Consider the following 57,441-nt stretch of genomic DNA (forward strand, 5'->3'; position numbering starts at 1 on the left):
CCACCTGTTCTCCGTCGGCCGCGACGGCCGCACCGTCACCCTCGTCCGCTGGGGCCAGATGGGCGACCTCGAGGACGCCCCGCTGACCGCCTTCCGCACCACGACGAAGACCGCCGTCAACAAGCTCCACTGACCCGGGGGCTCCTCCGAGGGCTGACCACAGCTCGACAGCGGCGCGGCCGGAACCCGGGCGCGCCGCTGTCGTGCCCACCTGCTCCGCCGGCGGCGACCACTTCCTGGCCTTCACCAGCATCGCCTGCACCCTCTTCTGCTACCGCAGACTCGCCAAGTGGGATGGTCTCTCAGCGTCAGGAACGTAGCCGCGCTTCCTGGAGCAGCTACGTCGAACAGCCGACACCGAAGAAGGCGACGATGTCGTTGCGATGTGCGGGCTGCTGAAGACGATCACCATCCGCATGCCACACACCGATGGTCCTCTCCTGCTGGCCGGGCAGGTACGGGTGAGGCGGCGATGGACCTGTGCAGTGCCGTGCTCGCCGCCGTTCTGCCTTGTTGGCAGGCTGGTCGGAGTCGGTGCGTTCGCCGACGCGGCCATCGGCGAGAGGCGTGGCTGGAGTTGATGCGCCCCAGCGCCATGCATTTTCCGGCCTTTACGGACGCTGGCTTCGTCGCCGAACGCACCGCCGTTCACCCCGCCCTGGGGACGTCCCTACTTGTCGACCGTGACGCTCGTTTGACGCTCCAGGCACTCACACGCAGGACGGCGAGCTCAGAAACTAGCTCTGACCTGGACTTTTCCGTGACCCGCTCAAGGTGACAGCTTTCGATGACGCCGCACGTGGTGCCCTTCCATGCGCCGGGACGGCCTCCACCCGCTGCACGGTATGGGCGCGATCCACCGGCCGCCGGGTCCTGGTCGTCGGCCTGGGGGGACAGGGACTGTGTCGTCGTAGGCGCGATGCCATCCACTCGCCCTGCGGGGGACGCCGCTGAAGGTCCGAGCTCCCGGGGCCCCGTCAGCTGGAAGCGTGCCCTCTGCGGAGTGTGCCGGTCGTGCGGTCGCCCACGCGGGTGGAGGGAAGGGGGACTCGCACCGCCTCGCGCCGTAACGCGCGCGCGATGGCGCGCGCTTCGATGCCGGCCTGACGAAGGACACCCGTGAGTGGATTGGTGTATCCGGTGAAGTACAGGCGCGCGGCTTCGGGATGGGTCAGTGCCCCTACGGCGAGGGGTTGCCCGTCCTCGTCGAGTACGCCCAGGGACCCGACCAGGTTGCGCAGGTTGGGCTGGTACCCGGTGGCGGCGATGACCGTGTCGGGTCGCAGGCGGGTGCCGTCGGCCAGTAACACGTCGGGGCCGTCGAACGCCTGGACGGCCGCGACCGGCTCGACCCGCCCGGACCGGACGGCGTCCACGAAACCATGGTCGAGCACCGGGTTGACTCCTTCGCGGGCATTGCGGGTGTACAGGCCCGTGCGGGGCCGCGGCAGTCCGCGGGAGGTCAGGTCGGGCACCGCGAGACGTTGCGTGAGCAGGGAGGTGCGGTCGCGCCACGTGAGCGGGAGGATCTCCGTCAGCCGGCCGACCGCGTGCCATCGGGCACTGGAGCGGGGAAGGATGTTGGGTGGGGTACGGACTGCGATCCGCACCCGTTCGGCTCCCTCCCCGGCGAGGACGCCGGCGATCTCGGTACCGCTGTTACCGGCGCCGACCACCAGGACGTGCTGCCCGCGGTAGGGGGCCGGGGAGAGGTAGTGGGCCGAGTGGAGCAGCGTGCCGGTGAAGGTCGAACGCCCCGTCCAGTGCGGGACGTTCGGGGTGTGGCAGCGGCCGGTGGCCACCACGACCGCATCAGCGGTCATTGGGCCGTCGTGGGTGTGAACCAGCCACTGTGCTCCTGAACCCGGCTCGGCCCGTTCGATGCGCTGCACCAGGGTGGTCACCCGGACGTCGAGTCGGTGATGGGCGACGTAGCTCTCCAGGTATCGCACATAGTCGTCCCGGCTCACCCACGGGCCTGCTTGGCGCGGCACCGGCAGGCCGGGGAGGCTGGAGGTGCCGGGAGTGGTGTGCAGGCGTAGATGGTCGTAGCGCTGCGCCCAGCTCGCTCCCACCCGGGCCGATCGTTCCAGGATCACGGTCGGCACCCCGGAGCGGCGCAGTACTGCGGCGGCCGCCAGGCCGTGAGGGCCCGCTCCGATCACGATCGTGGGAGGGCTGAGGTTTTGCTGCGGTGTCGAGGGCATCGCCTCCTACAACGGCGGACCGCGGAGCGGGTCACGCTCGACGGGGAGGTGCCGAGCCTGTCAAGTCGTGATGTCGGCTGCTCAACGGAACAGCGGAGGGCTGCCGTTACACCAGCGGTACGGACTCGTTGGACACCGGGCAGCAGCGCGCCGCCTCGCGCGGCGGATCGGTCCGCCGAGGGCCGGACCGTCCGGGCTGTCCGGGCCGCGCGCGGATGAGCGTTCATGAGCCGGGCAGGCCAGGGGACATGAGCCTGCGCGGCCTCGGCCTCTGCGGCGGGCTCCGGGTCGGCTCGCTCCACCTGTCCGGTCATTCGAGGGGCTCATGTGCAGGCAGTAACGACGCCCCACCGGCCACGGCTGCGGATCAGCGGAGTCTGCAAGGCGTACGGCGACAGGCAGATCCTGCGCGATGTGGATCTCGACGTGCCTGCCGGGACGTTGGTGGGAGTCGTCGGCGAGAACGGCGCGGGCAAAAGCACTCTGCTGCAGATCGCCGTAGGAAACCTTGCGCCCGATCGTGGAACGGTGACACGGACCGGAGCGGTCGGGTACTGCCCGCAACGGGCGGTGCTCAACGACGCGTTCACCGTCGGACAGCATCTGCGGTTGTTCAAGATGGCCTACCGGCTGCCGACCCTGGAGCGCGCCGGCGAGCTGATGGAGCTGCTGGCGCTGACCGGTTGCCGTCGCCAGCAGGTCGGCGAGCTCAGTGGCGGAACGCGACAGAAGCTGAACCTGCTAATCGCTCTCATGCACGATCCGCAGTTGCTGGTCCTGGACGAGCCCTACCAGGGCTTCGACTGGGACACCCATCAGCGGTTCTGGGCCCTGGCCGCCGATCTGCGTGATCAGGGCCGGTCGATCATCGTGGTTTCGCACCTGCTGCACGACCTGCACCACTTCGATGCGATCGCTCATCTGCGCCAGGGGCGTCTGCACTTCGAGGAGTCGAACCGTTGAGGCTTTCCTGGACGGCATTCACCGAACTGCTGCGCTGCACCCTTCGGGGCCACCTGCGCAACCGGCTGGCCCTGGTTCTGGCGGTCGCGTTCATTCCCATCTGGATTTTCGTGGCGCGTTTGTGCACCTCCGACCAAGTGGTGCGTATCCGGCTGGACGCCATCAGCACCCCGGTCTTCGCCCCGGCCAGCCAGGCGGGCCAGGTGGCCAGCGCGCTGGGCGCCATCACCATGGTCGCCGGCTTCATCGCCTTCACCGAGACCTTCCAATCGCGGGAGGTGGACCGCCGTCTGCTGCTGGCCGGCTACCCCCGGCTGCCGATGCTGCTGGCGAAGCTTGCCGCCGTCGCCCTCACTGCCGCGCTGCTGGCCCTCTACACGACGATCCTGCTGTGGATCTCCCTGCCCGTACGCCACGCAGTACCCCTGGCGCTGGCCCTCGCGGGCGCCGGCCTCGTATACGGCGGCATCGGCCTCCTGCTCGGCTCTCTGGTCCGCGGCGAGCTGGAGGGCTTCTTCTTCATCATCATGTTCAGCCTGGTCGACACCGGCCTGCAGAATCCCGTCTTCAACACGCTCATGGATGTGGCAGGGGTGTCCGCGCTTCCTCTGTACGGCGTGAACCAGCTGGCGCTGAGCTCAGCCCTCACCTCGCAGAGTGCCTGGTCCCACAGTCTGCTCTCCCTCACCTGGTCCGCAGCGACCGGTGCCCTGGCGCTGCTCGTCCTCCACACCCACCGCCCTTCCCGCGCCTCGTGGTCCCGCAGAACAAGAGTCCGGACAGGGCGATCACGGTGAGGGAGTCTTCCTCCAGGCCCCCTGATCGGTGGCAGGTTCCGCGCGATGGCGCCAGGACCTCAGGTTGACGGTGCCGAGGTCAACACCACCCAGGAGATGTGCCGCCTCATGACCCGCCACACCGCAGCCCCGGCCCAGCCCTCACGCCCGGCACATGAACCCGTCCCGTCGCTTCGACCTGCCGGCCTCTGGCCTCAAGACGATCGAGGAGGGCGGAACATCCAGGTCGGCGTGGCCGCGGCGGCGGTAACACGACGGTCGGCAAAGAGCCGGGGCGGGATGGTGCCTCTCCCCCCGCACCGCGATCTGATGGTGCGCATCGGCGACTGTTTCGCCGACCACCACAACGGTGACGGTGGCTGGCCCTGCCCGCCTCACAGAGCAAGTCAGTTGAGATGTCACCCGATCGTGCGGCAGATCCGTGTGTTCCACTCACTGGGAGGTTCTAAGCCTCCGCGACCACGGGCGTGCCGGACAGTTCCACGCCAACCTGGCTGAGTTCGTCGCGAGCCTGCTGGATCGTGTCGTGGTGTACGCCGGCGGTCAGGCCCAGCAGGACTCGGGTGGTGAATCCTGCTGCGGCGGCGTCCAGGGCGGTGGCCTTCACGCAGTGGTCGGTGGCGATACCGACGACGTCCACGGTGGTGACGCCGTGCTCGCGCAGCCACGCGGTCAATCCCCTCCCTTCCTCGTCGGCGCCTTCGAAACCGCTGTAGGCGGCCTCGTAGGCACCCTTGTAGAAGACAGCGTCAAGGGCTCCGGCGTGGACGGCGGGGAGGAAGTCCGGGTGGAAGTCGGAGCCTTGCGTGCCGGCCACGCAGTGCACGGGCCAGGAGGTCTTGAAGTCGGGGGTGTCGGAGAAATGGTCTCCTGGGTCGATGTGGTGGTCCCGGGTCGCCACGACGTACTGATACCCGGCTTCTGCCGCGCGTCCGGCCAGGTCGCGGACTTTGACGGCGACCAGGGCGCCGCCTGCCACGGGAACACTGCCGCCTTCGCAGAAGTCGTTCTGCACGTCCACCACGATCAGTGCTCGTCCCATGTTCCTGTCCTCCGGTTCGGCGTTCACGTCGTTCATGGATCTACTGCTCGCCGTCGGCATCTGGCCTCGGCGTCTCGTAGGCGTAGGCGAGGGCGGTGTCGAGGAGGTGGCGCAGCTGGGCCGGTGTCGGGGCGACGGCGGTGGCGATGAGGGCCTTCGGGTCGGCGAGAGGGGTCAGTACCGCGTGTCCCTCGGCCGGGTCGTCGCCGATGACATGCGGCTCCTGGGGCGTGCCCAGCCCAGGATCGACCAGGAGGAGCTGCCCCGTCGCCCGGTGGGATCCGAGGACGGCCGGGCCGTCCCACGCCGGCGCCGGGTAGCCGTAGGCGGACTGCTGGTCGAGGAGCGGTCGTCCGCCGCGGCGTACGGCCAGGCGGGTGGTGAGGTGGCCCGGCACCTCGCCCGAGCGGCCCAGGAGTTGTTCCTCCCGCATGACCAGACGGGAGGTGGGGGCGAGGTCGACGGTGAACGTCTGGTGCAGGGTGCTGCCCCGGGTACTGATCAAGGGTTCGGGCAGCCAGTGCAGGGTCGCGTCGTCGTCCACCCTGATCCGTACGTCATACGTAGCGGGGATGGTGGTGGGGCCTCGCAGGGCGATGGTGGCGGCGGCCGTGGTCACCTCCAGTCGGGCCCGTGTCCCGGCGGTGATGTCGAGGGCGAGCCGGTCTCCGCCGAGTGGTGCGCTCATCGCGCCGAGTACACAGACACGTGCCTGCTCTCCGCGGGCCCGTAGCCGGCGCAGGTGGAAAGGACCGTCGCTGTGCAGGAGCGGAACCGTCGTGGTGCGGCCGTTGTGGGCGGCCCGGATCCGGGCGGTCGCGGTGACGCCGGACGGGTCCGCCGGGGCGGATTCGGTGGAGTGCCGACCGTGGGGGCCACCGTCGGCCCGCAGCGGTTCGTCGGCCGGCGCCGGAATCACGGCCTGCGTCTTCGCGGTGGTGAGGTTCACCGGGTGGATCCGGTGGAGTGCCAGGTGGCGAGGCAGCTGGTGACCCAGTCGGCGATTGGTTGGATGCCGTCGGGGGTGGTGAGGCTGGTGAAGGCGTACGGCAGGTCCCCCCGCTGCCGGCGGGTGTCGGCCCTCATGGTGTCCAGGTCGGCTCCCACATACGGTGCCAGGTCGGTCTTGTTGACCACGAGGAGGTCGGCGGTGGTGATGCCGGGGCCGCCCTTGCGGGGGATGTCGTCACCGCTGGCCACGTCGATGACGAAGACCTGGCTGTCGACGAGCCCGCGGGAGAAGGTCGCGGTGAGGTTGTCTCCTCCGGACTCGATGAGGATCAGGTCGAGCGGGCCCAGGTCCCCTTCGAGCTGCTCGACGGCTTCGAGGTTGGCGGAGATGTCGTCGCGGATGGCGGTGTGCGGGCAGGCTCCGGTCTCCACGGCGGTGATGCGCTCCGGTGGCAGCACGGCCTCACGGCGCAGGAAGGCCGCGTCCTCCTGGGTGTAGATGTCGTTGGTGACGACGGCGATGGACAGCCGGTCGCGCAGGGCGCGGCACAGGGCGGCCACGGTTGCGGTCTTGCCCGAGCCGACGGGCCCGCCGAAGCCGATGCGCAGGGCGCGGCGGCCGCCGTCAGCGAGCAGCGGTTCGACGCTGTGGGTGTGGCGGTGCGGCATCGTCACGGGGTGGTCGAGGTGCACGAGGAGGCTCCATGCGTCGGTCGGGGCTGGTCAGGAGGCGAAGAGCCGGACGGTCCAGGCGGCGTGCTGCTCGCTGGTGATGTCCAGCAGGGGAGCGGAGGCGGCGGGCAGGACGCCGACGCCCTCGGCGGTGACGCGGCGCGCCGCGGCGTCCGCGGCGTCCGCGACGGTGTCGAGTTCGCCGGCGAGCCGTGCCAGGACGGCGGTGGCGTCGAGTGGGTCCAGGCTCAGCAGGCGTACCGCGGCGGTCGCCGGGCCGCCGACGCTCTCGTAGGCGGCGGCCCGGGCGGCGTCGAGCGGGGCGAGTCCGGCGGCGCGGGCGGTGACGCCGAGCACGACCGGCTGGTGGGCGCCCTGGGGCCGGTGTCGGGCGAGGTGGTCGAGGTCGGTGCTGGGCCAGGTGGCCCGGGCCGCGCGCATCAGTTGCCGGCCCAGACGGCGTGCGATGCGGCGCAGCGCCGCTACGGGGGCGCGGGTGTTGGCGGCCTCGTCCAGGGCGAGGGCGTCGTAGCCGTCGGCGGCGGCTGCGGCGAGGCCGGCGGCGACCAGTCCGGCGGTATGCAGCCGGCCCCGGCAGAACGCCTCCAGGCTCGCGGTGTCGTGGACCCGGCCGGAAGCGACGGCGGCCTCCATTCCGCCCGAGTGGGCGTGCCCGCCGGCGGGGAAACGGCCGTCGGCCAGGACGAGTAGGGCAGTGCGGCTCATGGGGTGACGGGACCGCCTTTCGCGAGGAGGTGCCGGAATCGGTCACGCGGGCCTGACCGGCCCCGGCCGTGGTGGTCGGAATCAGAAGCTGTGGTGGTCAGAAGAGGAAGTACCGCTGTGCCAGGGGCAGTTCGGTGGCGTAGTTGCGTCCGACTTCCTGCCCGTCGACCGTGGTGCGGACGTCGGAGGTGGTGGCGCCGCCGATGGTGACGTCGAAGGTGTCGGGGTCGATGTCGATCTTCGGGACGCCGTTGTTGTGGACCATGTCGGCCTTGGTGACCTCCCGGGTGGAGCGGATCGGGCGCAGGGGCTTGAGCAGCCCGATCCGGGAGAGTTCGCCGTCCAGGGCTGCCTCGGCCACGAAGTTGAAGGAGTTGGCCGCCGGAGCGCGGCCCTTGAAGCCCCAGACGGGGCGCGGGAGGTAGGGCTGCGGGGTGGGGATGGAGGCGTTGGCGTCGCCGATCTGGGCGTAGGAGATCTGGCCGCCCTTGATGACCATGTGCGGCTTGACGCCGAAGAACTTCGGTTCCCACAGCACCAGGTCGGCGAGTTTGCCGGTTTCGACGGAGCCGACCTCGTGGTCGATGCCGTGGGTGATGGCCGGGTTGATCGTGTACTTGGCGACGTAGCGGCGGGCACGGAAGTTGTCCGCGCGCGCGTCGTCCTCGCGCAGGTGGCCGTAGCGGGACTTCATGACGTGCGCCGTCTGCCAGGTCCTCATGATCATCTCGCCGATGCGGCCCATGGCCTGGGCGTCGGAGGACATCATCGAGATGGCGCCCATGTCGTGCAGCAGGTCCTCGGCGGCCATGGTGGAGGGCCGGATCCGGGAGTCGGCGAACTTCATGTCCGCCTCGACCTCCGGGTTGAGGTGGTGGCACACGATCATCATGTCGACGTGCTCCTTGACGGTGTTGACCGTGAAGGGCCGGGTGGGATTCGTCGACGCGGGCAGCACGTTCGGCTTGCTCGCGAGGCTGATCATGTCGGGGGCGTGGCCGCCGCCGGCGCCCTCGATGTGGAAGATGTGCAGGCTCCTGTACGTGGCGTCCTTCGTCCTGCGGTCCTTCTTGGTTGCGGCGAAGGTGTGGTGCACGAAGCCGGACTCGTTCAGGGAGTCGGCGTGCAGGGCGACCTGGACCCCGGTCTCCTCGCACACGTTCAGCGCCGCGTCGATCACGGCCGGCGTCGCGCCCCAGTCCTCGTGGATCTTGAAGCCGAGGGCGCCGGCCGCGACCTGGTCGTGCAGCGCCTTCTCGGAGACGGTGCTGCCCTTGGCGAGCAGGCCGATGTTGACCGGGAAGGCGTCGAGCGCCTCGAACATGCGCTGGATGTGCCACTTGCCTGGTGTAACGGTCGTGGCCGTGCTGCCCTCGGCGGGCCCGGTGCCCCCGCCGATCAGCGTCGTCACTCCCGAGGGGACCGCCTCGTGGATTTGCTCCGGGCACAGGAAGTGCACATGGGTATCCACGCCGCCCGCGGTCAGAATGCGGCCCTTGCCGGAGATCACCTCTGTCTCGGGCCCCACGACGAAGGCCGACGCGCGCGGGTCGCGGCTGGCCGGCGGCGTCATGGTCTCGGGGTTGTACGCCTTGCCGATGGCCCGGATGCGGCCGTCGCGCAGCCCGACGTCGGCCTTGACCACGCCCCAGTGGTCCAGGATCAGAGCGCCGGTGATCACGGTGTCCACCGGTTCGCGGGGGTCGTCGCGGGGGATGTGCGACTGGCCCATCGACTCGCGGATCACCTTGCCGCCGCCGAAGACCATCTCGTCCCCGCTGATCCCCGGGCCGCCGCACCAGTCGGCGTCGATGCGCAGGACGAGATTGGTGTCGGCGAGCCGGACCCGGTCGCCGGCGGTCGGCCCGTACAGGTCGGCGTAGCGGGAACGCAGCAGTGGGTCCCAGGGCTTGTCCTTCTTGGCCTTGTTCTTCTCAGTCCTGTCCGGCATCGAGGTGCTTCTCCTCTTCGCTCTTGTCGGCCTGCAGCCCGTGGACGATCCGCTCACCGGCGATCGGCACCAGCATCACGGTGCGCTTGTCGCCGGGCTCGAACCGTTCGGATGTACCGGAAGGAATGTGCAGCCGCATTCCGTGGGCGGCCTCACGGCGGAACTTGAGTCCCTCGTTGGCCTCGGCGAAGTGAAAGTGGGAGCCCACCTGGATCGGACGGTCCTTGGGGTTGCGCACCACCAGCGGCACGGGCGTCGTGCCTTCGTTGAAGACCACCCGGTGTTCGTCCTCGTCCGGCAGCAGTTCCGGCTTGCCGGGATGAATGTCCACCTTGGTGGACGCCTCATCGAACGGATCGTGGATGGTCACCAGCTTCGTGCCGTCCGGGAACGTCGCCTCGACCTGGACGTTGTCGATCATCTCCGGCACGCCGTCCATGACCTCGCTGCGCTGCAGCACACGGCGCCCGGACTCCATCACCGCATCAACCGTTGCCCCGGCCCGTGCCTCCTCATAGACGTGCGCCGTCAACAGCGCCATGACCTCGGGATAGTTCAACAGCAGACCGCGTTCACGCCGCCGCTGGGCGACATCGGCCGCCACGTGGATCAACAGACGTTCCTGCTCATGCGGAGTCAGATGCACTCCGGTCCCCCTTCTCCTGCCCGTCGCTGCGCCCGCGCGGCAGGCATCACAAAGCGGAACAAAGGGATGCCACCGGTCGCGCCTGTCGTAGACCGATCCTGAAAGAGGGAGGGAACCCATGGACAGTGAAACGGTCTGGTCGGCCCGGATGGAGTGAACCGGGGTCAAAGGGAGCATGCGGGGCGCAACACCCGCGTGCGGGGCGGAGAGGCATCGGCTGATCCCGTGAGCAAGCCCTCACTGTCTTGGCAGGTAGAGGTTTCCCCCCCCGGCGGATCCTCCGCCAGGTCGGCGAAGAAATCGGCGCTGGCACGCGTCGGCGGGCAGCCGGCAGGAACGGGCGAACTGCTCGTCACCACCACCTGGCTGCACCAGGCCGGTGGTGAGCATGGTGAACGGCCAGGTGAGCTGATCGATGTATGCCTGGTAGTCGGATTCGTCGACGAAGCCGGGGAAGCCCAGATCGATCTGCGTACTCTCCAGATAGGACTCGACCCATCGCCGCGGCAGGCCACGCTCTGCGGAGGTGTGCAGGAAAGCCCGGAGCAGCGGGTGCCTCACCCGGCCGGTGTCCAACCCCGTCCGCACCAGGCCCACCCACCGCTCGAAGCGTCGCCGGCGCTCCTCAAGGGCGCCCGAATCACACACATCGTCGGTGAAGGAAGCGAACGCGAAGCCGACGAGCAGATGCGGCTGGGGATGCCGCCGGCGCCAGAACCCGAGCAGCCGCGTAGGCCGCCGGATCACTACGTATGAGGAACCGCGCCACGTGACCGTAGTCGGCTCGCAGCCGCCGCCCTTCCACTCCTGCCGCATCCAGACACCGCCGCCACAAGCGCACGGGCTTCCCTCGCTCACATGCAGAGGTGTGCAGGCAGGACTAGGGCTCCGGTTCGGGGCCGGCTGCGCCTCGCCGGCGGCGGTGCGTGCTATTGCCTCGTACGCACCTGGGAACCGAGAGTGCAGCTCGACCGAGCCACAAGGGCTACGCCGTGGTCCGAGGTCTTGGGTGGCTGGTATCACCTCGCCACCTAGATACCAGCCCGGTATCATCCTTGTATGGCGATGACACTCCGACTCCCCGACGACCTTGACGCGAAGCTCACCGAGCGGGCTCGCCGGGAGGGCCGCAGCAAGCAGGAACTTGCCATCGAGGCCATCCGCGACGCCCAGAACCGGGCCGAGCTGAAGGTTGATGACGTCCTGGCCGAACTCATGGACAGCGATGCGGAGATCCTGGACTACCTGAAGTGACGGACGTGCGCTACATCCAGCTCGACGAGATCCTGGCCATCGCCCGCACGGTCAACGGTACCGAACACAGCGTGCGTGACATGGGGCTTCTGGTGTCGGCGATCGAGCGACCCCGGACGAACGTGTTCGGAACCGAGCTGTATCCCACGCTGCACGAGAAGGCCGCAGCGCTGTTGCACTCCGTCGCCCGCAATCACGCGCTGATCGACGGCAACAAGCGCACCGCCTGGCTGGCCATGCGCGTCTTCCTACGGTTCAACGGCGTCAGCGCCAGCACCCTCCCGCCCCCCGTTTCCATTGCCGGCCCGTTCGTCGAGGACGTGGCGCAGGATGACATCGATGTACCGGCCATTGACAAGCGGCTGTCGGCCTGGTTCCCCATTTCCTGACGTTCGACTTCCTGACGTTCGACGTCGTGAGGTACGGGACGGAATCAGGTTCCGTAAGCAGCGCCGCCTTCGCCGTCGGGTCCGAGAGGGCATCGGGCCATGGCACCGCCCGATTGTCGCCGGTTGAAACCACTGTTCCGTGACTCGCCCCTGAATGTCGGCGCCGCCCTCTACGGTGGGGATCCGGATGCCATCAGGACAGCGGGGAGGAACGACAGGCGTGCGCAGGGTGCCACCGGAGATGTTCCGGTTCGCGACGGTGGAGAGGTCCGATCTGTACGGGGCGGTACTGGACGTCTTCGGCGTGGCCGGTGAACACCTGGAGACAGCGCTGGGGCTCGACGCGGTGCGGGAGCGGCTGCGTGGAATCGGCTGGGTGGCGGCGATCGAGGACGAGGATCTGCATGAGGCACTCAGGAAGCTCGTGCAGTGGGAACTCCTGGACGTGGTGCACAACCATGCGGAGAACTACCGCACGGCCGAGGAATACGAACGGCGCAACCTGCAGTATTCGCTGACCCGCCGTGGCGAGGCCGCTCTCGCCGGCCTGCGGCACGCACTTGAGGTTCTCGCCTCCACGGGCGCGCTGCAGACGGCCGTACTGGAGGCGATCGCCGACCGGCTCGACGAACTGTGCCTGCTCTCCGCCGAACCCGCGTCGGCTGATCGGCGGATCTTCAGCACCCTGCGGGAGCTGGAAGGGCATCTGGACGCTCTGATGGAGAACACCAAGGCGTTCAACGGTGAACTGCAGCGCCTTCTGCGCGCCGAGGGCGCGGATCTGGAGGTGTTCCGCGAGGTGAAGGCGGCCACGGTCACGTATCTGCAGGAGTTCCTGGTCAACCTCGACCGGCGTGGGCAGGCGGTCGCCGCTGCCCTGGCCCGGGTGGAGGAGCGGGGGACCGCCGTACTGCGTGAGCGGGCCCTGCGCGGGGCTGAGCTGCCGCCGATGGCCGGTGAGGATCCCGCGGCCGGCTGGCTGGAGAGCAGGCGGGCTCGCTGGACGGGCCTGCGCGCGTGGTTCCTGGCGGACGACGGTGCACGGCCCCGGATCGAGCAACTGCACGACATCGCCCGGCGGGCCATCGTCTCACTCTTGCAGGTTCTGGAACGGATCAACGAGTCGCGGCGGCGCTCCTCCAGCGCCGTGCAGGACTTCCGGGAACTGGCACGCTGGTTCGCGGCGGCCCCTGTGGAAGAGGACCTGCACCGGCTGTGGTCGGCGGCCTTCGGACTCGGTTCTGCCCGCCACGCTCATCTGGCCCACTCCGACCCCGAGCTGATCCCGTCGTCCCGTTCCTGGTCCGAGGCCCCACCGGTGGAGGTTTCGGCGCTGCTGCGGACCAGCGGACGGACGGAGCGGTTCACTCGCACGGCCAAGGTGCGGGACGTTGCGGCCGTCAGAGCGGAGCGTGCCGAGCGGGCTCGTGCGGAGCGGGCGGAACTCGCCCTCGCCTGGCAGGCGCTGGAGACAGACGGACCTGTTCGGCTGTCCTCCTTCGGCACGTTGGATCGCGCCGTCTTCGACCGTTTGCTCGACCTGTTCGGCCGCGCCCTGGCCGCCCGGCCGGACGCGAGCGGCTTGAGGCGCGCCACGACGGGAGACGGCCGAGTGGAGATCACCCTGGCGCCGCCTTCCGATGGGCGCACCGCCGTACTGCACACGGCGAAGGGCTCACTGACCGGACCGGACTACGTCGTCCACATCACGGCGGCGGGTGGAGCGAGCGCCTCCTCGGCCCTGCGTGCCGCGCCGCAGGAGGCTGCGGGATGAGTAACCTCGCCAACCAACTGGCGGCCGTGGAAAGGGAGGAGATCGCCCGTGCCATCCGGCTCCTCCTGGCCCGACCCCTGCTCACCGAGACCGCTGACCCGGCCGGCTTCGAACTGGTACGACGCCGTCGCGAGCCGCTGGCCCAGTGGTTCGACTACACCTGCGGCTGGAGCCTGGTGGTGGAGCCCCGCCGCGGTTACGCCCGCCTCACCAAGGTGCGCGCCGACCCGGACGGCTCCCGCCCGGCTCGCAGGGCGCGTTCTGGCCGGGCTCCGTTCGACCGCCTGCGGTACGTGCTGCTGTGCGTGACCGCGGCCGAACTGCTGTCGATGCCGATGACGACCATCGGCATGCTCGCCGACCGTGTCGTGCAGGCCACAGCGGCCGACCGGGCACTGGCCGCGTTCGACCCGGTCCGCAAACCGGAGCGGATGGCGTTCGTCGACGTACTCAAGCTGCTGGAGTCGTACGACGTCCTGCGCGCGGTGGACGGCGCGACCGATGCGTACGTCGAGTCCGCGGAGGCCAAGGTCCTCTACCGCGTGGACACCACCCTGCTGATGCGGTTGCCCGCCGCGCCCGTCGGCGCCTCCCGGCTCGCCGTGCCCCCGGACGAGGTGCCCGCGCGGTTCGGCGAACTCCTCACCGGCCTGGTACGGGAGCGCCGCTACGGCGGCGCGGTCGTCGACGGGACGACCGACGACCCACCCGGCGAGAGCGCCGCCACCGACGCACAACGCAATCTGCGGCTGCGCCACTCCGTGCTGCGTCGCCTCTTCGACGACCCCGTGCTGCACCGGACGGACCTCACCGAGGACGAGCTGGCCTACGTCTTGTCCCTGACCGGACGACAGATCATGCGTCGCTCGGTCGAACAGGCCGGCTTCCTCCTGGAGGAACGCGCGGAGGGCTTCCTGCTCGTGGACCCGGACGGGATCGCCACCGATGTCCGCTTCCCCGACGACACCTCCACCGCCAGGGTCGCCGCACTGCTCCTTCTGGAGCCGCTCTGCGCCACACCCGCCGGAATGCTGCCCGAACAACTCGCCGAGGCCGGAGCGGGTCTGCTGCGCCGCTTCCCGCGCTGGGCCAAGGCGTATCAGTCCGAGGACGGCGCGGTGCGGCTCTCCGACGACGCGGTACGCGTCCTGCGTGATGTCGGACTCGTCCGCGCGGCTGGAGGACGTGTCGTCGCCTGCCCGGCCGCCTACCGCTATCGGCTCACGGAGACGACGAGTCCGGATCCGGATGACGAGCGCGGGTCGGGGCGGGATGTGAGCCGGCGCGAGAAGTCGGGCGCCGTGGTTTCCAGTGGCGTTGAGGCAGAAGAGGAGCAGCAGTGAGTGTGACCGAGCTTCCGGTTCCGCGGCGGCCCGAGTCCGCCGAATCGCACGCGGCAGCGGCGACGGCGGTGGATGCGGCCCGCAGCCGCTGGCAGCCGCATCGCGCGGGCATCCTCAACGTCTGGCGCTACTACGACGAGACCTTCACCTTCCACCAGGGCCGCCTGCTGCTCCGCGGCCAGAACGGTTCGGGCAAGTCCAAGGCCCTGGAGCTTCTGCTGCCCTTCCTCTTCGATGCCAGTCTGCGCCCCAACCGCCTCTCCACGTTCGGCGGTTCGGAACGCACCATGCACTGGAACCTGCTCGGTGAAGGCGCCTCCGGCAAGACCCGTGTCGGGTACGTGTGGATGGAGTTCTGCCGCGTCGGCGAGGACGGCGCCGAGCGGTGGTTCGGCTGTGGTGCGCGTCTGCAGGCGAGCGTGCACACCAGCGGGGTACATGCCGACTACTTCACCACCGGCTCCAGGATCGCCCACCCTGCCGGCGTGTTCCTTGTCAACGAGGCGGGACAGCCGCTGACACGCGCGGCGCTGATCGAGGCCCTGCGCGACCGTGGCGACGTCCATGCCTCGGCCACCGACTACCGCACGGTCGTACGACGTGAGTTGTTCGCCGGCATGGGGGAGCAGCGTTATGAGTCGCTCTTGTCCGCCCTGCTTCAGCTGCGTCAGCCCAAACTGTCCGAACGGCTCGATCCGTCCCTGCTCTCCACCCTGTTGTCGCGCGCCCTTCCCCCCTTGGGCGAAGGCGAGATCGCTGAACTCGCCGAAGGCTTCGAGCGACTGGACCGTCAGCGTGAACACCTCAAACAGCTCGACGACGAGGTGACAGCGGCCGAGACCGTCGCATCCCTGCAGCGCGCCTACGCACGACGGGTCCTGCGTGCCGGCTCGGCCGCGCTGATCTCGGCGACCACGGAGATGGACGACCTCACCCGCGCCGCCCGCCAGAGCGCCGCAGAACTCGAACAGGCGCTGACGGAAAGGGAGTCGGCTCAGGCCAGGCGCGAGGAAGAGGAACTGCGCGCGCACGCCCTGGAGGAGACCGTCGAAGGACTGCGTGAGAGTGACGCGTACAAGCAGGGCGAGGAACTCGACCGGCTGCGCCGTCGTGCGGAAGAAGCGGCAGCCGTCGCCGGGCGACAGCGTGCCACCGCACAGGCCACGCAGATCAGCGCCGAGGATGACCAGAGGTACGCCGACGAGGCGGCGGCGCAGGCCCGCACCTTCGACGAGCACGCGCGCGAAGCCGCCGAGGAAGCACGCCGGTCGGCTCGAGCGGCGGGTATGGATTCGATTCATCATGAGGTGAAGACGCTCCTCGACAGGGATTCCGTAAGAAACTTCGCAGACAGCCCATGGCACGGGACCGGTGACCGTCGGCCCCTGGGCTCGGCCGGTACACCCACGGCGGGCAAGGACGGGGCACGACAGGCCCGCCGGCTGCTGCGGGGAGCGGTCACCGCCCGACACCAGCAGGTCGTCCTTGTCACCGAGGCGATGGACGAGCACGATCGCGCGGTACGCGACCGGGGTGTGGCCGAGGGTCTGCTGGAGGATGCCCGCAGCCGGCTCGCGGAGGCGATCGCCCGACGGGACGAGGCGTCCCAAGCCTGGGACGGTGCCCTTGTTGTACACGAGGAACGGCTGTTCGCCTGGGCCGAAGACTGCGCGGAACTGCACATCGCCGACGCCGGGGAACTGGCGGCCAGAGCCGCGACCGAGGCCGAGGTCACGGCGCTGGTCGATGCCGCGGCACGCCCGCTGGAACAAGAGATCGCCACAGCGGAAGCCACCGCGCGAGCCGCACGTCTGAAACTGCAGGACGAGCGGCGCCGACTTGAGGACGAAGTCCGACGGCTGAGCGTCGAGACCGACCTGCCGCCTTCGCCCCCTCCCACCCGCACCGCCGTCCGCACGGTGACGGCGGGCGCACCCCTATGGCGACTGGTCGCCTTCCACGAGGGTGTTCCGCTCCCCGTGCAGGCCGCGGTGGAGGCGGCACTGGAGGCATCGGGCCTCCTGGACGCCTGGGTCAGCCCCTATGACGGAATCGCCCTGCCGGGGCACGACACCCGGGCCGAGGCCGCCCTGGCCCAGACCGCCCCGGGGACCAGCCTGCTGGAGGTGCTGAAAGCCGAGGACGACATTCCCGTCCCGGCCGACACCGTCATCCGCATCCTCGCCGGTGTCGCGTACGGCACCTCACTGCCCGGCGGTCACCCCGCGGCCGTCTCAGCCGACGGTGCCTGGCGTCTCGCGCTCGCCACCGGAACGTGGAGCAAGCCGGAACCCGCATACATCGGTACCCTCGCTCGACAACGGGCCCGGCAGCACAGGATCGGTGAACTGACCGAGCACATCAGCGAGACGAACGCCTCCATGGCCGCGCTCGACGACCAACTGCGGGGCCTCGGCGCCCGCCGCGCCCGGCTGGACGCAGACCGCGAGGCCCGTCCCGACCACCAGGAACTGGACTCCCGTCGGCGTGACTGGGACCGAGCCGAGGAGAAGGTGGCTGCCAGAGACGATGCCGTGCGCGACGCGGCCGCCCATCTGTCCCGGTGCGAGACCAAGGTGACAGGCGCTCTGCGCACGCTCGACCGTCGGGCGGCTGAACACGGACTGCCCACCGACCGCGACCGGTTGCATGAGCTGTCCTCCGACATCGACAGGTTCAGGGACACCAGTGACGGCTGGGTGGATGCCCGCCTCACCGCGACCGCTGCCGCCGACAGGGACCGTCAGATCACCGCGCAGGCAGACCGCTCACGCCGAGCCGCCGAAGAGCAGTCCGAGAACGCCGCCGCCGCCGAGACCGAGGCGGCGGGACTCAAGGCACGCTTGGAGGCGGTGGAGGCCACCGTCGGCGAGGACTACCGGCAGATCGTCGCGCGCGTCGCCGAGGCGCGTGCCGAACTGCGGCGCTGCCGTGAGGAGACCCGCCGGGCGGCCGAGCTCCTCCTGAGCCTCGAAGGCCGTATCGGAGGTCTGCGGGCAACCAGCGGCCAGGATGCCGCACGGCGGGAGCGAGCCGTCGCCGACCGTGACCGCGCGGCGCACCGGTTCCGGCATCTGTGCCTGGTGGGACTCGCGGAGGATGCGGGCATCACACCGGAACTCGACGCCGCAGACGGCACGAAGGCCACCCTGGAGGCCGCCCGTGCCACAGCAGCGAGGTGGCCAGGCATCCCGTACGCCCCACGCAACCTGGGTGATGCCGCGACCCGCCTTTCCGAAGCGGTCCATGGAGCACGCCAGTGCCTCGGCGCCCGTGCCGACCTGGATCTGGAGCCCGACGACGACATCCAGCTGTTCACCGCCACTCTGGACGGCATGCGGGTGGGGGCAACGGGCCTGCTCGCCACGCTCACCCAGGAGCGCGACCGCAGTCGTGACGACATCACCACCGCCGAGCGGAGTCTCTTCGACCAGATCCTCACCGGCGACATCCGCCGTCACCTCGCCGCCCGCATCCGACAGGCCGGCGAACTCGTCCATCGTATGAACGGGCATCTGGAGCGGGTCCGAACCGCCTCCAACGTCGCCGTCCAGCTCGTCTGGGACGTCCGTCCGGATCTCCCTGAAGGCACCCGCACCGCCCGTCAGCTGCTGCTCAAGGACCCCGGCCGGGTCAACGAGAGCGACCGGGAGGCCCTGCACCGCTTCTTCCGAGCCCGTATCGAGGAGGCCAAGAGCAGCGACACGGCCGCGAGCTGGGAGGAGCAGCTCGGCGAGGTGCTCGACTACACCGCCTGGCACCGATTCACCGTGCGCCTCGATCGGGCGAACGGAAACGGCTGGCAGCCGCTGACCAAGAAGCTGCACGGCGCACTCTCCGGTGGGGAGAAGGCCATCGCCCTGCACCTGCCACTGTTCGCCGCAGTCGCCGCCCACTACGAGGCCGTGCCACTGGCACCACGACCCATCCTGCTCGACGAGGTCTTCGTCGGAGTGGACGCAGTCAACCGCGGACAGGTCTTCGCCCTGCTCACCGCACTCGACCTTGATCTCATGGTCACCTCCGACCACGAGTGGTGCACCTACGGCGAACTACCCGGCATCGCTGTCCACCAACTCCTCATCGACGGGGACGACGACGCTGTCACCAGCGCTCGCTTCGTCTGGAACGGCACCGATCTGGAGGCAGGATGACCCACACGGAAGCGGCCCAGGGCGAACGCACCCTGAGCCGTCCCGAACTCCGCCCGCTCTGGCAGACGGTCCACAGCCGGCTGTCCTCCGGCCGCCCCGTCACACGGGTGCGCCTCGGACCGCTCGACGAAGCTCAGCGCGAGGCGCTTGCCGACCTTCTCGGCCTGGATCGTCTGCCGGATCCGCGCCCCTTCGTCGCTCTGTCGCGCCTGGAGGAGGCCGTCACCGAACTGTCCGGCCGCACGGTCCGTGAAACCGTCACCGAACTTGTGGGCCCCCTCGGGGACCGCGCGTCCGACCGCCGCCGCGAAGAAACCGAACGCGCCGAGCTGTGGGCATGGTTGGACGATCACGCCACCGTGCGGGCCCAGCCCGCGCTCGCCGAATGGACCGCGTCGTGCCGAGCTGCCGGCCTGGTCGGTGGATCACCGGAACTGACCCGCACTCTGCTCGCGGACGCGTTGACCGTACTCGCCGAATGCCCGGCTCAGGCCGAGCCCCTGCCCGTCTTCGCTGCCCGGATCCTGAAGGGCGATTCCCACGCGCTCGACGACGGCACCCGCCTGTCCACCCTTGTCCTCCGTGCCCTGGCGACCCTCCATGACACCGCTGCGCCCGAGTCCGCGGCGGACCGGCGCGCCTTGTGGACTCGCGCGGGCATTGCCGACGACGACCTGTCGGCCACCGTCCTCGTCGGTGGACTACGCCCGGTCGGTGAAGGTCCGCTCGCTCGTGTGACCCGGGCTTGTGCCCAGGCCGGTCAGGCCGCCAGCCTGACGCTCGCCCAGTTGCGGGCCCCGGGCGAGTTCACCCTCGCCCTGGATCCCGCACCCGTCGTCCACGCCGTCGAGAACCCCAGCATCCTGGCTCTGGCCGTACGCCGCTTCGGCCCGGACTGCCCTCCGCTTGTGTGCACATCCGGCTGGCCCAACAGCGCGGTCATCCACCTCCTCCGCCTTCTCGCAGACCACGGCGCCGTCCTCCGCTACCACGGCGACTTCGACGGCGAAGGCATCCGCATCGCCGCCTACCTCCTGGACAAGACGCCGGCCCGCCCCTGGCGCATGTCGGCGACGGACTACCGGGCCGCAGTCGCCCGCACACCGCACGGACCTGAGCCGGGCCGCCTCACCGAAGCTCCCTGGGATCCAGAGCTGACCCGTGCCATGGCCGAACATGGCACCGCCGTGGTCGAGGAACTGGTGGCCGACGCCCTCTTGGCGGACCTGATCGAAGCGGCTGGTTGAGTGAGCTGATCCGGCCGGTCGTGACGCTCATTTGACGCTCTGGGCGTCCTCACGCTCCTCGGCGAGCTGAGAAGGCTGCTCTCACCTGGTCTTTTCCACATCCTGCTCAGGCCGACATCTTCTCGATGACGCATCATGTGGAGTGCGTGGCGATCTTGGAGCCGGTGGCGAAGGGGGCCTGAGCTGCGGTTTTGCGTGTGTGCGTTATGGGCGGTGTGGGCGTTACCGGCGATGTCTCGGCGCCGGAATGACGCCGTGACGTTCATTTGGCGCTCGTTCTGATAGCCCTCGTGCCCCGTCGGCGTCCTCCGGTGTCACGGGGGACCGCCGTGACCGGTGGTCGGGTCGTGGTCATCGTGGTCGTGGGTCGTTCTTGAGGCCGGTGGTGTCCGTGCGGGCCCGGATGCGGGCCGCCGCGACCTCCGGGGAGGACACGAAGGCGGCCGTGACCAGCAGGAGCCATGCCACCTCGGCGGCGACGGTGCCGGCTATCTGCTGCGACACGGGGCCGGCGGGGTGCACGCCGGCCGGGGTCCGTCCGGCCCGTTTGCCCTCCAGGGCGGCGGCGATCGTGGCGGCCTCCATGACCGCGCGGACTTCCGCCGACCGCTCACCGGGGCCGACGGAAGCGGTGGCCGTTCCGTCGGTCCCGGTGAGCGCCGCCCGGCCGGTGGCGTCGGCGGGGAAGTACGGGCGCAGGGCCAGGTGCCCGTCGCGGATCTCTATGACCCGCCGGTAGAGGTCGAACTCCGCCCGCCACAGCACCGGACGGCGCGGGGCGGCGGGATCGAGCGCTATCTGCGGCAGTTCGGTGCGCAGCGCCGACCACAGCGGCTCCAGTGCCCGGTGCGTGCGGTACGCGGACAGCCAGCGGCCGGGCGCGGCGAGGGGCCCGCCGGACGCACGCGCCCACCAGGTCGCGGTGGCCCCGCCGGTGGCGAGGGCGGCGGTGACGGCGCCCAGCACGCTGCACACCACGTCCTCGCTGGCCGTGTGGAGTCCCTGGGTCAGGTTCATGGGCACGTACGTCAGCACCCACAGGGTCCACACGATGCCGAGGAGCGCGGCGAAGGTCATCAGCCGCAGTCCCGTCCGCATCGGTCCGGCGGCCACCTGCCGCGTCTGCCGGACGAGTTCACGGGTCAGGACGAGCAGGCACCAGGTGCCGTACGCGGCGAAGAGCACGTTGTACACGGCGAGGAACCACCGGCGGTCCGGCGGGGCGGTCGCCAGTCCGCTCTCGGCCCTGACGCCCGCCATGAGCAGGACGGCGGCTTCGGCCACCAGGACCACCACCGCGAGCCGGATCTGCCGCCCCTGCGCCCTGTGGTCGGGGCCGGCGGGCCTGAGCGACAGCCCCACCAGCAGCAGCAGGACGTGCGCGAAGCTCTTGAGTTCGTGGGTGATCAGCATGACGACGGTGTCCAGCGGGGCCAGGTCCCGCAGGGCGGACATCACGACGGGGGCCCTGAAGAGCATCGCGGCCCCCATGCACGCGGCGAAACCGGCGATGTACCGCTGGGCGGGGTCGGAGCCCCGCCAGATGATCAGCGCACGGTAGAGGGCGAAGGACAGGAAGAGGGTGGCGGCGACGAGACTCCCCAGGTCAGCCATCGGCGCCGTCCGGGCCGGCGGGGGTGTCAGGGGTGTCGGGGGAGCCGGTGGGCTCCTGGTTCCCGGCCCCTCCGAACAGGGTGCGCAGCCGCGGCCACTCGGGCCCGGTGGGTCCCGTACGGGCGAGGTGCGCCGCGCGGGTCAGGATGAGCGAGGCGACCAGTTCGGCTTCCTGCTCCTGCGGTTCGGTGTACACGCTGCGGCTGAGGACGCGTCGGACCAGTGCCGGGGGTAAGTCGGGCAGCAGGACCCGGGCGGCGGCCGACGAGGCGGGCGCCGTCTCGTAGTGGCCGCAGATGACGTGTGCCGCCTCGTGCAGCAGGATGTGCTGCTGGTGCAGCGGCGTGGTGTCGGCGGCGTAGACGATGTAGTCGGCGCGGTCGGTGGTGATCAGCACTCCGCACGGGATGTCCGTCTCGGAACGGACCGGTATCAGTTCGATGGGCCGGCCGCGCAGCCGCGCGAGCGCACCGATGAAGTCGGCCGCGTCGAAGGGGCTGGGCAGGTCGAGTCTGTCGACGATGCGCCGACACCGCCGCCGCTGCCGCCCTCGCCGGTCACTACGCACACGCCGTCCTCTCGTCGCCGCCGGAACTCGCGAGTCCACCGCTCCTGAGCACCCTCGCCGGTTACGGTCCGGCGCCGCCGGCGTCCTTCTCGCGGCGGGCGATGACGTCGATCATGTCGCTGATCGTGCCCATGCCCTCGGGTGAGAGGTTGACCGCGCGCAGCGCCACGCTGCGCACCTCGGCGTCGCGCAGTGCGTCGAGCAGTTCCAGCTGTTTCGCGATGACGTCGCCCTGCTCGTCGTCGAAGAAGTAGACGACGGGTACGTCGAAGAACTTGGCGAGGGCTTCGAGGTGGCGCTTGGTGGGATTGCCGCGCCGCCCCGTCCGCAGTTGCCACAGGTAGGTGGCGGAGAAACTCTCGCCCGTCGCCTCACGGCACGCACGGGCGACCTCCTCGTGGCTGTACTGCTCGCGGTTGGGCCGCCGCACGACCCGGAACAGCGCGTCGATGCGGTCCGCCAGCATCGAATCCGACGGTGTCGACGCGGATCCGCTCTCGTCCATCACGTGCCTTCCGCCCTTCCGTGCCGCCCGGGTGGACCGACCGTACGCGTCGTTCATCCTAGCTGACGACCTTCGTCGACGGACAGACGACGGACAGACGACGAACGGACCGAAGGTGAAGACGGACCGGGAAACCGTGGCGACACACGCGCGACAACTGCCGTTTATTCGGCGACAGTTGAGCATGATCTTCGCTGAGTGATCACTGTAGGGAGCGTGGCGCATACTTACCGTTTACCCATGACCAGAGCATCTGGTATATGTCAGCGTCTTGATGCATTCATCTCAGCTCATGACCGAAGGGTGGACCGGATATGGGCGAACCACCGTGCACCGGCTTGCGGTTCTCCGTCCTCGGACCGTTGTCCGCACACGCGGCGGACGCGGCCGGCGGACACGTCCTCCCCCTCGCGCTCGGACCGCTCAAACAGCGGCTGCTCCTGGCCATGCTGCTGTGCCGCCCCCGCACACCCGTCCCCCTCGACCTGCTGACCGACACGCTGTGGGACGGCGAGCCGCCCCGGACGGCCCGGAAGAACATCCAGGTGTACGTGTCGGCCCTGCGCCGGCTCCTGGACTCGGTCGGCGCCGGTGACCGGCTCGTCCACCAGGCGGGCGGCTACCTGCTGCGGGCGGACGACGAGGAGCTCGACGCCCTGCGTTTCCAGCGCCTGGTCCGCGCCGCCCGCGAGGCCACGTACCAGAACGACCTCGTCCAGGCTTCCGGCATGCTGCGCGAAGCGCTCGGTCTGTGGCGCGGTCCCGCTCTGCACGACCTGCGGGTTTCTCCCGCACTGCGGTGCGAGGCCGACCGGCTCGACGGCCGCCGTCTGCAGGCGTACGAGAGCTGGGCCGAGACCGAACTGCGGCTGGGCAACTCCTACGAGGTGGCCGAGACCATCGGTGAACTCGTCGAGGAGCATCCCGAGCGCGAACGGCTGAGAGCCGCCCAGATGAACGCCCTCTTCGACCAGGGACGCCAGACCGAGACCCTCGCCGCCTACGAGGGTCTGCGCCAACTCCTCGCCGCCGAATACGGGTTGCAGCCCAGTCCGGCGCTCCAGACGCTCTACCGGTCGATGCTCTCGGGCGGGGGCGGCGCCACCGGCGGAGTGTTCGGCCAGGCCGGCACCCGGCACGTGCCCCGTCCGGACCGGCGCCCTGCCGCCCTGCTGCCGCCCGACCTGCCCGACTTCACCGGCCGCCGGGAGCAGGTGCGCACGCTGCTCGCCCTCTTGGCCCGGGACGACGCGGGCCCGCGACTGGCGGTGGTGACCGGGCCGGCCGGGACCGGCAAGACCGCGCTGGCGGTCCACGCGGCGCACCGGCTCGCCGGCGCGTTCCCCGACGGCAGGGTGCTGATCCGGATGCGGGACACGGCGGGCCGGGCCCGGCCGACCGTTTCGGTCCTGGCCGAACTGGCCGAACTCGTGGGGTCGCCCGCGCCGTCCACCGCGCGGACCGGCAGCGCGTCGGAGCCGGACCGCACGGCGGCCGCCTGGCGCGGCTGGCTCGCCGGGCGGAAGGTCCTGGTCGTGCTGGACGGCTGCGCCGACGAATCGTGTGTGCGACCGCTCGTGCCCGACACCGGGGCCAGCGCGGTACTGGTCACCGCGCGGACCCCGCTGGCCGGCCTGACCCCGGCGCACCGGCTGGAGGCGACGGCGTTCGACACCGCGGAGTGCCTGGAACTGCTCGGCAGGATCGTCGGCCCCGCCCGGCTCGGCGACGGCCGGGAGGCCGCGGCGCACATCGTCACCGCCACCGGGATGCTGCCCCTGGCGGTGCGCGTGTGCGGTCTGAAACTCGCCGTACGACGCCACCTGCCGCTGGACGAGTACGCCCGGCGGTTGGCGGACAGCCGCACGGTGCTCGACGAACTGGTCGCCGGCGACATGGACGTACGGCCACGGCTGGCGAGCGGCTGGCAGGACCTGTCCCCGGCGGACCGCTCGGCGCTGTGCGACCTGTCCGGCCTCCCCGAAGGCCCCTTCACCCTCGCCCAGGCGGCCGCCCGGCTCGGCCACGGACAGCACGAGGTGCTCCGCCGGCTGGAGTCCCTGATGGACTCCGGTGTGCTCGTCGTCCCGGACAGCGAGATCACCGCCCATGCCGCACGGTACGAACTGCCGCGGCTCATCCGGGTGTTCGCCCGTGAACAGACCGCCCTGCAATCGCCGCCGGTCACTCGGATACCCGCCTGACCCCCCGTCGGACGTCCGCCTGACCCCCCGTCGGACGTCCGCCTGACCCCCCGTCGGACATCCGCCTGAACCTTCCGCCGGGCTCCGCAGCCACCTGGGCCTTTACCGGATCCCAACCGCTTCGGTCCGCGTCCCGAACCGTCCTGGCCGACGCTTCGTAGGAGGCCGGCCCCACCGACGGAGGAGGCCGACCCACGGACGGAGGGTGAGCACGCCATGCAACTCGCCGAGTTGATGTCCCTTCGTCCGGTCCCGTCCGCGGGCCTGCTGGTCACCGTCACCGGGCGCTGCCCGCTGCACTGCGCGCACTGCTCCACCACCTCGACCATGGCCTCGCCCGAGCCGGACTCCGCCGGGCTCCTGAGGTTCGTCGGTTCCTTCGGGGCCACCGACCGCCCCGAGGTCCTGATGCTGACCGGTGGTGAACCACTGCTGCGCAGCGACCTCACCGCCGAGCTGGCCGGCCGGGCGCGCGCCGCCGGCACCCGGGTCGCCCTGCTCACGGGTGCCTGGTTCGCCGCCCGCGGCGGCGGGATCACGGCACGGTCCGGCCCCGGGGAGCCGGACCGTGCCGTGATCCCGCCCGCCGTCATGCGGGCGATCGACGCGCTCGACCACTTCTCGGTGAGCGTCGACGCCTTCCACGAACGCGAGGTCCCCCGCGCCCGCGCCTTCTCGGTGGTGCGGCAGGTCCTCGACCGGGGGATCGCCTGCAGCTTCCACGTCGTGGGCGACGGACCACGGGACCCCTACCTCGCGGACGTCACCACCGACATCCGCCGCGCGTTCGGCGACGGCGTCCCCATGCTGGTCAACTCGCTGCGCCCGGTGGGACGCGCCGCCTCCTGGGCCGCCGCGAGAGCCGTCCCCGCCCCGGACCCCGGCGGGGTGCGGCCCTGCTCGATGGCCGCCTGGCCGGTCGTGGCGGCCGACGGCACCATCCTGGCCTGTTGCAATCAGCACACGGTCGACCGCCGGCCGGCCCCCGCCCACCTGACGGTCGGCCACCTCGACGAGAGCGACTGGGCCTCCGTGAGCCGGCGGGTACGCTCGGCGCCCGCCCTGCGGATGATCAGGACCGTGGGGCCGGGCCATCTGACCGCCCGCCACGGCACGGCGGCCGGTGCCGGTCCGCGGCCGGCGGGGTACTGCGACGGGTGCCGCGCTCTGGGCGAGCACCCCGAAGTCCTCGCCGCCGCGGACCGGCTGGCCGGTGGCCCGGCGGGTGCGCTGCTCGACCTCCACATGGCGCAGCGGCAGCGGGAGGCCGGTCCGGTGTCCTTCGTACGCCGGCACGGCACGGCCGGGTACGAGGACCTGGTCGCCCTGCCCGGAGCACCGCGATGAATACCGCGAGCACCGCGACGAGCACCGCCGCCGGCCTCCGGGCGCGGCTCGCGCTCACCGAGCCGATGATGCGGGCGGCCACCGCCGCGCTGTGGCGGCCGACCGGACTCGGCCCGCGCTACGCGACGTACCTCGCGGTGATGCACGGAGTGATCCGGGCCTCGGTCCCGCTCATGGAACGCGCGGCCACGCTGTGCGCCGCGCTGCGCCCGCACGATCCGGTCGCCGCACCGCTGGAGCGCTACCTCCGGGTCCACGCCGAGGAGGAACGCGGCCACGACGACTGGCTGCTGACCGATCTCGCCGCGCTCGGCGACACCGCGGCGGCCGTCGCCGGCGAGCAGCCGCCGCCGTCGACCGCCCGTTTCGTGGGGGCCCAGTACTACTGGATCGAGCACCACCACCCGGTCGCCCTGCTCGGGTACATCGCCGTACTGGAGAGCAACGCCCCCGCTCCCCGGCTCGCCGACCACATCGCCACCTCGGGCGTCCCCGAGACCTCGCTGCGCACCGTCCGCGCCCATGCCGAGCTGGACGACGGACACACCGCCGACCTCTTCGAGCTGCTCGACGCCCTTCCGCTGACGCCCGTCCTGCGGCGGGCCGTCACCACGAGTGCCCTGCACACCGTTGACGGCCTCATCGGGCTGTTCGCCCGGATCGCAGGGGAACCACGGATCGCAGGGGAACCACGCCCGCTCCACCGCCTCCCGGGAGGAACGTACCCGTCATGAGCGAACGCCTGGAAGACTCCGCGGCAGCCGGCGGTCCCGACGACCGCGGGGACGACACGCTCCGCGCCCTAGAGAGCCACGGCTTCGGACTCGCCGCGCTGACCGACGAGCAGCGCCACGTGCTGCGGGAGCTGAGCGTGGCGGAGCTCGAACTCGTCCTCGACCTCAAGGAGCGGCTCGACGAGGCGGGCCCCGAGGTGCAGGCGCACAGCGAGATCGCCGGCGGAGCGCTGTTCTGACGACCGGGACCCGTGCGGGCCCGGTGTCCTGACGACCGGGGCCCGTGCGGCCCCGCGCACCCGCGCCGACCGTCCGAGAACCGCCAGCCAGGAGGAGTCAGCCATGCGGTGTGCAGACTGCGACCGCGCGATGCCGTCCGGAGCACGCTTCTGCCCGTCCTGCGGCGTGCCCGTCGGCCGCGCGGGCGCGGCCGCCCCCGCCGAGGAACGCAAGATCGTGACCGTCGTCTTCTGCGACCTGGTCGGCTCCACCGCGCTCTCGGGCGTCCTGGACCCGGAGACCCTGCGCACGGTCGTCCTCAGGTACTTCGACCGGATGCGGGCGCCGCTGGAGGACTTCGGGGGCACGGTCGAGAAGTTCATCGGGGACGCCGTCATGGCCGTCTTCGGGGTGCCCGTCACCCACGAGGACGACGCCCGGCGGGCGCTGTCCGCGGCGCTCGCGATGCTCGACGCGGTACGCGACCTCAACGAGAACGAACTGCACCCCACCCTGGGCATCCGGCTGGCCGTGCGGATCGGCGTCAACACCGGACCCGCCGTCACGAGCACCGACGTGTCCACCCGGCAGGCCCTGGTCTCGGGTGAGACCGTCAACGTCGCCGCCCGGCTGGAACAGCACGCCGCCGAGGGCGAGGTCCTGATCGGTCCCGAGACCCGGCGGGCGGCCGGCCCCACCGCCCGCTGCGAGCCGGTCGGCCCGCTGCGGCTCAAGGGGAAGACGGTACCGGTGACCGCGTACCGGCTGCTCGCCGTCGCCGAGGACGACCCGCGGCTCTCGCGCCGCTTCGACGTGCCCCTTGTCGGCAGGACGGCCGAACTCGACGTGTTGCGGCAGGCGTTGCGGGATGTGACCGGGCGGCACGACGCACCGAACGTCCTCGTCGTGCACGGCGAGGCGGGCATGGGCAAGACGCGCCTGGTCCACGAGTGGCTCAGGGACACGGGCCCCGCCTGCGCCCAGGGCTCCGGCCGCTGCCGTTCCTACGGTGAGCACGGAAGCCTCGCACCGCTGGCGGACGCGGTGCGGGAGGTGCTGCGGCACTTCCCCGACGTACGGGATCTGGCCGGGGCCGGCGGGGCCGGCGGGGACGCCGATGAGCGCGACGAGATCAGGCAGGCGCTCGCGCTGCTGGCCGGCGGCCTGCTGGAGGACGGCACGCCGAACCCCTCCGTGGACGACACCTGCGCCGCGACCGGCGACCTGCTGGCCGCGCTCGCCCGCAGGCGGCCGGTCGTGCTGGTGGTGGACGACTGCCAGTGGGCCTCGGACGTGCTGCTCGACGTCCTGGGCACACTGGCCGGGGACCTGACCGCCTCGCCCGTGCTGTTCGTCTGCCTGGCCCGTCCGGACCTCCTGGACCGCCGTTCCGACTGGGCGTCGACCGGGCGGGCCACCAGGTCGCTGCCCCTGCCCGGGCTGACCACCCACGAGGCCGCGACCGTGGCGGAGACCCTCATGGAGGTGGGTGCGCACGGTGTCGGCGGGGCTGTCGCCGGGGACACCGCGGCCGGGACCGGCGTACCCGCGCACGTGCTGGAGGCGGCGGGCGGCAACCCGCTCCACCTGGAGCACCTGGTCGCGGCCGCCATGGAACACGGGTCCGGCTACCGGGCCCTGGGCGCCGACGAGTTGCCGACCACCCTGCAGGCCCTGCTCGGCGCGCGGATCGGTGCGCTCGGCCGGGCCGAGCGCACCACCCTGGACCTCGCGGCCGTGGTGGGACGGGAGTTCACCGCGGACGACGTGGCCGCGCTGGCCGAGCGCGACCGCGACGGCGTGCCCGCGGACGTCCTGGCCGGCGCCCCGGCGAGCGCCTCGACGGTCGGTGACGCCGTGCCGTCCCTGCGCGGCGGCGTCGAGGCCGCGCTCGTGCGCCTGCGCGGGCACCGGCTCGTGGACGCGCCGGACGCGCCGGACGCGCCGGTCGCGTCGGACGGAAGCGGACGGGAGACGCCTGTGTTCCGGTTCAGCAGCGGTCTCCTCCACGAGGTCACCTACCACTCCATGGCTAAGCGCGCCCGGGCCGAGCGGCACGAACACCTCGCCGCACACCTCGCCGCACAGCTCGCCGCCCGGCCGCCGGACGCGGCCGTACGGGGCGAGGACCGTACGGAGGACCGCGACCGTACGGAGGACCGTACGGTGGAGGCGAGCGCGGCGATGGCCGGTCACCTGGAGCACGCCTACCGCTACCGGACCGAACTGGGCATCGCCGGGCCCCGTACCGAGGCGCTGCGGCGCGCCGCGGCCCACCGCCTGGTCGAGAGCGGCACTCGCGCCCTCGCCCGCTCCGACCTCGCCTGGGCGGACGGCCTGTTGCGCCGGGCCCTTGACCTGGCCCGCGACGGTGAGCCCGAGCGGATCGCCGCCACCCGTGGACTCGGCGAGGTCTGCCTGGCCACCGGTCGCACGGACGAGGGGTGTTTTCTGCTGCGGGACGTCCTGACCGCGCCGGTCCCGCACACCGTCGAGACCGCGCACGCGCGCCTCGCGCTCTCCGTGGTGTCCGCGGACCTCGCGGGCGGCACCCCTGGGGAGGTCGCTCAGCGGACCATGGAGGTCTTCGAACGGGCCGGCGACGAACTCGGCCAGGCCAGAGCGGCCGTCCGGCTCGCACAGGAGCGCCAGTTCGAGGGGCGGCACGAAGCCGCCGACCTCCTCCTGAGCCGCGGTCTCGAGCACGCACGGCGTTCGGGCGCCGAGCCCGAGCGCGCCCTGGCGCTGGGCGCCATGGGCATCTCCCTGTGGCGTGGCCCCGCGCCCGTGCCCGGGGCGACGGCCCGCGCGCGCAGACTGCTCGCCGAGCACGGCGAACAGCGGCCGACGGTCAGACTGACGCTGAACTGCCCGCTGGCCGTGCTGTTCGCACTCGGGGAACGGTGGCAGGACGCGCACACCTGTCTCACCCGGGTACGCCGACTCGTGGACGGCCTCGGCTACGCCGAGGGGGCGGTGGTGCTGCCGCTGTTCCACGCCACCGTGGAGTCCCTCGCGGGCGACGGGCGGCACGCGCTGGAGCTGCTCGACGAGGCCACCGCCGCCGCGCACGCGCTCCGGGCCGACGGACTGCTGGCCGCGCTGGACCGGGAGTCGGCGCGGCTGCTGCTGGACGCGGGCCGGGTCGACGAGGCGGTGGCCCGCCTGACCACGGCCACTGGTCCGGACGGCCCGGACGGTCCGGACGGTCTGAACGGTTTGGACCGTCCGGGCACGGTCTCGCCCGCCCCGGCGGCACCGGCCCGCTCCGACGCCGCCGACCTCGACGGACTGCTGGCCCGCATCGCCGTGGCCGAGGGCCGGCCCGCGGACGCCGTCGCGCTCTCCGAACGTGCCGTGCGCCGCGCCGCCGGCACCGACTCGCCGGTCGTCAGGGCGAACGCCTGGCTCGACCGGTCCGAGGTCGTGCGGCGGACGGGCCGGGCAACGGAGGCGCGCGCGGCGGCGGAACGGGCCGTCGCCTGCTTCGAGGCGAAGGGGCACCTGCCCGGTGTGCGCCGGGCCGCGGCGGCCCGCGCCACCCTCGACGCCACTCCCGCGCGCACCGGCAACGGCTCCCGCCCGGGTTTCCGTACCGGCCCGGCTCCCCTCCCCGACCGGACACCGAAGGGCCCCTGAATGGACACGGCACAGACGGCGGCACGCCGCCCCGAACTGGTGTGGAGCCTGCGCGGCAGGCGGCCCGAGGACATCGGGGTCACCGCCGACGAGGAGCGCCCCGGGTCGGCACGGGAGGGGGAGAACGCACGCGGACGCGGTGTCCGCGTGTGTGTCGTGGACTCCGGTGTGGAGACCGGCCATCCGCTGGTCGGCCGGGTCGACGGCGCCTGGGCCGTGGTGAAGGACGAGCACGGGATCAGCGTGACGGAGACAGAGGCCACGGACAGCTGCGGTCACGGCACGGCCTGCGCGGGGATCATCCGCAGGACCGCGCCGGAGTGCGAGCTCTACAGCGTGCAGGTGCTGGGCAGGACGTTCGGCGGAACCGGGGACGTCCTGCTGGCGGGCCTCAGGTGGGCGATCCACGAGGGTTTCGACGTGATCAACCTGAGTCTGTCCACGACCCGGGCACGGTTCGTCGAGGAACTGCGAGCCCTCGCCGACGAGGCGTACTTCCGCCGGACCGTCATCGTCGCCTCGGCCCACAACTCCACGGTGGAGAGCTTCCCCTGGCGGTTCGCGTCGGTGATCTCCGTGGGCAGCCACGCGGAGGACGACCCCGACCTGCACCTCTACAACCCCAGTCCGCCGGTGGAGTTCTTCGCCCCGGGCCAGAACGTCCAGGTCGCCTGGCTCGGCGGCACGACGATCCGTACGACGGGCAACAGTTTCGCGACGCCGTACATCACGGGACTGTGCGCCCGTGTCCTGTCCCGGCACCGCAGGCTGACGAGCTTTCAGCTCAAGAACGCGCTCTACCTTTCCGCGGCCAACGTACACACCGGCATGAGGGGTGCTTCGTGAACGACGACAACGCTGAGACCGACGCGGCGAACGACCTGCTCTCGCAGGAACTCCTGCGGTCCGTGGTCGACGTGGCGCGCGCCATCTTCGGTGCCGCCGCCAGCTCGGTGTTCCTGCTGGACGAGGCGCGGCACGAACTGGTCTTCCAAGCGGTCTCCGGCCAGGGCGAGGACGTTCTGGTCGGCCGGCGTTTCCCCGCGAAGAGCGGTGTCGCCGGGTGGGTGGTGATGTCCGGCGAGCCCGTCATCGTGGACGACCTGTCGCACCGCTCCGACTTCGACCGGGCGTTCGCCGAGTCCACGGAGTACGTGCCCGACGCCCTGATGGCGGCTCCGCTGACCCACGAGGACCGGATCCTGGGCGTGCTGGAGGTCCTGGACCCGGCTCCCCAGTCCCGGTCCAGCCTCGACGAGCTGGATCTGCTGGCGCTGTTCGCCCGGCAGGCGGCCTTCGCCCTGCGGGTGGTGCTCGACCGCCGGCGGCGGGCGGCGGGAGCGGACCTCGGCGGCGAGGACCTCGCGGCGGCCCTGCGCATGGCGGAGGACCTGCGCCGCCTGCTGGGAACGTCCACCTGACGGTCCGCCGACCGTCCGTCGACGGATCACCGGGGCCCGTCCCATCCCGGTCCCTCCGGCGCCCGCCGGCCGACGGGCACCGGGACGGGTCCCGGGGGTCCCGCAATCCTGGAACAGCCAGGCAGGAGCCTGAGAGGGAAGCTGGCCGAGGGCCTACGGGGATCGGTGCGGACTTGCGGATGGGGGCGGCGCGGGTCTGTGGGGGGAGCGGCCCGATGGGGCGTAGACCGGTGGGGCACGGACCCGAAGGGTGTCTGGTGTCTGGGGCCTGGGGGGTCGGCGCGGATCCGAAGGGCACGGGCTGAGGGCTGGGGCTCTGGCTGGGGGAGGTGGGGAGAGCTTTGTGGGGGGCGCGGCCCTGTGGGGGGGCGGTTCTATGAGGGTGCGGCCAAAGGGACGGCGCGGGCTTGGGGGATCTTGTGGGGGCACGGCCCTGTGGGGGAGGTGGCCCGGTAGGGGCGCGGAACATGGCGCGGCCTGAGGAGGGCAGCGCGGCCCTGAGGGAGGCGGTTCTACGAGGGCGCGGCCAAAGGGGCGGCGCGGGTCCGGGGGATCTTGTGGGGGAGAGCCTTGTGACAGCGCGGCCCTGCGGGGGAAGCGGCCCGGTGAGGGACCCAGATCCGAAGGGCGCGGCCCGAGGAGGGGGCGGCCCTATGAAGGGCGCGGCCTGGGGGCGGCACGCCCCCGGGCATGGGCGCGGCCCCACGCGGGCCGGGGGGCGCGGTCCGGGGGCGGCACGGTCCCGTGCATGGGCGGGCCCCACGCGGGGCGGGGGGCGCGGCCCACGCAGGGCCGTGTCGGCGGTCCCCTCAGTGGGTGAGCCGTCGGGGCGGGGCCGTGGTCGGCCGGCGGAGCGGTTCCCGCGGGGGTGTCTGCCGGGCGGTCGCCGCCAGGCGCAGCGTGCGGCAGCGTGCGGCGCCGGTGAGTTCGTACGGCACGAGCATCAGCTCGTCCGCGCCCAGCCTGCCCGCCAGCGCGTCCAGTTCGGCGTTCACCTTCGCCGGCGCGCCGTGGACCACCTGGTTCTCGTCCAGGGTCCGGCGGGCCACGTATAAGGCCCGGTCCGGGGACAGCGTGGTGTCCGCGGCGGCCTCCCGGTGCGGGCCGCCCAGCCGCGCCGAGGCGTCTAGGGCCAGCGCCTCGGCCTCCTCGTCGGTCTCCGCGCAGACCACGTTGACCGCGACGACGAGGTACGGCCGCCCGCCCGCCCGTGCCGCCCGGAAGGCGGAGCGGTAGCGGGCCGTCGCCGCCGGCCGGCACTTGGACCGGCCCAGGTGATGGCCGTAGGCGAACGGCAGCCCCCGTTCCGCGGCGGTCCGCGCGCTCCCCTCGCCGGCGCCCAGGACGTGCACCTCGGGCGGGCTCGACGGACGGGGCGTCAGCGGCAGCGCATGGAAACGGTGCTGCTCCGGCCCGCGGCCCAGCAGGAAGCCCAGGAGTTCGTCGATCCGCTCCGGGAACTCGGCCGCACCGAGCGGATCGCGCCGCAGCGCCGCTTCCATGAGCCCGTCCGGCGTCACGGGCCCGGCCAGGGACCGGCCGAGGCCGAGGTCGATCCGTCCGGGATACAGCGCCTGGAGGGTGGCGAACTGCTCCGCGACCGTCAGCGGGGGGTGGTTGGGCAGCATCACCCCGCCCGACCCCACCCGGATCCGCTCGGTCCGCGCCGCGAGGTGCGCGATCAGCACACTGGGGACACCGCTCGCGGTCCGGTGCGAGGAGTGGTGCTCGGCGACCCAGAAGCGCGCGTAGCCGTACGCGTCGGCCGTCTGGGCCGTGTCCACCATGTCCTGGAGGGACCGCTCGGCCCCGGTCTCCGGGAGGCGGCCCCCGAGTTCGAGCACGGATCGGGGCACGGGCGGGACGGACGGGTCCGGAGCGTCCTCGGTCATCGGGTCGGCCACGCCGGTCGTCGGGTCGGCCACGCTCATACGTCGCTCCGGAGTGTGTGGTGGTCTGTGGTGGTCGGATCGGGTCACGGCCGGAAGGAGCCCGCGAAGTACGTCAAGGGCTCGCCCGGGGTGCCGCGGGCGAGGTCGCGCACCTCGCCGAGCAGGATGGAGTGGTCTCCGCCCTCGTACACGGCGGCCAGGGCGCACTCCAGCCAGGCCAGCGCGCCCGCGAGCAGCGGGGCCCCGGTGACGCGCCCGGTGAACGCGTCCACCGCGTCGAACGCGCCGGGTCCGCGCGGTCGGCGGTGGTCCGCGAAGTACCGGGCCACGTGGTCCTGGCCGGAGCGGAGGATGGAGACCGCGAAGTGCCGCTCCGCGAGCACGGTCGCGTGCACGGCCGCGGTGCGGGCCACGCAGACCAGGACGAGCGGGGGGTCGAGCGAGACCGAGGTGTAGGAGTTCGCCGTCATCCCCTGGGGCAGGTCGCGTCCCGCGCTGACCACGGTCACCCCGGTCGCGAACTGCCCGAGCACCGCGCGCAGGGTGTCCCGGGTGGCGGTGCCCGGTTCGAGGGACGGGGTGTTCCTCATCGCTTGGCCGCTCGGTGAGCCGGGGATGCCACGCGGGCCGGTTGCGTCACACGGGCCGGTGGCGCCACGCGGGCCCGTGCCGCGAGGCGCAGCGTACGGGCGCGCGCCTTCCCGGTGGCTTCGAAGGGCGCGACCATCAGCTCGTCCGCGGCGAACCGGGCGGCCAGCGCCTCCAGTTCGGCGGCGACCTTCGCGGGTGCGCCGTACACCACCTGGTACTCGTCGAGGACCCGGCGGGCCAGGTGTTCCGCCCGGGCCGGGGACAGCGGACCCGAGGACGCGGCGTTGCCGGAGTGCGCGGCCATGTAGGCGGCGCTCCGCAGGGCCAGTGACTCGGCCAGTTCGTCGGTCTCGGCGCACACCACGTGGACCGAGACGCTGAGGTGGGGCCGGGTGCCGTCCTGCCCGGGGTGGTCCAGGTCCGGCCGGAACGCCGCCCGGTAGCCCTCCGGGGCCTCCGGGCGGCAGATGGCGCGGCTGAGATGGTGGCCGTAGACGAAGGGCAGTCCGCGTTCCGCGGCGAGGCGGGCGCTGGTCGTGCCGGCGCCCAGGACGTGGACCTCGGGTGCGGTGGCGGGACGCGGTGTCAGCGGCAGGGAGTGGAAGCGGTTGCGGTCCGGGCCCCTGCCGAACAGGACGCCCAGCAGTTCGTCGATCTGGGCGGGGAACCCGGTGCCGGCTCTCGGAGCCCGCCGCAGGGCTTCCTCCAGCAGCCGGTGGGCTTCGGTGCTGCCGTCGGAGGGGCGGCCGACGCCCAGGTCGATGCGCCCGGGGTGGAGGGTCCCCAGGGTGGCGAACTGCTCGGCGACCGTGTAGGGCGGGTGGTTGGGCAGCATCACCCCGCCCGACCCCACCCGGATCCGCTCGGTGCGCGCCGCGATGTGCGCGATCAGTACGGCGGGGGTGCTGCTGGCGCTCGTGCGCACGGCGTGGTGCTCGGCGACCCAGAAGCGCCGGTAGCCATGCGCGTCCGCGGTCCTGGCCGTGTCCACCACGTCCCGGACCGCCTGCTCGGCGGTCGTCCCGGCCGGATGGCCGCCCCGTTCGAGCACGGAGAGCGGCAGGGACGGTTCGGCGGGGTCCGCGGACCGCGGCACGTGCTGGGAGGTCGTGGTCATGCGTCACTCCGGGTGGGCTCTCGGTGAGCGGCAGGGGCGGGAGCCGGCGTCGGCAGGGTGAAGGCCAGGAGTGCGAGTACCAGGTAGGAGACCGCCAGGACGAGGGCGGTCACCGGCAGCGAGCAGGTGGTCAGCAGCAGCGCGGCGGCCAGCGGCGCGCAGGGCTGGAGCAGTTGGACGACGAAGTCGTTGGCGGTGGTGACGCGGCCGTAGATCTCCTTGGGGACCGAGGTGGCCATGACGGAGACGACGGCCGCGTTGATCGCCGGGACCAGCAGGGACATCGCGGAGAACGCGGCGACGAACGCGAGGGTGCTCCCGCTGAGCCACGCGAGCGTCAGGAGCGCGCCGGCGGCCGCCGGTCCGGAGGCGACGAGGACCGGCAGCGGCAGTCTGCGCTGGAGGGAGGGGGCGGCGAGCGAGCCCAGCAGTCCCGCCAGGGCCGCGCTGCTGAACGCATAGCCGACGGCCGTGGCGCCGCCGGGCCGGTCGCCCACCCCGAGCATCAGGGCGGAGCCGAACATGCTGAAGACCACGGTCATACCGCTGAAGAAGACGGTGGAGCGGCGCAGGAACGGATCGTGCGCCAGGTGCCGGAAGCCCACGGTCAGCCGGTCCCGGAACCCCGCCGCCGGTGCCTGCCGCACCGGCTCAGGACCGGGCGGGGCCGGCGGGACCACGGCGGGTTCCGGTACCGCGGGGTCCTTGGGGTCCTTCGGCGGCGCGGTCACCGCCCGTTTCCGCGGCACCATGGCGGCGACGCAGAGCGCCGACGCCAGGAAGGTGACCGCGTCGACCGCGAAGGGCAGCGCGGGGTACACCCCGATGAGCAGTCCGCCCGCCGCGGGGCCCGCCATCGACGCCCCGTAGGCGCGGGCCTGGTTCAGCGACACCGCCGCGGGGATCTGCTCGCTGCTGACGACGCGCCGGATCAGCTGGAACTGCGACGGCTTGAACACCTCCATGGCGCTCGCGGAGACGATGACCGCGACGATCGCCAGCCACATCGGCAGGGACCCCGCGAGCAGGAACAGGGCCACGGCCGCGGAGACCGCGAGGCGGACGAGGTCGCAGGCGATCACGAGCCTGCGCTGGTCCTGGTGATCGCTCAGCATCCCGGCGGGGATGCGGACCAGCAGGCCGGTGACGGCCACCACCGTGGTCACCGCGGCCACGGAGGTGACGGGATGGCCCCCGGCCAGCAGGACGAGCGGCAGCGCCACCCCGGCCATCGAGGAGCCGAAGCCCGACAGCGTCTGCCCCACCCACAGCAGGCGGAACTGCCGGTTGTGGCGCAGCACCGAGGTCCGGCCCCCGTCCGTCCGCACGGCCTCGGTGGTCACGAGCCGTCCCCGGGGGCGGGCCGCGCGCTGGTCAGCAGGTCGTCGAGGAGGAAGTTCCGGTTGGTGCGCCGTCCCGGGGCGGCGTGCCGGACCCGGTCGAGGAACAGGGCCACGCCCGCCGAGCCGCTCGCCAGGTCGCAGCTTTCCCGCAGTGACTGCTCTCCGGGGAAGACGACGCCTTCGGGGCGCCGCAGGGTGTGGCAGAGCACCGCCTCCGCCGCCCGCTGGGCATCGCCGAGGAGTTCCGGGTCGCCGAGGAACTCGTACGCGTCAAGGAGTGTGTTGCCCAGGCCGCTGATGCCGTGGAAGAGCTGGGGAAGACCGGTGTACTTGCGGCGGACGTCGGGCAGGACGCGGTCCACCTCCTTGCGCAGCCGGTCCTCGCCGGTGACGTCCCAGTAGCGCAGGAGGGTGGTGAGTACCCCGGCTGTGCCGGCGTCCCAGTAGTGGCGCCGTACCCGCGGGCCCTCGCTCTGTGCGAACGACGGGAAGGACAGCACTCCGCTGGTCGAGTGGATGGGGTGGGAGAGGTCGAACTCCAGCGCCGCGAGCCCGAGGTCGAGCAGCCGCCCGTCGCCGGTGACCCCGTGCAGGGCGAGCAGGAACATGGCGACGCCGGACGCGCCGTAGCCGTAGCCGACGGGAATCCGGTCCGCCGAGTCGGGCCAGTGCGCCCGGCCGTCCTCCCAGCGGGCCTCCGCCGTCAGGCGGTCGCCGATCGCGACCGCGCGGTCGAGGAACTCCTGCACCCCGTGGTCGCGCCACAGCCGCAGACAGGCCATGCCGTGGCCCGCCGCGCCGGTCAGGACGCCGGGCTCGGTGTGCAGCAGCGGATGTCCGCCGGCCTCGCGCAGCAGCCGGACGGCCTGGTCCCGGTGGCCCAGCGCGGACAGCGACCAGGCCACGCCGGCCGAGCCGTAGTAGAGGCCGGGGGGCAGCGCGTCGTGGCCGGCCGGCCGGCGCAGGGTCCAGGAGAGGAACGCGTCGGGGATCTCCCGGCCCAGGGTGTGCATCGCGTACAGGCCGCCGTGGGCGCCGTGGGCGAGGGAGAGCGGGTTGGTCTCGAAGACCAGCACGTCGGCGGGCAGGAGCCGGTCCTCGCGTTCGGGCGTCGCGGTCTCCTTCATGTAGTCGACGACGCCGTCGAGCACCTCGGTGATCCGGTCGTGCAGGTCGGCGCTGCGTTCCGGTTCGGGCCGCAGCCGGTACGCGAGCGGCGGCGGCCGGCGCCAGGCTGTGTCGAAAGGCAGCTCGGCCAGCCGCCGGCGGAGCACGGCCGGGTCGGGCAGTTCTTCGTCCTCGCTGTAGAGGTCGCCGATCAGGGAGGTCAGTTCGGCGGGCAGGTCGAGGTCCCGGGCCACCTCGGTCATCAGACGCAGCGGGAGTTCGTGGTCGACCATGTCGTTCTGCTGGCAGGCGAGCAGGGTCGCCAGCATGAGGCCGCCGAGCGCGTAGTAGTCGGTGCGTCGGTCGCCGTGCCTGGCGGCCAGGGCTCGCCGGGTGACCATGCCCGGTGTCATGAGCCCCGCTCCGGGGGCGCCGTCCTCGTGGAAGGCGGACTCCAGGTCGATGACGCGGATCCGGTCGTCCGGTGTGACCATGACGTTGGTCGGGGACAGGTCGCCGAGGACGATGCCGCGCTCGTGGCAGAGCGCGATGGCGTCGGCGAGCTGCAGCCACACCCGCTGCAGGCGCTGGTAGTAGTCGGTCAACCGCTCGGCCGACAGGTCGAGTTCGAACACGGGGTTCTCGGTGGTGACGATCAGTCCCAGATGGCTGGCCCCCACCCATTCCTCGACGAGGTAGGAGTGTTCCCACTGCCGGAAGAAGCCGAGGGGGCGGACGAAGAACCCGCTGTCGGCCAGTTCCGTCAGCAGGTCGTACTCGTGGCGCAGCAGTACGACCGCGTCGAGGCCGTCGGGCCCGACCTCCACACCGGGGCGGGCCTCACGCAGCACGACGTCGGCGCCGGTGACGGTGTCCACCGCGCGGTAGATGCCGCCGCGGTTGCTGAAGGCGATGGCGCTCTCGATCTCGTATCGCCCGTCGAGTACGCGCTTCGCGGCCGGCGCGTCGTCCGGTTCCTCGGGGGTCGCGGCGGGGGGCGGGCCCTCGCCGGTCACGGGATCCGTGGTCCACTCCGGCATGGACCAGTACGGGGTCCGGGTGTCGCGGACCAGGGCCCCGTCGGGGGACTCGATCAGCAACTCCCGCACGCCGAGGGACTGGAGCCGGAACCTGCTGGTGAAGCCGCCGTAGCGGTACGAGACGACGCGGGAGCCCGGGTAGCGGCGGTCCGACAGGACGTAGGGGCCCTCGCAGCCCCGCAGCGCGCCGGTGAGCGCGCGGGCGACGTCGTGGAAGGACGTGTCGTCGGGCGGGTAGACGGTGATGAACTTGCCGCTGGCCGGGCGGGAGAAGGACTTGCTGTTCAGCTCGCGCACCTCGGTGGGGTCGATCAGGAACTTGAAGCGCACGCCCGCGTCGCGCAGCACGGGCAGGCTGCGGCGCAGGGTCTCGGCGCTGGTCCGCGAAGTGGCGGAGACGTGGAGTTTCCAGCCCTGGCCGAGTTCGGGCGCGCCGGGCGGGTCCGCGACGAACCAGTGTCCGTGCCGCCGCAGCCCCCAACTGCCCGGCATCGCCGCACGGAACTCGGTCAGATGGGCGCTGCCGGGCTGGCGGCGGACGGGGTCCTCGAACCATCGGGGGTCATACCTCAGGTAACGCAGCATCGTGTTCCAGGGGAGCTGCATGCCTACGGGGTCCTTTCTCGTCCACGTCCGGTCTCGTCCACGTCCGGCCACCGGGCTCGACCGCCGGCCGGGCCGGTGGTCCACCACGGCCCGGCCGGCGCCGTACTACTGGGGGTGCGTCACGAGCAGAGCGAGCCGGCGCAGGAGCTGCAGCTCCCCGCCGCCGGGTCGTCGATGACCCCGGCCTGTGATGCGTCCTCGATGCCCTGCAGGCCCAGGACCGCCTCCGCGGAGTGCGCCTCGACCTCGGGCTCCTCCTGGGACTGCGCGTCCTCGACGACCTCTTCGGGGGTGGGTTCGATGTCCTCGGCCATGGTGATCCTCCGATGGGTTCCACGGACCGGACGGCGATCGCCGCCCGGCCCCACCGAAGCTAGGCGGGGCCCATTCGGGATCGGTGAACCACCGGTATGCAAGCGGTATGTACGCCCGGGAACGGACCCGGGCCCGGGGCGCCACGTCCCTTGATCCACTGCGGAAGATCACCGACAGCTGCCAGGCCCCGGTGTCGGAGCAAGGGGCGAAAATTTCTGACGCCGGTCCAGGAGCCGAGGGGGTCAAGCATCCCGGAGAAGCGGTCGGTCGGATGGCGGTGTCGTCCGTGCGGGTGTCCCGGCCGGCGGCGAGTCGTGGTGTGACCTGGTCGTTCCACGGGATGCCGCGTGTCGGTCCGCGGAGGGGTGCTTCGCAATGTTTCGGGAGCCGGGGCGACTCATGCGGAAAGTATTGACGTCGTTCAGCGGCTCCCTATCATTCAGAATGCTCGATAGGTCGACCTTTGTTCGGTATCGCGAACAGATTGCAGTCGTTTCGTCGCGCGGCAGGGCGTCTTCGAGGCGTGCCGGGCCGCATCCCTTGGACGCCGAGCCGTAGGGAGCTCGCCGTATGCGTATGTCATGGACTCATCAAAAAGACCGTTCACTCGAGGTTGGGGGAGTCCCCATGTACAGAGGAAGTTCTCGCCGCGGGCGTCCGTCCGCGGTGCTCGCCGCCGTGGTCGCTGCCCTCGCCGCGTTGGCGGCGATGCTCGTCGCCGTCCCGGCTCAGGCGGCCGACAGCGGCGCCCTGCGCGGTGTCGGTTCGAACCGGTGCCTCGATGTGCCGGGTGCCGTCCGGACCGACGGCACGTATCTGCAGATCCACGACTGCTGGGGCGGGGCCAATCAGCAGTGGACGTCGACGGACGCCGACCAGCTGACCGTGTACGGCGACAAGTGCCTGGACGTTCCCGGTCACGCCACCGCGGCCGGTACCCGGGTGCAGATCTGGACCTGTTCCGGCGGTGCGAACCAGCAGTGGCGGGTGAACTCCGACGGCACGGTCGTCGGAGTGGAGTCCGGGCTGTGCCTGGAGGCCGCGGGCGCCGGTACGGCCAACGGCACGGCGGTGCAGCTGGGGACGTGCAACGGCGGCAGCGGCCAGAAGTGGACCGGCCTGTCCGGGACGCCGCCGACGGGCGGCGCGTGTGCGCTGCCGTCGACGTACCGGTGGACGTCGACGGGTGTGCTGGCACAGCCCGCGAACGGATGGGCCGCGGTGAAGGACTTCACCACCGTGACCCACAACGGCAGGCACCTGGTCTACGCGTCGAACTTCTCCGGATCGTCGTACGGCTCGATGATGTTCAGCCCGTTCACGAACTGGTCGGACATGGCGTCGGCCGGCCAGACCGGGATGAACCAGGCCGCCGTGGCGCCAACGCTGTTCTACTTCGCGCCCAAGAACATCTGGGTGCTGGCGTACCAGTGGGGCGCGTGGCCCTTCATCTACCGCACGTCGAGCGACCCGACCAATCCCAACGGCTGGTCCGCTCCGCAGCCGCTGTTCACCGGGAGCATCTCCGGCTCCGACACCGGCCCGATCGACCAGACCCTGATCGCCGACGGCCAGAACATGTACCTGTTCTTCGCCGGTGACAACGGCAAGATCTACCGGGCGAGCATGCCGATCGGGAACTTCCCGGGCAACTTCGGCTCGTCGTACACGACGATCATGAGTGACACGCGGGCCAACCTCTTCGAGGGCGTACAGGTCTACAAGGTCCAGGGCCAGAACCAGTACCTCATGATCGTCGAGGCGATGGGCGCGAACGGGCGCTACTTCCGCTCCTTCACGGCCTCCAGCCTGAGCGGCTCGTGGACCCCGCAGGCCGCCAGTGAGAGCAACCCCTTCGCGGGCAGGGCCAACAGCGGTGCCACCTGGACCAACGACATCAGCCACGGTGACCTGGTCCGCAACAACCCCGACCAGACCATGACCATCGACCCCTGCAACCTGCAGTTCCTCTACCAGGGCAAGGACCCGAACGCGGGCGGCGAGTACAACCGGCTGCCGTGGCGGCCGGGCGTCCTCACCCTGCGGCGCTGACCGTCGCACGGGCTGGTGCGCAGCACGCTCACCAGCCCGTCAGCAGCAGGTGGTTGAGAAGCAGGCTCAGGGCCGCCTGAGCCGTCAGCCAGACGCGGGGACGGTCGAGGAAGGTGCCCGCCGCGAGCAGCCACATCGCGAACGGCAGCCAGATCCGTTCCGTCTCCGCCTTGCTCATCCCGGACAGGTCCGCGGTGAGCAGCATGAGCAGGGCCGCGCACAGCAGCAGCCCCAGGCGGCGCTCGGCGGCGCCGGACGAGCACCACCGGACGAGAGAGGCGCCCGTACGGCGAAGACCCGCCACCGTCGCCGGTCCCACGACGAGGACGGTGCAGGCGAGGTTGGCCCACACCCAGTAGCCGTACGGGCGGAAGCCGCCGGCGCCCTGGTGATAGCGCTCGACCAACAGGTGGTACGCCTCCCACCAGTTGAAGCCCGCCAGGGTGAACGCCGCCGGGACGACGGCGAGTCCGGCGAGCACGTAGGGCAGCACCGGCAACCGCCGGAAGCCGAGCAGCAGGACGGCGGCGGCCATCACGGCGAAGAGGGTGAGGCCGTACGACAGGTAGCCGGTGAGACCGAAGAGGAGTCCCGCGGCGAAGCCGGTGGCCCGCGGTCGGTGGTCCGTCACCGCGAGGGCGAGGAACGCCACGGCCCAGGCGGCGACCGCCGCGAAGTAACCGTCCGCCGACGTGCCGGTCCACACCGCGGCCGGGGCCAGGACGAGGAACGGGGCGGCGCGGCGGGCGAGGTCCTCGCTCGTGAGCGTACGCACGGTGACGAGGACCGCCGCCGCCGTGGTCGCTCCGACGACGATGACGAAGACGCCCGCCCAGGCTCCGCCGCCCAGACCGATCCGGTCGAGGAGAACGAACGTGAGGGTGGCCCCCGGAGGATGGCCGGCGACGTGCGCGGGCCAGTGCTCGGGGGAGCCGATCAGGATGTGGCGGGTGAAGTCCCGCAGCGTGTGCGGGATGTCGTCGAAGCGGTCGATGACCTGGAGGTACTCGTACCTGGTCGTCAGCCGGCGGGTGATCCCGCGGTGCGGGCCGTCGATGAGGGCGAGGGAGAAGGTCCAGGCCGTGCCGGTGGCCCAGGAGGTCCACAGCAAGGGGCGCCAGGGCAGCCGGGCGGCGAGCCGCGGGCCGTACGTCACGACGACGACGGCGACGGTGATCGCGGCGGGGGTGCCGGGACCGGTGTGGGGCAGCCAGTTGGCGTACAGGGGTGGCCAGCCGACGTGCAGGACGTCCTCGGCGCGCTTGATGGCGATGCCGGTCAGCGCGGCCGTCACGACGAGCAGGGCGGCGGCGGCGACGGCGTACAGGTCGCGGCGGAGATCGCGGTTCACGCTCGGAGACGTTAGGCCGGAGCGGGGCCGGTGGATCGTCGACGGGCGCGGACGTCAGCCTTTCGTCATGAGTGCGTCGTGCGTGCGTCGCGCGTGCGTCCTGAGTGCGTCCTGAGTGGCGCACCGTCTCACCGGGTGCCGCTCCGGGGCCGGCGCCCGACGTGACCGGACCGGTGTCGTACGCCGCCCGCGACCCGGGCCTGGCGCCGGTGAACGGCGAGCCCGCCACCGCGTCCGGGCCGCTCCCGCCGGTGCGGCCGCCGCTGACCGGCGGGCCGGCTGTGGAGCGCTACCGGTCCGCCCCCACGCTGTCGGCGCGTGGCTTCCCCGGCCGCCGGCCGCCGATCACGGCCCTGCTGTCCGTCGGTTCGGCGCTGCCACCGGTGCTGCCACCGGCGGTGCGGCTGCGCAGGGCGACGAAGGAGCGCCCGTCCGCCGTCCACCGTTCGGCGGCGTGCCAGCCGAGCGGGCGGGCGTGCCGGAGCAGCGCCGGGGTGCCGAGCCGGGCCCAGCGGAACGCCGCCCCTGTTCCCCGGCCGGCCTCGGTGCCGCTCACGAGGCGGACCTCGGCACGCTCGTCCACGTCCACGGGGACCGTCTCGGCGATCAACAGGCCGCCGGGGCGCAGCAGTTCGGCCATTCGGCCCAGAAGAGCGGACGGGGTGCCGCCGATGCCGAGGTTGCCGTCGAGGAGCAGAGCGGTGTCCCAGCGGCCCTCGCCGGGCAGCGGGTCGAACACCGAACGGGTGAGGGCCTGGCCGCCGAGCCGCAGGGTGTGGGCGACGGCGGCCCGGCTGACGTCGATGCCCAGCACGGGCCGCCCTCGCGCGGCGAGTTCCGCGACCAGCCGCCCCGGCCCGCACCCCACGTCCAGGACGGCTCCCTCGCACCGCCCCAGGACCTGAAGGTCCACCGCGTCGGCGCGGGCGCACCAGCGCTCCACCTCCAGGGGCAGCAGCCAGCCGTCGTGACGGCGCAGGAAGAGCGGTCCCCGGCCGGTGCGCAGGGCGTCGGCGTACGGGTCTGCCGTCCAGGACCGCCCGTTGGCCTCCTGCCGGGTGGTCTGCCGTGCGACGGTCGGCCGTGCGGCGGCTTCCCGCGCCGGGGCCTCCCGACCTATGGTCTCCCGCCCCAAGCCTTCCCGTCCCAAGGTTTCCCGCCCCATGGTCTCCCGCCCCGAGGCTTCCCGTCGCGCGTCGCTCATCGGGTGCCCACCGCCCGCAGCCGGGCCAGTTCCGCCGCGAACAGGCTGTGCGGCGCGAGCGCGGCCACGGCCTCGGCGTCGTCGGCCGTGTCGACGTCCCTCAGGAGCGGCAGGTCGCGGACCCGTAGACCCGCGGCGACGAGCCGGCCGCGCTGCACGGCGCCGGTGGCGGACGTCGACATGGGCACTCCGCGCAGGAGTGCGGGGTCCGGTTCGGCCAGGCCCAGGGCCCAGAAGCCGCCGTCCTCGGCTCCGCCGAAGTACGCGTCGCATCCGGCGAAGTCCACGGTCAGCAGGTCCGGGGTGACCTGCGGGGTGTCCATGCCGATGAGCAGGGCCGGGCCGTCGCAGCCGGCGAAGGCCGCGGCGAGCCGCCGGTCCAGCCCGCCCCCTCGCTGCGGTACGACGTCGAAGCCGGGCGGCAGCCACGGGCCGGGCTCTCCGTCGAGCACCAGCACGCGGCGGCGCGCGGGCGCCGCCGCCACCGCCCGCAGGGTGTCCACGAGGGCGGCCTCGGCGAGGGCCGCCGCCGACTCGGCGTCGAAGGGCGGCGTGAGCCGGGTCTTCACCCGCCCCGGCCTGGGTTCCTTGGCGATGACGAGGAGAGTGGTCACCGGCGTACTCCACCCGCCGTCGTGGGGGCCACCGGTTCGCGCAGGACGCGGCGCATGTCCCGTACCGCCTGCCAGGTGCCCCGCCATGTGCCGGTCACCTTGGAGCTGCCGACGCGCGGCAGATACGGCACGTCGTGCTCGGTGACGCGCCAGCCCGCGTCGGCGGCGCGCACCACCATCTGCAGGGGATAGCCGCTGCGCGCGTCGGTCAGCCCGAGCGCGAGAAGCGGTTCGCGGCGGGCGGCGCGCAGTGGGCCCAGGTCGTGCAGGCGCAGCCCGGTGCGGCGGCGCAGCATCCGGGCGAGCGCCAGATTGCCGGCCCGGGCGTGCGTGGGCCAGGTGCCCCGGCCCTGCGGGCGCCTCCTGCCGAGCACCAGATCGGCCCGGCCGTCCGCCACCTCGCGGACGAAGGGGACGAGGAGCGACGGGTCGAGTGAGGCGTCGCAGTCGCAGAAGCACACGATGTCGGCCTCGGCGGCGGTCAGTCCCGCCCGGCAGGCCGCGCCGAAGCCGCGGCGCGGTTCATGGATCACGCTCGCGCCGAGTTCGCGGGCGACGTCCGCCGAACCGTCGGTCGAGCCGTTGTCCACGACCAGCGCGCGCCATCCGGCCGGGATCCTGGCCAGCACCCAGGGCAGGGCTCCGGCCTCGTCCAGGCAGGGGAGCACGACGTCGACGTCCGGAGGAGGGGGAGAGGTAGTCACGGCTTTCACCCTACGAGGGCAAAAGTCACATAACAGACTTCGCGTCCTTACGAAACGCGGACGTCAGGGGACCTGGCACGGTACGGGCGGACCGGACGCCGGGTGAGGTGCGAGGCTGACGGCATGCAACAGCAACCCAGTGGGCCGGCGGCGGCGCGCGTTCTGGTGGTGGAGGACGATCCCACGGTCGCCGAGGTCGTCGCCGGATACCTCGACCGTGCCGGGTACGCCGTGGCCCGTGCCGGGGACGGACCTGCCGCGCTGGCCCGGGCCGCCGAGCACTGGCCCGACCTGGTCGTGCTGGACCTGATGCTGCCCGGCATGGACGGCCTGGAGGTGTGCCGTCTGCTGCGGACGCGCGGACCGGTGCCGGTCATCATGCTCACCGCGCGCGGCGACGAGGACGACCGCATCCTGGGACTGGAAGTGGGCGCCGACGACTATGTGACCAAGCCGTTCAGCCCGCGCGAACTCGTCCTGCGCGTCGAGTCCGTGCTGCGCCGCGCGCGGCCCGCCCCGGACACCCGTCTCCTGCGCCTGGCCGGTCTCTCACTGGACCCGGCAGCGCGTCGCGCCACCCGCGACGGTACCGAACTCGCCCTGACCCTGCGTGAGTTCGACCTCCTCGTCTTCTTCCTGCGCAACCCGGGCCGCGCCCACAGCCGCACGGACCTGATGCGCGAGGTGTGGGGCTGGGACTTCGGCGACCTGTCCACGGTGACCGTCCATGTCCGCCGCCTGCGCGGCAAGATCGAGGACGATCCGGCGCGGCCCCGGCTGATCCAGACGGTCTGGGGCGTCGGCTACCGCTTCGACCCCGGCCAGACGCCGGCCGACGGGGACGAAGGGTCTGCCCGGCCCGACCGGCGGGACAGCGAGGACTGACGACGCACGCCGCCCTCGCTCATGCGCACGCCCCCGCCCTGCGTACGCCGCCCCCCGCGATGCGCACGCCGCCCCGCGATGCGGACGCCGCCCTTCCACGCCCCGCGCCGCCCGCCACGATCCGCCCGCCGCCCGCCACGATCCGCCCGCCGCCCGCCACGATCCGCCCGCCGGCCTCGCCGATGCGCACGCCGCCCTTCCACGATCCCCGCGCCCGCCGCGATCCGCCCGCCGTCCGCCACGATCCGCACGCCGGCCTCCACGACCCGGCACCATCGGACCGAGGGGCCCTATGCGCCCCGCATCGGCATCCGCATCCCGGAACGCGCGAACTCCCGCATCCCCGCCGCGAAGCCGACCTCCGGCAGCCAGCCGAGCTCCGCCCGCAGCCGGGACGAGTCGGCGGTGATGTGCCGGACGTCCCCCAGGCGGTACTCCCCGGTGACGACGGGCGCGGGCCCGCCGTACGCGGCGGCCAGCGCCTCCGCCATCTCCCCGACAGTGTGCGGCTCACCGCTGCCGGTGTTGTACGCGGTCAGCGTCCCCGGCGCCGCGTCCGCCTCCAGCGCCGCCGCGTTGGCCGCCGCCACATCCCGTACGTGCACGAAGTCCCGCCGTTGCCGGCCGTCCTCGAACACGCGCGGAGCCTCCCCGCGCGCAAGCGCCGACCGGAAGAAGGAGGCCACCCCGGCGTACGGGGTGTCCTGGGGCATCCGGGGCCCGTACACGTTGTGGTACCGCAGCGACAGCGCCGTCCCGCCCGTCACGCGCGCCCACGCCGCGGCCAGATGTTCCTGGGCGAGCTTGGTGGTGGCGTACACATTGCGCGGGTCGGCCGGCGAGTCCTCGCCGGCGAGCCCGGGCGACAACGCGGCCCCGCACACCGGGCACCGCGGCTCGAAGCGCCCGGCCGCCAGATCGGCCGCGTCCCGCGGTCCGGGCCGCACCACCCCGTGCCGCCCGCACTCGTACCGTCCCTCCCCGTACACGACCATCGACCCCGCCAGCACCAGCCGCCGCACGCCCGCCTCGGCCATCGCGGCGAGCAGCACGGCCGTCCCCAGGTCGTTGCGGGAGACGTACTCCGGGGCGTCGGCGAACCCCGTGCCGAGACCGACCATCGCCGCCTGGTGGCACACGGCGTCCACGCCGTCCAGCGCACGGGCGACCGACTCCCGGTCCCGTACGTCCGCGCCGGTGTCCGCCGCCACGTCGAACACGACGGGCTCGTGCCCGCGCTCCGCCAGCACGTCGACGACATGGGACCCGATGAACCCGGCACCGCCGGTGACCAGTACACGCATACGGCTCACGCTAGGGCCGCACACCCGCGGCGCCCAGGACCACGCCGGGTACGTCACGTTGTCGTAAGACGACGGCCCGGCGGCCGGCCCGCCCGGCCGCTCGTTCGCCCCGGCGTGCGGGTCGGAGTGCGGGTCGGCGTCGAGACGTAAGGATTTCGTCATCGCCCGGCGCGACCGCGCGCTCCCACTCTCCGGTGAACTGGGTGACGACAGGACCGGCGGAACGAGGAGAGGGACGGTATGCGGCGCGTGCGGAGGGGACCGCTGGCCATCGGCCTGGTGGTGGCGTTGGTCGTGGGAGTGGGGGCGGGGCTGTACTGGTTCCAGCCGTGGAAGCTCTGGCAGGACGAGACGGTGACGGAATCCCTGCCCGGCGCCGTCGTGGACGCCTCGCGGACCCCGGGACCGGACCGCGGGACGTCCTCCGCACCGTCGGCGCCGGCCGGACCCGTGACCCTGGCCACCGGTGAGCTGATCAGCCACGAGCACACGACGTCGGGCACCGTGAAACTCGTACGGCTCGCCGACGGCACGCACGTGGTCCGGCTGGTGGGGCTCGACACCAGCAACGGCCCGGACCTGCGCGTGTGGCTGACCGACGCCCCGGTGCGGGAGGGCCGGGCCGGCTGGCACGTCTTCGACGACGGCGCGTACGTCAGCCTCGGCAGGCTCAAGGGCAACAAGGGGAGCCAGAACTACTTCCTGCCGAAGGACGTCGAACCCTCCCGGTACACCAGCGTCACCATCTGGTGCGACCGCTTCGACGTCTCCTTCGGCGCCGCCGAACTCGCCGACGCCTGACCGTTCCTCACACCCGGTGCTCCTCACACCCGAGGGGACACCCGGCCGTTCGTCGCCGGCTGTCCCCTCGTACACGTTCTCGTACGCGTCGTTCCCCGGGGCGCGTGGCGGCCCGGTCAGGCGTCGATGATGACGGGGATGATCAGCGGCCGGCGGCGGTGGGTGCGGAAGGCCCAGTTGGCCACGGCACGGGCGATGAGCTGTTCCAGCTGGTGGGGGTCGCCGACGCCTTCCTCGGCGGCGGTGGCGAGCGTCTTCTCGATGACGGGGACGACCGGCTCGAAGGTGGTGTCGTCGTGGACGAAGCCGCGAGCCAGGAAGTCGGGGGCCTCGGCCAGTCCGCCGGTGTCGGCGTCGACGATGGCCACGACCGTGATGACGCCCTCCTGAGCGAGGGTGACACGGTCCTTGAGGGACGCCTCGGTGGCGCCGCCGACCTCCATGCCGTCCACGTAGACGTTGCCTGCGGGCACCTTGCCGGTGATCGACGCGCGGCCGTTCACCAGGTCGACGACCACCCCGTCCTCGGCGATGACGACCCGGTCGGGGTCGACGCCGGTGCGGATGGCGAGGTCGGCGTTGGCCCGCAGATGACGGAACTCGCCGTGCACGGGCATGACGTTGCGGGGGCGGACGATGTTGTAGCAGTAGACGAGTTCCCCGGCGCTGGCGTGGCCGGAGACGTGCACCTTCGCGTTGCCCTTGTGGACGACGTTGGCGCCCCACCGGGTCAGGCCGTTGATCACCCGGTAGATGGCGTTCTCGTTGCCGGGGATGAGGGAACTGGCGAGCAGGACGGTGTCGCCCTTGCCGACGCGGATCGCGTGGTCGCGGTTGGCCATCCGGGACAGGGCCGCCATCGGTTCGCCCTGCGATCCCGTGCACACCAGGGTGATCTGGTGAGCGGGGAGCTTCTCCAGCTCCTTGACGTTCACGATCAGGTTGGACGGGACCTTGAGGTAGCCCAGATCGCGGGCGATGCCCATGTTGCGGACCATGGAGCGGCCCACGAAGGCCACCTTGCGGCCATGCTGGTGGGCGGCGTCCAGGACCTGCTGGATGCGGTGCACGTGGCTGGCGAAGCTGGAGACGATGACCCGGCGCGGAGCGGTGCGCATCACCTGTTCGATCGCGGGGTTCAGTTCGCGTTCGGAGGTGGTGAAGCCGGGGACCTCGGCGTTGGTGGAGTCGGTGAGGAACAGGTCCACGCCCTCCTCACCGAGGCGGGCGAAGGCGCGCAGATCGGTGATGCGGTCGTCCAGGGGGAACTGGTCCATCTTGAAGTCACCGGTGTGCAGCACCATGCCGGCTCCGGTGCGCAGGGCCACCGCGAGGCTGTCCGGGATGGAGTGGTTCACGGCCACGAACTCGCAGTCGAAGGGACCGAAGCGGCGCCGGTCGCCCTCGCGCACGCGCACCGCGCGGGGCCTGATCGCGTGCTCCTTGAGCTTGGCGTCGAGGAAGGCGAGGGTCAGCTTCGAGCCGACGACGGGGATGTCCGCCCGCTCTCGCAGGAGATAGGGCACGCCCCCGATGTGGTCCTCGTGGCCGTGGGTGAGGACGATGGCGACGATGTCGTCGAGGCGGTCCCGGATGGAGGTGAAGTCGGGCAGGATCACGTCCACGCCCGGCTGGGTCTCCTCCGGGAACAGCACACCGCAGTCCACGATCAGCAGCTTGCCCGCATGCTCGAACACGGTCATGTTGCGGCCGATCTCACCCAGGCCACCCAGGGCCGTGACCCGCAGCCCTCCGTCGGGGAGCGGTGGGGCGGCTTTGAGTTCTGGGTGCGGATGGCTCATACCCTCACATTATCGAAGAGTGGGCCGTGCTGATCCACTGCCCACACGGTTGGGCGCCGGACGCGGTGCGTCGCGGGCCCCGGCACGGCCGCCCGGCTTCGTCCGGTGACCGCCGTGGTCCGTCGTGGTCCGCCGGCGTGCGGCCCGCCCTGAAGGGCGGGACAGTGGGGAGCGTCGTCCCATGTCGGGACCCCGGCCGAGGGGAGCGTGCGGAGCGTGGCGAAGGGCAAGAAGCTCAAGAAGGGTGACAAGGTCTCCTGGAGCAGTCATGGGCAGACCGTCCCCGGCAAGGTGAAGAAGAAGGTCACGGGGCGTGCCGAGGTGGCGGGACGGACCGTCGACGCCTCGAAGGACGAACCGCAGTACGAGGTCGAGAGCGACAAGTCCGGCCGCAGCGCCGTCCACAGGCCCGAGTCGCTGCGCAAGAAGGGCAGCGGCTCGTGACCGCGAGGAGCGACACGAGCCGCGAGGACACGATCAGGGAGTTCGGCGACGCCGTCAACATGACGCCGGGCGGCCTCAAGAAGTGGCTGGACACGGACGACTCGAAGAGCGTCGGCCAGTCGGACGGCGACGGGGAGAGCGTCGGGCACGCCTCGGGGCGCCGCATCGTCGAACTGCTGGAGAAGAAGAAGGCCGACCTGACGGACGACGACGTCGCCCACATGCGGAAGGTCGTCGGTTACGTGCACCGGCACCTCAAGCAGCAGCCCTCCGGCGACGTCACGGACACCCGGTGGCGCTACTCCCTCATGAACTGGGGCCACGACCCGAAGAAGTGACGGGGCGGCGCGGGGTGGCGCGCGGCGTGGCGCGGGCGTGGCGCGGGGCCGTCCTTGCCCGGTCCGGTCCGGTCCGGGTCAGCGGTCACGCCGTACCCGCAGCGCCGCGACGGCGCCCAGGGCCGCGCCCACAGCGAGGACGGCCAGCCCTCGCAGCCAGACCTCGCCCTCGATCTGGGTCGCCAGCACCACGCAGGACACCGCTCCGAGGACGGGTACGACGACCGGCGCCCGGAAGTGGTCGCGGGTGGTCTCCTCGCGGCGCAGCACGAGGACAGCGGTGTTGACGAGGAAGAAGACCACGAGGAGGAGCAGGACCAGCGTCGAGGCGAGGGTGGCCACGTCGCCGGTCAGCGCCAGCAGCAGCGAGAGGGCCGTGGTCGCCGCGATCGCGGCCCAGGGCGTGCGCCGGCCGGGCAGGACCCTGGTCAGGAAGCCCGGCAGCAGGCCGTCCCGTGCCATGCCGTAGGCCAGGCGCGACGACATGATGCCGGTGAGCAGGGCGCCGTTGGCGACCGCGACCAGGGCGATGGCGCTGAACAGTTCGGTGGGCACGCCGCCGGCCGCGCGGACGACCTCGAGGAGCGGCCCGCTGGACTCGGCCAGCTTCCCGGTCGGCACAGCCGCCGCGGCGGCGGCACCGACCAGGACGTACACCGCGCCGGCGGTGATCAGGGCACCGAAGAGCGCCCTGGGGTACGCGCGCCGGGGATCGCGGGTCTCCTCCGCCACGTTCACGGACGTCTCGAACCCTACGAACGAGTAGTACGCGAGCACCGCGCCGCTGAGCACGGCCGCGGTGGGCCCCTTCTCCGCCGTGCCGAGATCCGTCAGACGTCCCAGGTCCCCGTCGCCGCGCAGCACGATCCAGGCACCAAGTCCGATGACCAGCAGCAGCCCGCTCACCTCGATCACGGTGGCGACGGTGTTGGCCCGCGTCGACTCGCTGATGCCCCGCGCGTTCAGCAGCGCCAGCGCGGCCAGGAAGACGATCGTGACGAGCACGACGGGGAGCGTGACGAACTCCGACAGGTAGTCGCCGCCGAACCCGCGGGCCAGGGCGCCCACCGACACGACGCCGGCGGCGAGCATGCAGAAACCGGCGAGGAAGCCGGTGAAGGGCCCGTAGGCCAGCGTCGCGTAGTGCGACGCGCCGCCCGCGCGCGGGTACTTCGTGACCAGCTCGGCGTACGAGGCGGCCGTCAGCAGTGCCAGGCACAGTGCGGCGAGGAGGGGGACCCACACGGCGCCGCCGGCATCGGCCGCGACCTGGCCGACCAGGACGTACACGCCCGCGCCGAGGACGTCACCGAGGATGAAGAAATAGAGCAGCGGGGCCGTGAGGACCTTCTTGAGCGCCGGTTGCGCCGGAGTGTCCGAGGGTCGGGGCGGCGTGTCATGGGGAGTGTGCACGAGGTGCCGTATACCCGGTGAAGTGTCCGGCAGGCGAGGAATCATCCGGATGCTTGCGTCGTGCCTCCGGCGGTGGTGCAGGGGGTGCGGGGTGGTGTGCGCGGGCTGTGACGTGCGACGACGCGTTCCGGGCCGTGACGCCGGACCCAGGCGGGGCGACGGCGACCGGCTGGCGCGCGCACGCTCCGGGGAGCGGCGCGGCCGGCCGGCGCCTGCGCCTTCGGAGGGTGACGGCGGCCGGGCGCCGCCCACAGCCTCCGGAGAGTGGCGCGACGGGGCGGCGCCTGCGCCTTTCGGTGGGTGGCATGGTCGGCGGCGCGCGCACCCTGCGGAGGTGGCTGGCGTGGTCGGCGGCGCGCGCACCCTCTGGAGGGTGGCTGGCGTGGTCGGGTGGCGGCCGTGCCTTTCGAGGGTGGCGTGGTCGGGTGGCGCCTGCGCTTTTCGGTGGGTGGTGCGACCGGGCGGCGCGCGCACCCTCTGGAGGGTGGCTGACGTGGTCGGGTGGTGCCCGCGCCGTTCGGACGATGGGCGTGGTCGGGTGGCGCCTGCGCTTTTCGGTGGGTGGTGCGACCGGGCGGCGCGCGCACCCTCTGGAGGGTGGCTGACGTGGTCCGGTGGTGCCCGCGCCGTTCGGACGATGGGCGTGGTCGGGTGGTGCCCCGCACCGTCCGGCGGGTGGTGCCCGTGCCTTTTCGAGGGGGGCGTGGGGCGGGCGGTGGGCCGGGGGTGGTCACCCGGTCGGTCGCGTTCGGCGTGCCGTCGGGACGCGTGCGGAGGACGGTGGGGCGCGGAGACACGGCCCGCACGGTGCTCCGCGCGGCACGGCGCCCCGCCGGGACCGGCCCCGGCGGGACGGAACGAGGAGGCACCTGTGTCTGAACCTGTCGCCCACCGCCCTCCCGCGAAGCCGGCCCCGCGGTCACCCGCCACCGGCGACGATGCGGATGCCGTCCGCCCGAGCCCCGGCCCCAACCGCGGGACGGCCGACCCGGCACCGGCGGTCCCGGCGGCCGACGGGTTGGGGGGCCGCGTGCGTGCGGGCTCGCGGACCATTCGGGTCGCCTCCGTCCCCGCCGGCCACGTCTACGTGCGGCATCTGTCCCCGCCCGGCGGCGACCGGGTGATCCGCCTGGTCGACCCCCGGCCCTGCGGCGCCCCCAGCGGCTCCCAGCAGTGGTGGCCCCCGGTGATGCTCGAACCCGGCTGGGTCGACGAGCACGCCGACGCCTTCGACGTCTTCCACCTCCACTTCGGCTTCGACGCGCAGAGCCCCGCCGCGCTGCGCGCACTCGTCGAGGCCCTGCGCCGGAACGGCAAACCGCTCGTCCAGACCGTCCACGACCTCGTCAATCCCCACCACCAGGACGAGGCCGAGCACCGGGCACAGCTGGACGTGCTCGTCCCCGCGGCGGACCGGCTCATCACCCTCACCCCGGGCGCCGCACGGGAGATCGCCGCCCGCTGGGGCCGTACCGCACTGGTCCTGCCGCACCCGCACGTCGTCGGGCAGACCGGACTCGTACGCCCCCGGCCGCGACGGGACACCTTCACGGTCGGCGTGCACGCCAAGAGCATCCGCCCCAACATGGCCCCGCTGCCCGTCGTCCGCGTGCTGGCGGACGCGCTGTCGGAACTGCCCGACGCCGTGCTGCGCGTCGACTGCCATCCCGAGATCGACGACCCGGGGAGCCACTGGTACGCGCCCGGCGTGCTCGACGAACTGCGCGAGATGGCCCGCAAGGAGCGGCTGGAGCTGCACGTCCACGACTACTTCGACGACGACGCGCTCTACGACTACCTGATCAACCTCGACGTGTCCGTGCTGCCCTACCGCTTCGGCACCCACTCCGGCTGGCTGGAGGCGTGCCACGACCTGGGGACCACCGTCCTCGCCCCGTCCTGCGGGTTCTACGCTGAGCAACGCCCCTGCCTCAGCTACGGCCACGACCGCCAGGGGCTGGACGCGGCCTCGCTGCGGGACGCGGTGCGCACCGCCTACGAGGAGCGTCCCGTCTGGCGGGCCGACCCGGCGGACCGCCGGGCCGAACGCCTGCGGCTCGCCCGGGAGCACGAAGCGCTCTACGCGGACCTGCTGTGACGGCTCCCGTGCGGCCCCGGCCGCGTCCCGCACCCGCCTCCTTGCGGATCGCCCTGATCGCCTCCGCCCGGCACCCGATCCGCGACCCCTTCGCCGGCGGACTCGAAGCGCACACCTGGACCCTGTCCCAGGCCCTGCGCGCCCGCGGCCACGAGGTCACGATCTTCGCGGGGCCCGGCTCGGACCCCGCGCTCGGGGTGGTGGAGATGCCGTTCCGGACGCCCCGGATCAGCGAGGCCGCCCGGCGGGACACCAGCATGGTGGCCCCGCACTGGCTGGCGGAGCACCACGCCTACCTGCAACTGATGCTCGACCTCTCGCACGGACCGGTGCGGTACGACATCGTCCACAACAACAGCCTGCACTACCTGCCGGTGGCGATGGCCGCCGCGCTCTCCGTCCCGGTCGTCACCACCCTGCACACCCCGCCCACCCCCTGGCTCGAATCGGCGGTCCAGGCGGCGCCGTACTGCCCGATGCGGTTCAGCGCCGTCAGCGACCACACCGCGGCGGCCTGGCGGCACCTGGTGCCCGCCGCCACCGTGGTACGCAACGGCATCGACACCCGGCGCTGGCACCCGGGCCCCGGTGGCGAGGAACTGGTCTGGTCGGGCCGGATCGTCCCCGAGAAGGGCGCCCACCTGGCGATCGAGGCCGCTCGGCTGGCCGGCCGGGGGCTGCGGCTCGCCGGACCCGTGGGGGACCCGGAGTACTTCGAGACGTGCATCCGCCCCCGCCTGGACCGCACGATCACCTACGTGGGCCACCTTCCCCAGCCCGAACTGTGCGAGCTGGTCGGTTCCTCGGCGGCCGCCGTGGTCTCCCCCTGCTGGGACGAACCGTACGGACTGGTCATCGCGGAGGCACTGGCCTGCGGCACCCCGGTGTGCGGGTTCGCCCGCGGCGCGCTGCCGGAGATCGTGACGGACGACTGCGGCCGGCTCGTGCCGCCCGGCGACTGCGCGGCGCTGGCGAAGGCCGTCGAGCCGACGACCGGCCTGTCCCGGGCCGCCGCCCGACGGCACGCCGAGTCCTTCTGCTCCATGGAGGTCATGACCCGCAGCTACGAGCGCTTCTACCGGTCGGTGTCGGCGTGATCGGCTACTACGTGCACCACCAGGGCAGCGGCCACCTGAACCGCGCGCGGGCCGTCGCCGCGCACTGCGCGGTGCCGGTGACCGGGCTGTCCACCCTGCCCGCCCCCGACGACTGGCCCTGGCCCGGGCGGTGGGTGCGCCTGCCGAGGGACGACGACGGCGACCCCGCGGCGTTCGGCGACGTGACGGCGGGCGGCCGGCTGCACTGGGCGCCCGTCCGGCACGCCGGGCTCCGCGGACGCATGGCCCGGATCGCGGAGTGGATCGGGGCGGCCGCGCCCCGGCTCCTGGTGTCCGACGTCTCCGTGGAAGTGGCCCTGCTGGCACGGCTGCTGGGCACGCCCGTCGCGGTGGCGGCGATGCGGGGCGAGCGGACCGATCCGGCGCACCGGACGGCGTACGACCTGGCCGAGCTGCTCCTCGCGCCCTGGCCGGCCGCGCTGCCCGAACCCGGCTGGCCGGCGCACTGGCTGGCCAAGACGGTCCACACCGGCGCCTTCTCCCGCTTCGACGGCCGCCCGCGCCCCGCGGCCGGTGCGGGGCGTACGCACCGGTCGCGCCCCCGGCGGGTGCTGCTCCTGATGGGGGCGGGCGGGACGGACGTGTCGCCGGGCGAGGTGAAGGCCGCGCGGGCAGCGACGCCCGGCTGGCGGTGGACGACGCTCGGCGGCCCGGACGGCGGCTGGTCGGCGGACCCGTGGCCCGCCCTGTGCGCGGCGGACGTCGTGGTCACCCACGCGGGCCAGAACGCTCTGGCGGAGTGCGCCGCCGCGCGCCGCCCGGCGGTGGTCGTCCCGCAGGACCGGCCCTTCGGCGAACAGGCCGCCACGGGACGCGCCCTGACGCGCGGCCGGCTCGCGGTCGTCGTGCCCCGCTGGCCGGCCGCCGAGGAGTGGCCCGCCCTGCTGGAACGGGCCCACGCGCACGGCGGCGCCCGATGGCCCCTGTGGGCCCCC

General features: G+C 72.3%; 48 protein-coding genes (1 of these 48 only partly in view). 23 read left to right on the top strand and 25 right to left on the bottom strand.

What is annotated here, in order from left to right:
- Positions 1–977: 977 nt before the first annotated feature.
- Positions 978–2,207: a flavin-containing monooxygenase gene (locus ACFYXC_RS32380; protein ID WP_389555657.1), complete on the bottom strand. Its 1,230-nt coding sequence runs from the start codon at positions 2,205–2,207 to the stop codon at positions 978–980.
- Positions 2,208–2,567: 360 nt separating this feature from the next.
- Between ACFYXC_RS32380 and ACFYXC_RS32385 the strand changes: the two genes are divergently transcribed.
- A complete protein-coding gene (locus ACFYXC_RS32385; protein WP_389555815.1) occupies positions 2,568–3,170 on the top strand; it encodes an ABC transporter ATP-binding protein in 603 nt (200 codons plus the stop codon).
- Positions 3,167–3,967: a hypothetical protein gene (locus ACFYXC_RS32390; protein WP_389555659.1), complete on the top strand. Its 801-nt coding sequence runs from the start codon at positions 3,167–3,169 to the stop codon at positions 3,965–3,967. The genes ACFYXC_RS32385 and ACFYXC_RS32390 overlap by 4 nt, the downstream gene beginning before the upstream one ends.
- A gap of 445 nt (positions 3,968–4,412) precedes the next feature.
- On the opposite strand, the gene ACFYXC_RS32395 is transcribed toward ACFYXC_RS32390, so the two are convergent.
- The 7 genes from ACFYXC_RS32395 to ACFYXC_RS32425 all read right to left on the bottom strand — a co-directional run bounded on the left by ACFYXC_RS32395 (position 4,413) and on the right by ACFYXC_RS32425 (position 10,771).
- Entirely contained in the window at positions 4,413–5,009 is a 597-nt protein-coding gene (locus ACFYXC_RS32395; protein WP_389555817.1) for an isochorismatase family protein, read from the bottom strand.
- A gap of 40 nt (positions 5,010–5,049) precedes the next feature.
- Entirely contained in the window at positions 5,050–5,958 is a 909-nt protein-coding gene (locus ACFYXC_RS32400) for an urease accessory protein UreD (protein WP_389555661.1), read from the bottom strand.
- The gene (gene ureG / locus ACFYXC_RS32405; protein ID WP_389555662.1) at positions 5,955–6,653 is read right to left on the bottom strand and encodes an urease accessory protein UreG; all 699 of its coding nucleotides are present in this window, start codon (positions 6,651–6,653) and stop codon (positions 5,955–5,957) included. The genes ACFYXC_RS32400 and ureG overlap by 4 nt, the downstream gene beginning before the upstream one ends.
- A gap of 30 nt (positions 6,654–6,683) precedes the next feature.
- Complete coding sequence (locus ACFYXC_RS32410; protein WP_389555663.1) at positions 6,684–7,358, bottom strand: urease accessory protein UreF; 675 nt, start codon at positions 7,356–7,358, stop codon at positions 6,684–6,686.
- A gap of 97 nt (positions 7,359–7,455) precedes the next feature.
- Positions 7,456–9,309: an urease subunit alpha gene (locus ACFYXC_RS32415; RefSeq protein ID WP_389555665.1), complete on the bottom strand. Its 1,854-nt coding sequence runs from the start codon at positions 9,307–9,309 to the stop codon at positions 7,456–7,458.
- Positions 9,293–9,955, bottom strand: coding sequence for an urease subunit gamma (locus ACFYXC_RS32420; RefSeq protein WP_389555667.1), 663 nt, complete (start codon positions 9,953–9,955; stop codon positions 9,293–9,295). Before ACFYXC_RS32420 ends, ACFYXC_RS32415 begins: the two co-directional genes overlap by 17 nt.
- 237 nt (positions 9,956–10,192) lie before the next feature.
- Positions 10,193–10,771: a squalene/phytoene synthase family protein gene (locus ACFYXC_RS32425; protein WP_389555669.1), complete on the bottom strand. Its 579-nt coding sequence runs from the start codon at positions 10,769–10,771 to the stop codon at positions 10,193–10,195.
- Positions 10,772–11,014: 243 nt separating this feature from the next.
- Between ACFYXC_RS32425 and ACFYXC_RS32430 the strand changes: the two genes are divergently transcribed.
- The 6 genes from ACFYXC_RS32430 (at position 11,015) to ACFYXC_RS32455 (ending at position 20,116) form a co-directional block, all read left to right on the top strand.
- The gene (locus ACFYXC_RS32430; RefSeq protein ID WP_037672007.1) at positions 11,015–11,209 is read left to right on the top strand and encodes a ribbon-helix-helix protein, CopG family; all 195 of its coding nucleotides are present in this window, start codon (positions 11,015–11,017) and stop codon (positions 11,207–11,209) included.
- Positions 11,206–11,598 (top strand): type II toxin-antitoxin system death-on-curing family toxin, encoded by a 393-nt coding sequence (locus ACFYXC_RS32435; protein ID WP_389555671.1) that lies wholly within the window; start codon positions 11,206–11,208, stop codon positions 11,596–11,598. The genes ACFYXC_RS32430 and ACFYXC_RS32435 overlap by 4 nt, the downstream gene beginning before the upstream one ends.
- 241 nt (positions 11,599–11,839) lie before the next feature.
- Positions 11,840–13,372, top strand: coding sequence for a TIGR02677 family protein (locus ACFYXC_RS32440; protein WP_389555818.1), 1,533 nt, complete (start codon positions 11,840–11,842; stop codon positions 13,370–13,372).
- Positions 13,369–14,715, top strand: a complete 1,347-nt coding sequence (locus ACFYXC_RS32445; RefSeq protein ID WP_389555673.1) for a TIGR02678 family protein — start codon at positions 13,369–13,371, stop codon at positions 14,713–14,715. Before ACFYXC_RS32440 ends, ACFYXC_RS32445 begins: the two co-directional genes overlap by 4 nt.
- Complete coding sequence (locus ACFYXC_RS32450; protein ID WP_389555675.1) at positions 14,712–18,869, top strand: TIGR02680 family protein; 4,158 nt, start codon at positions 14,712–14,714, stop codon at positions 18,867–18,869. The genes ACFYXC_RS32445 and ACFYXC_RS32450 overlap by 4 nt, the downstream gene beginning before the upstream one ends.
- Positions 18,866–20,116: a TIGR02679 family protein gene (locus tag ACFYXC_RS32455; RefSeq protein WP_389555677.1), complete on the top strand. Its 1,251-nt coding sequence runs from the start codon at positions 18,866–18,868 to the stop codon at positions 20,114–20,116. Before ACFYXC_RS32450 ends, ACFYXC_RS32455 begins: the two co-directional genes overlap by 4 nt.
- A 351-nt stretch (positions 20,117–20,467) precedes the next feature.
- Here ACFYXC_RS32455 and ACFYXC_RS32460 read toward each other — a convergent pair whose 3' ends face one another.
- The 3 genes from ACFYXC_RS32460 to ACFYXC_RS32470 form a co-directional block, all read right to left on the bottom strand.
- Entirely contained in the window at positions 20,468–21,730 is a 1,263-nt protein-coding gene (locus ACFYXC_RS32460; protein ID WP_389555679.1) for an MAB_1171c family putative transporter, read from the bottom strand.
- The gene (locus tag ACFYXC_RS32465) at positions 21,723–22,298 is read right to left on the bottom strand and encodes a ParH-like protein (RefSeq protein WP_389555681.1); all 576 of its coding nucleotides are present in this window, start codon (positions 22,296–22,298) and stop codon (positions 21,723–21,725) included. The genes ACFYXC_RS32460 and ACFYXC_RS32465 overlap by 8 nt, the downstream gene beginning before the upstream one ends.
- A 61-nt stretch (positions 22,299–22,359) precedes the next feature.
- Positions 22,360–22,803 (bottom strand): XRE family transcriptional regulator, encoded by a 444-nt coding sequence (locus ACFYXC_RS32470; protein ID WP_389555683.1) that lies wholly within the window; start codon positions 22,801–22,803, stop codon positions 22,360–22,362.
- Positions 22,804–23,117: 314 nt separating this feature from the next.
- On the opposite strand from ACFYXC_RS32470, the gene ACFYXC_RS32475 reads away from it, so the two are divergent.
- From ACFYXC_RS32475 to ACFYXC_RS32505, 7 genes are all read left to right on the top strand, one after another.
- Positions 23,118–25,007 (top strand): BTAD domain-containing putative transcriptional regulator, encoded by a 1,890-nt coding sequence (locus ACFYXC_RS32475; RefSeq protein ID WP_389555685.1) that lies wholly within the window; start codon positions 23,118–23,120, stop codon positions 25,005–25,007.
- Between the two features lie 216 nt (positions 25,008–25,223).
- A complete protein-coding gene (locus tag ACFYXC_RS32480) occupies positions 25,224–26,354 on the top strand; it encodes a radical SAM protein (protein ID WP_389555687.1) in 1,131 nt (376 codons plus the stop codon).
- Entirely contained in the window at positions 26,351–27,088 is a 738-nt protein-coding gene (locus tag ACFYXC_RS32485; protein WP_388908221.1) for an iron-containing redox enzyme family protein, read from the top strand. Before ACFYXC_RS32480 ends, ACFYXC_RS32485 begins: the two co-directional genes overlap by 4 nt.
- A complete protein-coding gene (locus ACFYXC_RS32490) occupies positions 27,085–27,327 on the top strand; it encodes an aroma-sacti cluster domain-containing protein (protein ID WP_389555689.1) in 243 nt (80 codons plus the stop codon). The genes ACFYXC_RS32485 and ACFYXC_RS32490 overlap by 4 nt, the downstream gene beginning before the upstream one ends.
- Before the next feature lie 103 nt (positions 27,328–27,430).
- On the top strand, positions 27,431–30,946 hold the full coding sequence (locus tag ACFYXC_RS32495) for an adenylate/guanylate cyclase domain-containing protein (RefSeq protein ID WP_389555690.1): 3,516 nt from the start codon (positions 27,431–27,433) through the stop codon (positions 30,944–30,946).
- Positions 30,947–31,792: a S8 family serine peptidase gene (locus ACFYXC_RS32500; RefSeq protein WP_389555691.1), complete on the top strand. Its 846-nt coding sequence runs from the start codon at positions 30,947–30,949 to the stop codon at positions 31,790–31,792.
- Positions 31,789–32,367, top strand: coding sequence for a GAF domain-containing protein (locus tag ACFYXC_RS32505; RefSeq protein ID WP_388908213.1), 579 nt, complete (start codon positions 31,789–31,791; stop codon positions 32,365–32,367). The genes ACFYXC_RS32500 and ACFYXC_RS32505 overlap by 4 nt, the downstream gene beginning before the upstream one ends.
- An 809-nt stretch (positions 32,368–33,176) precedes the next feature.
- Here the strand turns inward: ACFYXC_RS32505 and ACFYXC_RS32510 are convergent.
- The 6 genes from ACFYXC_RS32510 to ACFYXC_RS32535 form a co-directional block, all read right to left on the bottom strand.
- Positions 33,177–34,298 carry an MsnO8 family LLM class oxidoreductase gene (locus ACFYXC_RS32510; RefSeq protein ID WP_389555692.1) on the bottom strand — a complete coding sequence of 374 codons (1,122 nt, stop codon included), beginning with the start codon at positions 34,296–34,298 and terminating at the stop codon, positions 33,177–33,179.
- Positions 34,299–34,342: 44 nt separating this feature from the next.
- Positions 34,343–34,849 (bottom strand): flavin reductase family protein, encoded by a 507-nt coding sequence (locus tag ACFYXC_RS32515; RefSeq protein WP_389555694.1) that lies wholly within the window; start codon positions 34,847–34,849, stop codon positions 34,343–34,345.
- Positions 34,846–35,967, bottom strand: coding sequence for an MsnO8 family LLM class oxidoreductase (locus ACFYXC_RS32520; RefSeq protein WP_389555696.1), 1,122 nt, complete (start codon positions 35,965–35,967; stop codon positions 34,846–34,848). Before ACFYXC_RS32520 ends, ACFYXC_RS32515 begins: the two co-directional genes overlap by 4 nt.
- The gene (locus ACFYXC_RS32525) at positions 35,964–37,310 is read right to left on the bottom strand and encodes an MFS transporter (RefSeq protein WP_389555698.1); all 1,347 of its coding nucleotides are present in this window, start codon (positions 37,308–37,310) and stop codon (positions 35,964–35,966) included. Before ACFYXC_RS32525 ends, ACFYXC_RS32520 begins: the two co-directional genes overlap by 4 nt.
- Entirely contained in the window at positions 37,307–40,063 is a 2,757-nt protein-coding gene (lanKC, locus tag ACFYXC_RS32530; protein ID WP_389555700.1) for a class III lanthionine synthetase LanKC, read from the bottom strand. The genes ACFYXC_RS32525 and lanKC overlap by 4 nt, the downstream gene beginning before the upstream one ends.
- A 119-nt stretch (positions 40,064–40,182) precedes the next feature.
- Complete coding sequence (locus tag ACFYXC_RS32535; protein WP_388908201.1) at positions 40,183–40,377, bottom strand: hypothetical protein; 195 nt, start codon at positions 40,375–40,377, stop codon at positions 40,183–40,185.
- A 628-nt stretch (positions 40,378–41,005) separates the two neighbouring features.
- Between ACFYXC_RS32535 and ACFYXC_RS32540 the strand changes: the two genes are divergently transcribed.
- Entirely contained in the window at positions 41,006–42,430 is a 1,425-nt protein-coding gene (locus ACFYXC_RS32540; RefSeq protein ID WP_389555702.1) for a non-reducing end alpha-L-arabinofuranosidase family hydrolase, read from the top strand.
- A 28-nt stretch (positions 42,431–42,458) separates the two neighbouring features.
- On the opposite strand, the gene ACFYXC_RS32545 is transcribed toward ACFYXC_RS32540, so the two are convergent.
- The 4 genes from ACFYXC_RS32545 to ACFYXC_RS32560 all read right to left on the bottom strand — a co-directional run bounded on the left by ACFYXC_RS32545 (position 42,459) and on the right by ACFYXC_RS32560 (position 46,312).
- Positions 42,459–43,781: a hypothetical protein gene (locus ACFYXC_RS32545; RefSeq protein ID WP_389555703.1), complete on the bottom strand. Its 1,323-nt coding sequence runs from the start codon at positions 43,779–43,781 to the stop codon at positions 42,459–42,461.
- A 289-nt stretch (positions 43,782–44,070) separates the two neighbouring features.
- A complete protein-coding gene (locus ACFYXC_RS32550) occupies positions 44,071–44,985 on the bottom strand; it encodes a class I SAM-dependent methyltransferase (RefSeq protein WP_389555705.1) in 915 nt (304 codons plus the stop codon).
- Positions 44,982–45,599, bottom strand: a complete 618-nt coding sequence (locus ACFYXC_RS32555; protein WP_389555707.1) for a DUF2064 domain-containing protein — start codon at positions 45,597–45,599, stop codon at positions 44,982–44,984. Before ACFYXC_RS32555 ends, ACFYXC_RS32550 begins: the two co-directional genes overlap by 4 nt.
- Positions 45,596–46,312, bottom strand: a complete 717-nt coding sequence (locus ACFYXC_RS32560; protein ID WP_389555708.1) for a glycosyltransferase family 2 protein — start codon at positions 46,310–46,312, stop codon at positions 45,596–45,598. The genes ACFYXC_RS32555 and ACFYXC_RS32560 overlap by 4 nt, the downstream gene beginning before the upstream one ends.
- 114 nt (positions 46,313–46,426) lie before the next feature.
- Between ACFYXC_RS32560 and ACFYXC_RS32565 the strand changes: the two genes are divergently transcribed.
- Entirely contained in the window at positions 46,427–47,188 is a 762-nt protein-coding gene (locus ACFYXC_RS32565; RefSeq protein ID WP_389555709.1) for a response regulator transcription factor, read from the top strand.
- A 19-nt stretch (positions 47,189–47,207) separates the two neighbouring features.
- On the opposite strand, the gene ACFYXC_RS32570 is transcribed toward ACFYXC_RS32565, so the two are convergent.
- A complete protein-coding gene (locus tag ACFYXC_RS32570; protein WP_389555711.1) occupies positions 47,208–47,378 on the bottom strand; it encodes a hypothetical protein in 171 nt (56 codons plus the stop codon).
- A 100-nt stretch (positions 47,379–47,478) separates the two neighbouring features.
- The gene (locus ACFYXC_RS32575; RefSeq protein WP_389555712.1) at positions 47,479–48,492 is read right to left on the bottom strand and encodes an NAD-dependent epimerase/dehydratase family protein; all 1,014 of its coding nucleotides are present in this window, start codon (positions 48,490–48,492) and stop codon (positions 47,479–47,481) included.
- A 240-nt stretch (positions 48,493–48,732) separates the two neighbouring features.
- Here ACFYXC_RS32575 and ACFYXC_RS32580 point away from each other — a divergent pair, with 240 nt between their 5' ends.
- On the top strand, positions 48,733–49,293 hold the full coding sequence (locus tag ACFYXC_RS32580; RefSeq protein ID WP_389555714.1) for a DM13 domain-containing protein: 561 nt from the start codon (positions 48,733–48,735) through the stop codon (positions 49,291–49,293).
- 116 nt (positions 49,294–49,409) lie between these two features.
- Here ACFYXC_RS32580 and ACFYXC_RS32585 read toward each other — a convergent pair whose 3' ends face one another.
- Positions 49,410–51,095 (bottom strand): ribonuclease J, encoded by a 1,686-nt coding sequence (locus ACFYXC_RS32585; RefSeq protein WP_389555716.1) that lies wholly within the window; start codon positions 51,093–51,095, stop codon positions 49,410–49,412.
- A 216-nt stretch (positions 51,096–51,311) separates the two neighbouring features.
- Here ACFYXC_RS32585 and ACFYXC_RS32590 point away from each other — a divergent pair, with 216 nt between their 5' ends.
- Positions 51,312–51,539 (top strand): DUF2945 domain-containing protein, encoded by a 228-nt coding sequence (locus ACFYXC_RS32590; RefSeq protein WP_388908183.1) that lies wholly within the window; start codon positions 51,312–51,314, stop codon positions 51,537–51,539.
- Positions 51,536–51,877 (top strand): DUF3140 domain-containing protein, encoded by a 342-nt coding sequence (locus tag ACFYXC_RS32595; RefSeq protein WP_389555718.1) that lies wholly within the window; start codon positions 51,536–51,538, stop codon positions 51,875–51,877. Before ACFYXC_RS32590 ends, ACFYXC_RS32595 begins: the two co-directional genes overlap by 4 nt.
- 78 nt (positions 51,878–51,955) lie before the next feature.
- Here ACFYXC_RS32595 and ACFYXC_RS32600 read toward each other — a convergent pair whose 3' ends face one another.
- Entirely contained in the window at positions 51,956–53,290 is a 1,335-nt protein-coding gene (locus ACFYXC_RS32600; RefSeq protein ID WP_389555719.1) for an APC family permease, read from the bottom strand.
- 871 nt (positions 53,291–54,161) lie between these two features.
- Between ACFYXC_RS32600 and ACFYXC_RS32605 the strand changes: the two genes are divergently transcribed.
- The 3 genes in view from ACFYXC_RS32605 to ACFYXC_RS32615 are tightly spaced (each overlapping or abutting the next) and all read left to right on the top strand, a layout consistent with a single transcriptional unit that may run on beyond the window.
- Positions 54,162–55,388 carry a glycosyltransferase gene (locus tag ACFYXC_RS32605; RefSeq protein ID WP_389555721.1) on the top strand — a complete coding sequence of 409 codons (1,227 nt, stop codon included), beginning with the start codon at positions 54,162–54,164 and terminating at the stop codon, positions 55,386–55,388.
- Positions 55,385–56,485 (top strand): glycosyltransferase family 4 protein, encoded by a 1,101-nt coding sequence (locus ACFYXC_RS32610; RefSeq protein ID WP_389555723.1) that lies wholly within the window; start codon positions 55,385–55,387, stop codon positions 56,483–56,485. The genes ACFYXC_RS32605 and ACFYXC_RS32610 overlap by 4 nt, the downstream gene beginning before the upstream one ends.
- Positions 56,482–57,441 carry the 5' portion of a glycosyltransferase gene (locus ACFYXC_RS32615; protein ID WP_389555725.1) on the top strand. 606 nt of this gene lie beyond the right edge of the window, so the window shows 960 of its 1,566 coding nt (coding positions 1–960); it begins with the start codon at positions 56,482–56,484; its stop codon lies beyond the right edge, outside the window. The genes ACFYXC_RS32610 and ACFYXC_RS32615 overlap by 4 nt, the downstream gene beginning before the upstream one ends.

The sequence above is a fragment of the Streptomyces sp. NPDC002701 genome, from assembly GCF_042889045.1.
GTDB lineage: Bacteria > Actinomycetota > Actinomycetes > Streptomycetales > Streptomycetaceae > Streptomyces.

What these genes read in the sequence shown, in the direction of transcription:
- ACFYXC_RS32380 (WP_389555657.1), bottom strand. Translation starts at nt 2,207, where the DNA reads ATGCCCTCGACACCGCAGCAAAACCTCAGCCCTCCCACGATCGTGATC.
- ACFYXC_RS32395 (WP_389555817.1), bottom strand. Translation starts at nt 5,009, where the DNA reads ATGGGACGAGCACTGATCGTGGTGGACGTGCAGAACGACTTCTGCGAA.
- ACFYXC_RS32410 (WP_389555663.1), bottom strand. Translation starts at nt 7,358, where the DNA reads ATGAGCCGCACTGCCCTACTCGTCCTGGCCGACGGCCGTTTCCCCGCC.
- ACFYXC_RS32415 (WP_389555665.1), bottom strand. Translation starts at nt 9,309, where the DNA reads ATGCCGGACAGGACTGAGAAGAACAAGGCCAAGAAGGACAAGCCCTGG.
- ACFYXC_RS32425 (WP_389555669.1), bottom strand. Translation starts at nt 10,771, where the DNA reads ATGCGGCAGGAGTGGAAGGGCGGCGGCTGCGAGCCGACTACGGTCACG.
- ACFYXC_RS32430 (WP_037672007.1), top strand. Translation starts at nt 11,015, where the DNA reads ATGGCGATGACACTCCGACTCCCCGACGACCTTGACGCGAAGCTCACC.
- ACFYXC_RS32440 (WP_389555818.1), top strand. Translation starts at nt 11,840, where the DNA reads ATGTTCCGGTTCGCGACGGTGGAGAGGTCCGATCTGTACGGGGCGGTA.
- ACFYXC_RS32445 (WP_389555673.1), top strand. Translation starts at nt 13,369, where the DNA reads ATGAGTAACCTCGCCAACCAACTGGCGGCCGTGGAAAGGGAGGAGATC.
- ACFYXC_RS32455 (WP_389555677.1), top strand. Translation starts at nt 18,866, where the DNA reads ATGACCCACACGGAAGCGGCCCAGGGCGAACGCACCCTGAGCCGTCCC.
- ACFYXC_RS32460 (WP_389555679.1), bottom strand. Translation starts at nt 21,730, where the DNA reads ATGGCTGACCTGGGGAGTCTCGTCGCCGCCACCCTCTTCCTGTCCTTC.
- ACFYXC_RS32470 (WP_389555683.1), bottom strand. Translation starts at nt 22,803, where the DNA reads ATGGACGAGAGCGGATCCGCGTCGACACCGTCGGATTCGATGCTGGCG.
- ACFYXC_RS32475 (WP_389555685.1), top strand. Translation starts at nt 23,118, where the DNA reads ATGGGCGAACCACCGTGCACCGGCTTGCGGTTCTCCGTCCTCGGACCG.
- ACFYXC_RS32480 (WP_389555687.1), top strand. Translation starts at nt 25,224, where the DNA reads ATGCAACTCGCCGAGTTGATGTCCCTTCGTCCGGTCCCGTCCGCGGGC.
- ACFYXC_RS32485 (WP_388908221.1), top strand. Translation starts at nt 26,351, where the DNA reads ATGAATACCGCGAGCACCGCGACGAGCACCGCCGCCGGCCTCCGGGCG.
- ACFYXC_RS32490 (WP_389555689.1), top strand. Translation starts at nt 27,085, where the DNA reads ATGAGCGAACGCCTGGAAGACTCCGCGGCAGCCGGCGGTCCCGACGAC.
- ACFYXC_RS32495 (WP_389555690.1), top strand. Translation starts at nt 27,431, where the DNA reads ATGCGGTGTGCAGACTGCGACCGCGCGATGCCGTCCGGAGCACGCTTC.
- ACFYXC_RS32500 (WP_389555691.1), top strand. Translation starts at nt 30,947, where the DNA reads ATGGACACGGCACAGACGGCGGCACGCCGCCCCGAACTGGTGTGGAGC.
- ACFYXC_RS32510 (WP_389555692.1), bottom strand. Translation starts at nt 34,298, where the DNA reads ATGAGCGTGGCCGACCCGACGACCGGCGTGGCCGACCCGATGACCGAG.
- ACFYXC_RS32515 (WP_389555694.1), bottom strand. Translation starts at nt 34,849, where the DNA reads ATGAGGAACACCCCGTCCCTCGAACCGGGCACCGCCACCCGGGACACC.
- ACFYXC_RS32520 (WP_389555696.1), bottom strand. Translation starts at nt 35,967, where the DNA reads ATGACCACGACCTCCCAGCACGTGCCGCGGTCCGCGGACCCCGCCGAA.
- lanKC (WP_389555700.1), bottom strand. Translation starts at nt 40,063, where the DNA reads ATGCAGCTCCCCTGGAACACGATGCTGCGTTACCTGAGGTATGACCCC.
- ACFYXC_RS32535 (WP_388908201.1), bottom strand. Translation starts at nt 40,377, where the DNA reads ATGGCCGAGGACATCGAACCCACCCCCGAAGAGGTCGTCGAGGACGCG.
- ACFYXC_RS32540 (WP_389555702.1), top strand. Translation starts at nt 41,006, where the DNA reads ATGTACAGAGGAAGTTCTCGCCGCGGGCGTCCGTCCGCGGTGCTCGCC.
- ACFYXC_RS32550 (WP_389555705.1), bottom strand. Translation starts at nt 44,985, where the DNA reads ATGAGCGACGCGCGACGGGAAGCCTCGGGGCGGGAGACCATGGGGCGG.
- ACFYXC_RS32565 (WP_389555709.1), top strand. Translation starts at nt 46,427, where the DNA reads ATGCAACAGCAACCCAGTGGGCCGGCGGCGGCGCGCGTTCTGGTGGTG.
- ACFYXC_RS32575 (WP_389555712.1), bottom strand. Translation starts at nt 48,492, where the DNA reads ATGCGTGTACTGGTCACCGGCGGTGCCGGGTTCATCGGGTCCCATGTC.
- ACFYXC_RS32580 (WP_389555714.1), top strand. Translation starts at nt 48,733, where the DNA reads ATGCGGCGCGTGCGGAGGGGACCGCTGGCCATCGGCCTGGTGGTGGCG.
- ACFYXC_RS32585 (WP_389555716.1), bottom strand. Translation starts at nt 51,095, where the DNA reads ATGAGCCATCCGCACCCAGAACTCAAAGCCGCCCCACCGCTCCCCGAC.